Source organism: Kushneria aurantia DSM 21353 (assembly GCF_000382245.1).
Classification (GTDB): Bacteria; Pseudomonadota; Gammaproteobacteria; order Pseudomonadales; family Halomonadaceae; genus Kushneria; species Kushneria aurantia.
This window is the reverse complement of the sequence record NZ_KB907868.1, coordinates 1-56,901: the sequence shown is the minus strand read 5'-3', so window position 1 is coordinate 56,901 and position 56,901 is coordinate 1. Positions and strand designations below refer to the sequence as shown.

47 protein-coding genes, 3 pseudogenes and 1 CRISPR repeat array (1 of these 51 only partly in view) are annotated in these 56,901 nt (G+C 63.9%); of the genes and pseudogenes, 16 read left to right on the top strand and 34 right to left on the bottom strand.

Going from position 1 to position 56,901, the window contains the following annotated elements:
* Positions 1-1,684: the 5' portion of a flagellar biosynthesis GTPase FlhF gene (gene flhF, locus H146_RS0106855; RefSeq protein ID WP_019951133.1), read on the bottom strand. 602 nt of this gene lie to the left of the window's left edge; 1,684 of the gene's 2,286 nt are visible here — the first part of the coding sequence; the start codon lies at positions 1,682-1,684; its stop codon lies off the left edge, out of view.
* A 310-nt stretch (positions 1,685-1,994) separates the two neighbouring features.
* Between flhF and H146_RS0106850 the strand changes: the two genes are divergently transcribed.
* Entirely contained in the window at positions 1,995-3,197 is a 1,203-nt protein-coding gene (locus H146_RS0106850) for an MFS transporter (protein WP_019951132.1), read from the top strand.
* 13 nt (positions 3,198-3,210) lie between these two features.
* Here H146_RS0106850 and H146_RS0106845 read toward each other — a convergent pair whose 3' ends face one another.
* Positions 3,211-4,665 (bottom strand): aminoacyl-histidine dipeptidase, encoded by a 1,455-nt coding sequence (locus tag H146_RS0106845; protein ID WP_019951131.1) that lies wholly within the window; start codon positions 4,663-4,665, stop codon positions 3,211-3,213.
* A 77-nt stretch (positions 4,666-4,742) separates the two neighbouring features.
* Complete coding sequence (locus H146_RS0106840; RefSeq protein ID WP_026351803.1) at positions 4,743-6,914, bottom strand: tRNA(Met) cytidine acetyltransferase TmcA; 2,172 nt, start codon at positions 6,912-6,914, stop codon at positions 4,743-4,745.
* 141 nt (positions 6,915-7,055) lie between these two features.
* Between H146_RS0106840 and H146_RS0106835 the strand changes: the two genes are divergently transcribed.
* Positions 7,056-7,454 carry a hypothetical protein gene (locus H146_RS0106835; RefSeq protein WP_019951129.1) on the top strand — a complete coding sequence of 133 codons (399 nt, stop codon included), beginning with the start codon at positions 7,056-7,058 and terminating at the stop codon, positions 7,452-7,454.
* 4 nt (positions 7,455-7,458) lie between these two features.
* On the opposite strand, the gene H146_RS0106830 is transcribed toward H146_RS0106835, so the two are convergent.
* A complete protein-coding gene (locus H146_RS0106830) occupies positions 7,459-8,859 on the bottom strand; it encodes a sugar porter family MFS transporter (protein ID WP_019951128.1) in 1,401 nt (466 codons plus the stop codon).
* A 363-nt stretch (positions 8,860-9,222) separates the two neighbouring features.
* Here H146_RS0106830 and H146_RS0106825 point away from each other — a divergent pair, with 363 nt between their 5' ends.
* Positions 9,223-9,516 (top strand): hypothetical protein, encoded by a 294-nt coding sequence (locus H146_RS0106825; protein WP_019951127.1) that lies wholly within the window; start codon positions 9,223-9,225, stop codon positions 9,514-9,516.
* 107 nt (positions 9,517-9,623) lie between these two features.
* A CRISPR array of direct repeats spans positions 9,624-10,311; the repeat unit is 28 nt; unit sequence TTTCTGAGCTGCCTGGGCGGCAGCGAAC.
* A 129-nt stretch (positions 10,312-10,440) separates the two neighbouring features.
* Here H146_RS0106825 and cas6f read toward each other — a convergent pair.
* The 8 genes and pseudogenes from cas6f to H146_RS0106785 all read right to left on the bottom strand — a co-directional run bounded on the left by cas6f (position 10,441) and on the right by H146_RS0106785 (position 22,244).
* The gene (cas6f, locus tag H146_RS0106820) at positions 10,441-11,010 is read right to left on the bottom strand and encodes a type I-F CRISPR-associated endoribonuclease Cas6/Csy4 (protein ID WP_019951126.1); all 570 of its coding nucleotides are present in this window, start codon (positions 11,008-11,010) and stop codon (positions 10,441-10,443) included.
* Positions 11,011-11,013: 3 nt separating this feature from the next.
* Positions 11,014-12,048 (bottom strand): type I-F CRISPR-associated protein Csy3, encoded by a 1,035-nt coding sequence (csy3, locus tag H146_RS0106815; protein WP_019951125.1) that lies wholly within the window; start codon positions 12,046-12,048, stop codon positions 11,014-11,016.
* Positions 12,049-12,066: 18 nt separating this feature from the next.
* Positions 12,067-13,059 (bottom strand): annotated as a pseudogene (gene csy2 / locus H146_RS19990) (type I-F CRISPR-associated protein Csy2).
* Positions 13,056-14,411: a type I-F CRISPR-associated protein Csy1 gene (csy1, locus tag H146_RS18700; protein ID WP_019951122.1), complete on the bottom strand. Its 1,356-nt coding sequence runs from the start codon at positions 14,409-14,411 to the stop codon at positions 13,056-13,058. Before csy1 ends, csy2 begins: the two are co-directional and overlap by 4 nt.
* 70 nt (positions 14,412-14,481) lie before the next feature.
* On the bottom strand, positions 14,482-17,802 hold the full coding sequence (cas3f, locus tag H146_RS0106800; RefSeq protein ID WP_019951121.1) for a type I-F CRISPR-associated helicase Cas3f: 3,321 nt from the start codon (positions 17,800-17,802) through the stop codon (positions 14,482-14,484).
* Complete coding sequence (gene cas1f / locus H146_RS0106795) at positions 17,799-18,779, bottom strand: type I-F CRISPR-associated endonuclease Cas1f (protein ID WP_019951120.1); 981 nt, start codon at positions 18,777-18,779, stop codon at positions 17,799-17,801. Before cas1f ends, cas3f begins: the two co-directional genes overlap by 4 nt.
* A 196-nt stretch (positions 18,780-18,975) precedes the next feature.
* The gene (locus H146_RS0106790; RefSeq protein ID WP_019951119.1) at positions 18,976-20,967 is read right to left on the bottom strand and encodes a hypothetical protein; all 1,992 of its coding nucleotides are present in this window, start codon (positions 20,965-20,967) and stop codon (positions 18,976-18,978) included.
* A gap of 53 nt (positions 20,968-21,020) precedes the next feature.
* Complete coding sequence (locus H146_RS0106785) at positions 21,021-22,244, bottom strand: ATP-grasp domain-containing protein (RefSeq protein WP_019951118.1); 1,224 nt, start codon at positions 22,242-22,244, stop codon at positions 21,021-21,023.
* A 592-nt stretch (positions 22,245-22,836) separates the two neighbouring features.
* On the opposite strand from H146_RS0106785, the gene H146_RS0106780 reads away from it, so the two are divergent.
* From H146_RS0106780 to H146_RS0106770, 3 genes are all read left to right on the top strand, one after another.
* The gene (locus H146_RS0106780; RefSeq protein ID WP_019951117.1) at positions 22,837-24,546 is read left to right on the top strand and encodes an HD domain-containing phosphohydrolase; all 1,710 of its coding nucleotides are present in this window, start codon (positions 22,837-22,839) and stop codon (positions 24,544-24,546) included.
* Positions 24,547-24,808: 262 nt separating this feature from the next.
* The gene (locus H146_RS0106775) at positions 24,809-25,903 is read left to right on the top strand and encodes a CobW family GTP-binding protein (RefSeq protein ID WP_019951116.1); all 1,095 of its coding nucleotides are present in this window, start codon (positions 24,809-24,811) and stop codon (positions 25,901-25,903) included.
* 78 nt (positions 25,904-25,981) lie between these two features.
* Positions 25,982-27,631, top strand: coding sequence for a glycoside hydrolase family 13 protein (locus tag H146_RS0106770; protein WP_019951115.1), 1,650 nt, complete (start codon positions 25,982-25,984; stop codon positions 27,629-27,631).
* A gap of 147 nt (positions 27,632-27,778) precedes the next feature.
* Here H146_RS0106770 and H146_RS0106765 read toward each other — a convergent pair whose 3' ends face one another.
* Positions 27,779-28,498, bottom strand: a complete 720-nt coding sequence (locus H146_RS0106765; RefSeq protein ID WP_019951114.1) for an SDR family NAD(P)-dependent oxidoreductase — start codon at positions 28,496-28,498, stop codon at positions 27,779-27,781.
* 215 nt (positions 28,499-28,713) lie between these two features.
* On the opposite strand from H146_RS0106765, the gene H146_RS0106760 reads away from it, so the two are divergent.
* Both H146_RS0106760 and H146_RS0106755 read left to right on the top strand, forming a co-directional pair.
* Complete coding sequence (locus H146_RS0106760; RefSeq protein ID WP_019951113.1) at positions 28,714-29,004, top strand: hypothetical protein; 291 nt, start codon at positions 28,714-28,716, stop codon at positions 29,002-29,004.
* Positions 28,995-29,333, top strand: a complete 339-nt coding sequence (locus H146_RS0106755) for a type II toxin-antitoxin system PemK/MazF family toxin (RefSeq protein ID WP_019951112.1) — start codon at positions 28,995-28,997, stop codon at positions 29,331-29,333. The genes H146_RS0106760 and H146_RS0106755 overlap by 10 nt, the downstream gene beginning before the upstream one ends.
* Before the next feature lie 17 nt (positions 29,334-29,350).
* On the opposite strand, the pseudogene H146_RS20660 reads toward H146_RS0106755, so the two are convergent.
* The 7 genes and pseudogenes from H146_RS20660 to H146_RS0106725 form a co-directional block, all read right to left on the bottom strand.
* A pseudogene (locus H146_RS20660) lies at positions 29,351-29,535 on the bottom strand (IS1595 family transposase); the annotation flags it as partial.
* 62 nt (positions 29,536-29,597) lie between these two features.
* Entirely contained in the window at positions 29,598-31,811 is a 2,214-nt protein-coding gene (locus H146_RS0106750) for a xanthine dehydrogenase family protein molybdopterin-binding subunit (RefSeq protein WP_019951111.1), read from the bottom strand.
* Between the two features lie 19 nt (positions 31,812-31,830).
* Positions 31,831-32,814, bottom strand: coding sequence for an FAD binding domain-containing protein (locus H146_RS0106745; RefSeq protein ID WP_019951110.1), 984 nt, complete (start codon positions 32,812-32,814; stop codon positions 31,831-31,833).
* The gene (locus H146_RS0106740; protein WP_033195529.1) at positions 32,814-33,494 is read right to left on the bottom strand and encodes a (2Fe-2S)-binding protein; all 681 of its coding nucleotides are present in this window, start codon (positions 33,492-33,494) and stop codon (positions 32,814-32,816) included. The genes H146_RS0106745 and H146_RS0106740 overlap by 1 nt, the downstream gene beginning before the upstream one ends.
* A 477-nt stretch (positions 33,495-33,971) precedes the next feature.
* Positions 33,972-36,218, bottom strand: coding sequence for a xanthine dehydrogenase family protein molybdopterin-binding subunit (locus H146_RS0106735; RefSeq protein WP_019951108.1), 2,247 nt, complete (start codon positions 36,216-36,218; stop codon positions 33,972-33,974).
* A 19-nt stretch (positions 36,219-36,237) separates the two neighbouring features.
* The gene (locus H146_RS0106730) at positions 36,238-37,236 is read right to left on the bottom strand and encodes an FAD binding domain-containing protein (protein WP_019951107.1); all 999 of its coding nucleotides are present in this window, start codon (positions 37,234-37,236) and stop codon (positions 36,238-36,240) included.
* Position 37,237: 1 nt separating this feature from the next.
* Positions 37,238-37,834, bottom strand: coding sequence for a (2Fe-2S)-binding protein (locus H146_RS0106725; RefSeq protein ID WP_019951106.1), 597 nt, complete (start codon positions 37,832-37,834; stop codon positions 37,238-37,240).
* A 385-nt stretch (positions 37,835-38,219) separates the two neighbouring features.
* On the opposite strand from H146_RS0106725, the gene H146_RS0106720 reads away from it, so the two are divergent.
* Positions 38,220-38,870, top strand: a complete 651-nt coding sequence (locus H146_RS0106720) for a TetR family transcriptional regulator (RefSeq protein ID WP_019951105.1) — start codon at positions 38,220-38,222, stop codon at positions 38,868-38,870.
* A gap of 178 nt (positions 38,871-39,048) precedes the next feature.
* Here H146_RS0106720 and H146_RS0106715 read toward each other — a convergent pair whose 3' ends face one another.
* From H146_RS0106715 to H146_RS22440, 9 genes are all read right to left on the bottom strand, one after another.
* Positions 39,049-40,065: an L-idonate 5-dehydrogenase gene (locus tag H146_RS0106715; RefSeq protein WP_019951104.1), complete on the bottom strand. Its 1,017-nt coding sequence runs from the start codon at positions 40,063-40,065 to the stop codon at positions 39,049-39,051.
* Positions 40,066-40,103: 38 nt separating this feature from the next.
* On the bottom strand, positions 40,104-40,868 hold the full coding sequence (locus tag H146_RS0106710) for a glucose 1-dehydrogenase (RefSeq protein WP_019951103.1): 765 nt from the start codon (positions 40,866-40,868) through the stop codon (positions 40,104-40,106).
* 33 nt (positions 40,869-40,901) lie between these two features.
* A complete protein-coding gene (locus H146_RS0106705) occupies positions 40,902-42,281 on the bottom strand; it encodes a GntP family permease (RefSeq protein ID WP_026351797.1) in 1,380 nt (459 codons plus the stop codon).
* 147 nt (positions 42,282-42,428) lie between these two features.
* Positions 42,429-42,848, bottom strand: a complete 420-nt coding sequence (locus H146_RS0106700; protein WP_019951101.1) for a hypothetical protein — start codon at positions 42,846-42,848, stop codon at positions 42,429-42,431.
* 81 nt (positions 42,849-42,929) lie between these two features.
* The gene (locus H146_RS0106695; RefSeq protein ID WP_019951100.1) at positions 42,930-44,432 is read right to left on the bottom strand and encodes a fumarate hydratase; all 1,503 of its coding nucleotides are present in this window, start codon (positions 44,430-44,432) and stop codon (positions 42,930-42,932) included.
* A complete protein-coding gene (locus H146_RS18695) occupies positions 44,429-45,685 on the bottom strand; it encodes a hypothetical protein (protein ID WP_019951099.1) in 1,257 nt (418 codons plus the stop codon). The genes H146_RS0106695 and H146_RS18695 overlap by 4 nt, the downstream gene beginning before the upstream one ends.
* A gap of 151 nt (positions 45,686-45,836) precedes the next feature.
* On the bottom strand, positions 45,837-46,331 hold the full coding sequence (locus H146_RS20655) for an OsmC family protein (protein WP_245558696.1): 495 nt from the start codon (positions 46,329-46,331) through the stop codon (positions 45,837-45,839).
* Positions 46,332-46,457: 126 nt separating this feature from the next.
* A complete protein-coding gene (locus H146_RS20650; protein ID WP_083920804.1) occupies positions 46,458-46,838 on the bottom strand; it encodes a cytidine deaminase family protein in 381 nt (126 codons plus the stop codon).
* Positions 46,839-46,940: 102 nt separating this feature from the next.
* Positions 46,941-47,459, bottom strand: coding sequence for a GNAT family N-acetyltransferase (locus H146_RS22440; protein WP_083920803.1), 519 nt, complete (start codon positions 47,457-47,459; stop codon positions 46,941-46,943).
* 198 nt (positions 47,460-47,657) lie between these two features.
* On the opposite strand from H146_RS22440, the gene H146_RS22435 reads away from it, so the two are divergent.
* Positions 47,658-47,888 carry a phage integrase N-terminal SAM-like domain-containing protein gene (locus tag H146_RS22435; RefSeq protein WP_026351796.1) on the top strand — a complete coding sequence of 77 codons (231 nt, stop codon included), beginning with the start codon at positions 47,658-47,660 and terminating at the stop codon, positions 47,886-47,888.
* Positions 47,889-47,909: 21 nt separating this feature from the next.
* On the opposite strand, the gene gndA is transcribed toward H146_RS22435, so the two are convergent.
* Positions 47,910-49,325: an NADP-dependent phosphogluconate dehydrogenase gene (gene gndA, locus H146_RS0106675; RefSeq protein WP_019951097.1), complete on the bottom strand. Its 1,416-nt coding sequence runs from the start codon at positions 49,323-49,325 to the stop codon at positions 47,910-47,912.
* A 298-nt stretch (positions 49,326-49,623) separates the two neighbouring features.
* Between gndA and H146_RS0106670 the strand changes: the two genes are divergently transcribed.
* Together H146_RS0106670 and H146_RS21715 are read left to right on the top strand one after the other, a co-directional pair.
* Positions 49,624-50,379 carry a Crp/Fnr family transcriptional regulator gene (locus tag H146_RS0106670; protein ID WP_019951096.1) on the top strand — a complete coding sequence of 252 codons (756 nt, stop codon included), beginning with the start codon at positions 49,624-49,626 and terminating at the stop codon, positions 50,377-50,379.
* Positions 50,380-50,595: 216 nt separating this feature from the next.
* Positions 50,596-50,772, top strand: coding sequence for a hypothetical protein (locus H146_RS21715; RefSeq protein WP_019951095.1), 177 nt, complete (start codon positions 50,596-50,598; stop codon positions 50,770-50,772).
* 20 nt (positions 50,773-50,792) lie between these two features.
* Here H146_RS21715 and H146_RS0106660 read toward each other — a convergent pair.
* A pseudogene (locus H146_RS0106660) lies at positions 50,793-51,068 on the bottom strand (DNA polymerase); the annotation flags it as partial.
* A 19-nt stretch (positions 51,069-51,087) separates the two neighbouring features.
* Positions 51,088-51,720 carry a LysE family translocator gene (locus H146_RS0106655; protein ID WP_019951093.1) on the bottom strand — a complete coding sequence of 211 codons (633 nt, stop codon included), beginning with the start codon at positions 51,718-51,720 and terminating at the stop codon, positions 51,088-51,090.
* Positions 51,721-51,805: 85 nt separating this feature from the next.
* Between H146_RS0106655 and H146_RS0106650 the strand changes: the two genes are divergently transcribed.
* Complete coding sequence (locus H146_RS0106650) at positions 51,806-51,973, top strand: hypothetical protein (RefSeq protein WP_156826728.1); 168 nt, start codon at positions 51,806-51,808, stop codon at positions 51,971-51,973.
* Positions 51,974-52,081: 108 nt separating this feature from the next.
* Here the strand turns inward: H146_RS0106650 and H146_RS0106645 are convergent, their stop codons facing one another.
* A complete protein-coding gene (locus H146_RS0106645; RefSeq protein ID WP_019951091.1) occupies positions 52,082-52,543 on the bottom strand; it encodes an Lrp/AsnC family transcriptional regulator in 462 nt (153 codons plus the stop codon).
* On the opposite strand from H146_RS0106645, the gene H146_RS0106640 reads away from it, so the two are divergent.
* A complete protein-coding gene (locus H146_RS0106640) occupies positions 52,449-53,324 on the top strand; it encodes an AzlC family ABC transporter permease (protein ID WP_342664561.1) in 876 nt (291 codons plus the stop codon). The genes H146_RS0106645 and H146_RS0106640 overlap by 95 nt on opposite strands.
* Complete coding sequence (locus H146_RS0106635) at positions 53,321-53,617, top strand: AzlD domain-containing protein (RefSeq protein WP_019951089.1); 297 nt, start codon at positions 53,321-53,323, stop codon at positions 53,615-53,617. The genes H146_RS0106640 and H146_RS0106635 overlap by 4 nt, the downstream gene beginning before the upstream one ends.
* Before the next feature lie 40 nt (positions 53,618-53,657).
* Here the strand turns inward: H146_RS0106635 and polA are convergent, their stop codons facing one another.
* Entirely contained in the window at positions 53,658-56,429 is a 2,772-nt protein-coding gene (gene polA, locus H146_RS0106630; protein WP_019951088.1) for a DNA polymerase I, read from the bottom strand.
* 148 nt (positions 56,430-56,577) lie between these two features.
* Here polA and H146_RS18690 point away from each other — a divergent pair.
* Positions 56,578-56,901 (top strand): ISAs1 family transposase (locus H146_RS18690; protein WP_019951087.1); only part of this gene is annotated, 324 nt, incomplete at its 3' end.

Here is a 56,901-nt window from a genome sequence, read left to right as displayed (position 1 = left end):
GGTCGGCGAGGCGCTGCTGCGCCTCGCCCTCGGGGGGCGTGGCCATCAGATGCCAGGCAGCGCCGTGCTGCTCCTGTGCCCAGTCGAGCCGCGCCTGCGGCGAGGCGGGCAGGCGATGGCGCAACCAGGCGAGCGGCAGCGGCAGGCCCTGATCGTCAAGGCTGATCAGCGGCATCGCCCTGTCGCTCCCGCTGAGACACTTGTCACGCGGCCACCACAGCGCCGCTTCGTCGCGGCGTTCGGCCAGCGCGGCCTGCTGCGCCCGTTCGCCGAGCCGGGCGGCGAAACTCGCCTCGCCCTCACCACGCCGGCCGCGCTGCCACTGCTGCTCGAGCAGGTCGGTGCCGGTGGCGCGTTTTTGCAGGGTATCGAACATGGCGGCCAGCGCCCGCCCCTGGTGCATCACATCCCGCGACAGGGCGCGCGATTTCGACTCGCCGGTGCGCCCGGCCATCTCCGCCAGGCTCGCTTCGTCGTAGCCGAAGGGCGAACTCGCCGGCGTCGCCAGCGCCTCGCGCACCAGCGCCTCGACATCCGCGGCATCAAGATCCTCCGGCACCCGCTGGCCGCTGGCGGTGTAGATCAGCGGCAGCCGATGACGGGCCAGAATATCCAGTACGGCGGCCGGCCGCGCCGACTCATCGAGCTTGGTGACGATACAGCCGGCCAGTTCGAGGCCGGCCTCGGCCACCGCGTGGCAGTACACCGCCACCACCTGCTCGAGGGTATCGCCATGACTGGCGGCATTGAGGACCAGAATCGGCCGGATGGCGATGTCGGTTTCGGCCAGCCGCGCCACCTCGGAGGCGAGCCGACTGTCGCGCTGGCTCATGCCGAGGGTATCGATCAGAATGGTGCGCTTGGGCGTGGCCCGCTGCATCGACAGCAGCGCCTTTCTGGGGTTGATCAGACGCGTCAGCAGCGCGCCCAGCTCGCCCTCCTCCGGGGCGTGCACCTCGACGCCCAGCAGCCCGGCATAGACACGCAATTGCTCGCGGGCAGCAATACGGTAGCTGTCGCTGGCGATCAGCGCCGCGTCGCGATTGCCGTGGGCCATCACATAGCGGGCGGCGAGCTTGGCGGTCGAGGTGGTCTTGCCCACTCCGGTAGGGCCGATCAGGGCAAACACGCCACCGCCGGCGAGAAAGGCCGCTTCATCCTCGAGGGTTGTCAACCGCGCCGTCAGCTGGCGCTCGATCCAGCCTTCCAGTGCCGCTTCGCGCGCCTGCTCGTCGCCCTCGGCCAGCTCCGGCGGCAGCAGCTCGATCAGTTCGCGCACCAGTAGCTGACTGAACCCGGCCGCCACCAGCCGCTGGCGCAGCCGGGTCGCCGGCTCGGGCGTCGCGTCAGCCGCCACCGGCGCGGGGGCCGGCTCGGCGATGCGGCTGTGGATCAGCTCGCGCATCGACGCCAGCTCGTCCATCAGGCGGGCGTTGAAAGCCTGCATCTGTGCTGCCGAGGCCTCGGCGGACGGCGGCTGCGGCGGCGTCTGCCGGTCGCGCTCGGCAGGCGCCGCCGGCTCCTCGGCGGTCATTCCCTGATGCGCCTCTTCCGCCATGGCGACGATCTCGATACCACCCTCCACCGGGCGGTTGGAGAGAATCAGGGCATCATCGCCGAGCCGCTCGCGCACCTTGCGCATGGCCTCCCGCCCATCGGCGCCGATGAAACGCTCTACCCCCATATCGTTCTCCGTTCTCGTGCAGGCCGCCCTGGTGACAGCCGATGGCGATCGCTTTTAACCCATGGTGCACAGCCTGCCATGAATCCTGCCCGCACCGTGAAGCGCAATGACATGAATTTTACGGCCTATTCCGCTCTCGCTCTCAAATTTTGCACGGCGCTGCCGAGGGCAGCTGCCAGTGCCACGCGGCTCCACAGCGGACATCAGCCAAGGCAGGTAATCGTTGGCCTGCTAAACTTCTGTCTCATTAATGCGCACTGGGCCTCCATCGAGCGCCGCGCACCAGCACCCGCAAGGAAACCTGCACGCCATGACCGCCCACGCCGCCGAACGGACCAGCCCCGATCTGCGTCAGCTCATCTTTTATACCCTGATGCTGATGGCCTTTCTGGCCGCCTCCGGCGTGCCGACGCCGCTCTACCAGCTCTATCAGGAGAGCTGGCACTTCTCGACGCCGATGCTGACGCTGGTATTCGCGACCTACCTCTTCACGCTATTGATTACCCTGCTGTTCAGCGGCGCACTGTCGGATCATCTCGGCCGCCGGCCGGTGATTCTGGCCGGGCTGCTGTTGCAGCTGGCCGCCATGCTCTGCTTTATGCTCGCCAGCAGCCTCGGCTGGCTGCTCGCCGCGCGGGGGCTGCAGGGGGTGGCGACCGGCATTGTCACCAGCGCGCTGGGCGCCGCCCTGCTGGACTGCGACCGCCATCGCGGGCCCTTGCTGGCGAGCGTGGGACCGATGCTGGGGATGGGGCTGGGCGTGCTGGGCGCCGGGGTGCTGGTCGAATTGGCCCCCTGGCCGATGCGGCTGGCCTACGTGGTGATGGGGCTGATCTTCATTGTGCAGATCGTGGGGCTGCGCCGCGCCCGCGAAAGCGTCTCCCGCCGCCCGGGGGCCCTCGCCTCGATGCGGCCGAGGGTGCGGGTACCGGCCGGGATACTGCCTACCTTCATGCGCACCATGCCGGCCAGCGTCGCCGCCTGGGGGCTGGGCGGTTTTACCCTGTCGCTGGGGCCGGCGCTCACCGAGCGCATTACCGGCTCCGGCGATGTGCTGCTGGGCGCCCTGCCCGCCACGCTGCTGGCGGTGATGGGCAGCCTGGGGGTGTGGCGACTGCGGTTGATGGCGACACGCACCATCCTGCTGTTCTCCGGCACGCTGCTGCCGACCGGCGTGGTGGTGATTCTGGCCGGCGTTTACACCCACAGCACCGCTCTGCTGTTGCTGGGCTATGCCGTGGCAGGACCTGGCTTCGGCGCCGGCTTCATGGGCGCTATGCGCGCCATCATGCCGCTGGCATCACCCCATGAGCGCTCATCGCTGATGGCCGCTTTCTACGTGGTCAGTTACCTCTCGGCCAGCCTGCCGGCGCTGGCGGCGGGCATGGCGACGCGCCAGTTCGGGCTGGAGAATACCGTCTGGGGCTACGCCGCCGTGGTCATGCTGCTGTCGCTTTCCGTCCCCGTCAGCCTGCTGCGCCAGCCATCACAGGCGCCGCAGGCGAGCGATTGAAGCGGCGCTCGGATTACCCCCGCGCCAGCTCCTCGACCGCCGCCCTGAGCACGCCGTAGAAGTTCTCCACGGACTGAATATCGACGCGTTCGTCAGGCGTATGGGCGCCGCGAATGTCGGGGCCGAAGGAGATCATCTGCATCTCCGGGTGTTTGGCGCCGATCAGGCCACACTCAAGGCCGGCGTGAATGACCTTGACCGCCGGCGCCTCGCCGGTAACGCGCTCGTGCACCTTTTGAAAACGCCCCAGCAGCTCGGATGCCGGCTGCGGCGTCCAGCCGGGATAACCCTGGTTGATCTGCGGCTCGAAACCGGTCAGCCGGATCAGGGCGGCGATGCGCGCCACCAGTTCGTCACGGGTGCTGTCGCGCAGTGAGCGCACCATCAGCTGAATGGAGAATTTGCCCGCCTTCAGCGACACGATGCCCTGGTTGTTGGAGGTCTCCACCACACCGGGGGCGGAGTGGCTCATGCCCGCCACGCCATAGGGCAGGCCGTGCATCAGCCCCATCAGGCGGAAGCTGTCCTCGTTGGAGAGCGCCCGTTCGGCACGGCCCGGCGCAACGCTCAGGGTGACGCCATCATCGATAGCGGCCAGCTCGTCGCGGTAGATCGCCTGGTACTGTTCGATCAGCGCCATGATCTCTTCGTGGCGCTGCTTCGGTACCGCCGCCACCGCACGCGCCTCGCGGGTAATGGCGTTGCCCATGGTGCCGCCTTCGTATTCGCACAGCCGCAGGCCGTGGTCGCAAAGCCGGTGCAAAAGCCGCGACAGCAGCCGGTTGGCATTGCCCAGCCCCCTGTGAATATCGAGCCCGGAGTGACCGCCCTGCAGGCCGTGAACGCTGATCTCCAGCGTCTCCATGGGGCCATCGAAAGGGGCGTCGATCAGGCTCGTCTCAAAGCGCACCGAGGCGCCGCCGGCACAGCCGATATAGACGTCGCCCTCCTCCTCCGAGTCGAGGTTGAGCAGATAGCGCCCTGCCAGCCAGTTGTCACGCAGCTTCAGCGCCCCTACCAGCGAGGCCTCCTCCTCGACGGTGAGCAGCACTTCCAGCGGGCCGTGGGTCAATCCGGGCTCTTCCAGAATGGCCAGCGCCGCGCAGGCGCCCACGCCGTTGTCGGCGCCCAGGGTAGTGCCGCGGGCATAGAGCCAGCCATCGTCGATGAAGGTCTCGATAGGGTCACGACGAAAATCGTGATCCACCCCCGGCGCGGTCTGCGACACCATATCCAGATGGCCCTGCAGCACCACCCCCGGCGCTTTTTCATGGCCGGGCGTGGCGGCCTTGCGTATCAGCAGGTTGCCCGCCTCGTCGCGCTCGTGTTCGAAGCCGTGTTGATCGGCCCACTGCGCCAGTCGTTCGGCCAGCGCCTGTTCATGGCCGGAGGGGCGCGGCACGTCGCAGAAGGTACGAAAATGGCGCCACAGCGGCGCCGGCGCGAGACTATCGAGATGCTCGTTCACATTGGCTCCCGGAAACGAAGAAACATGACATTGCAGGATGACGCTGGCCCACAGAATACGCCATTCGCTCGGGCCCTTCAGCCCATCTCCTCTCGGCCGGCGTGCGCCAGCCATTCGGCTACTTCACGGCGAAAGCGAAGGTAGAGCGGCGCGCGTCCGGCTACCGCCAGCCGACGTACCAGCCACGCCTCGTCGCGCCCCTGCCACAGCAGCGCCACCCAGGGGGCAAGCGCTTCGAGCGTCTCCGCCGTCGTACCACGCCGTGCCAGTTCGAGACACACAAGCCGCCGCAGCGCGGCACGACAGGCCACCAGCGGGGCGCTGGCGTGGGCAAAACGTGTCAGCCGAAGGCGCCTGTCGGCATCGAGCGGTGCCACCGGCAGTTCAGCGAGCAGCATGGTGGCCACTTCGGACGTCATGGCGTGCAGCTCGAACGCCAGCAGCTGGGGCAGCGACTCGGCATGGTGTGCCCGCAACTCCGCCAGCAGCACGTCGCCGGCCGGGGAAAGCGCCCTGCCCATCATCAGCGGATACTCGCCGGTCGAGGTCTCGTGGCGGACACCGGGGCGCAGCGACACCAGCCCACAGCGGCGCCAGAAGGCGATCAGCCCCGCTTCGGCACCGAAGCTGGCGGTCAGCAGATCGTATCCTTCGGCGGCGGTAGTTTCTGCCAGCTGCGCCACCAGCCGGCTGCCCAGCCCCTGGCGACGCGCCTGCGGATGCACGGCGAGACGCATGATGCGGCGCTGGCGGTGGGTGGCGGCAGCCGCCACGCCGGCGTGCAGCGCCAGCGACTGCGCCACCAGGTGGCCGCGCGGGCGGCGCTCGCCGGCGGCAACGCGCTCGGCCAGTTCGGCATCGAAACCACCCTCCTCGACCGTCAGCGCCACGGCCAGCAGTGCGCCCGCACCGGGCCGCGGGGCGCTCTCCAGGGTTTCGAGGGTGATTCCGGGGCCATCGAGCAGAGCGCGCAGATCAGCCGGCGCGGTACGGTAGTGGGCCTGCACCAGCAGACCGAACAGGGCGGCAAGGCGTGACTCGTCGACCGCGAGGGCGCTGCGGTCGAGACAATGCTGATAAACCCTCTCCGGGGGTTCACTCAGCGGCGGCGGCTCGGCGGAGAGCATCAGCAGGTCGTCGGTGGCCTGCTCCAACGGATCGTGGGGCGCCCAGCGCACCGGGGTGTGCAGCTCGAGCGCGCGCCACTGCGGCGTGATACGCGCCAGGCGCTCACGAAAACGCAGCGCGAAGCCGCGCCCGCTGCCCTCGTAGCCGTGTACGGTGGTCGCGAACGCCACTCGCGGGAAGTGCCGCAGCGCCCGTTCCAGCAGGGCAGCCGGCAGCGCCGCCGCCTCATCGACCAGCAACACGCGACCGGCGCCACCCGGGCGCTCGGCGTCAGCATCGAGCCGGTCGGGGGCAATAAAGCGCACCGCGCGGCCGCGCCACACAAATTGACCGCCCTGCCGCTCCCCTTCCGGCAGCAGCGCTGCCAGCCGCTCGAACAGGGGCGCCACGCTCTGCATTGAAGGGGCGGTGAGCATTATCTCATCGTCACCGGCGATCAGCCGCTGCGCCGCGCCGATGCCCAGCGCCGCACTCTTGCCGCGGCCGCGGTCGGCGGTCAGTACCAGCGGCCGGCGACGCTTGAGCCCGGCGATCTCGCGTACCGCCCGCGCCTGATCGACGCTCAGGCAGCCGTCATCGCCGCTCTGCGGGCGAACGCTCTCGGCAGGAGATGACACCGGCAGCGACGGCAGCGCCTCGCCTTGCCGCCAGTGGGTCACGCCAGGGGTGTCCAGCCGGCGCGCCAGCCGCGCCAGATAGCGCGACGCCAGCTGCGCCCAGTGCCAGGGGTGGTCGGCCAGTCGAGCGTAGTCGCCATCCGCGGCATCGCCCCAGTCGTCGGGCACCAGCAGCAGCAGCACGCCGCCGGCACGCACCGTGCCGCTCAGGGCGCCGAAAGCGTCCGGGTCGAACCCCTCGAAGGCGTCGAACACCACCGCACCCTGCTCACCGCCCAGCCGGTTGCGCGCCTTCTTCATCGCCAGCCGCTCGACGCGCTGCTCAAGCGTTATCTGCTGCGGGCCGCCCACCCACAGCACGTCATCGTATTCGAGCCCCGCCAGCAGCGCGCTGGCGCGCTCGCGCACGTCATCGCGCGCGCCACTGATGCGAATCAGCCGGCGATGGCGGGCACAGGAGAGGGCAAGACGGAAGGCGGCGAGGTTGTCCGACACTGGCGGCATCCTCCGGCAGAGCAAATCAGGGCTATAGTGTGCCGTGAGCGTGGCGAAGACGCGAGTGCTTCAGAAGGCCGGGGCACGGCCGATAGAGCAGCCAACCGACCGGGCGCACGCCATCACCGGATCATCATTCGGAGGTATCCCATGCCGTTCCTTCACCCTGCCATACGACTGGCCGTCGCTGCTTTCATGCTGGCGCCGCTTTTGCCCGTCACCCTGCATGCCGCAGCCGCCGAACGTTTCGAGCCACGGGGCGATATACGCGCTGATCCCGATTATGACCGCCAACGCCACCGCTTCGACCCGCGCCGCGACGTCGATGTCGGCGTAGTACTGCCACCCGAGCAGCTCGAACACTGGCGCTCCAACTATGTGCCCGACGACTACCGCATCTCGGGCTATGACGGCGTCAGCGACGGCAACGCCAACGTGTGTCGCCATGGCGACGGCAGCGTCAGCATCTCGACCAGCGGCGTCGACTGCCCGAACGGGCAAAGTACGCCCGAAGGCGGGCGTAGCTGGTCGGTCGGCAACGCACGCTGATCCGTCAGGTGCCGATATTTCTGAGCCTTTCGCCGCTCATCAAGCGCTGTTCGATCTTTTCCAGCGAGATGCCTTTGGTTTCCGGCACCAGCAGTAGCGTGATCGCAATGAAAGAGAGGTTCAGCGCGGCGTAGAGCCAGAAGGTGTAGGCATTCCCCAGGGTATTGAGCAGGGTCAGGAAGGTGGCGCCGATGATCATGTTGGCGACCCAATTGGTCACCGTCGAACAGGAGACGCCGAAGTCGCGGCCCTTGAGTGGCTGGATTTCCGAGCACAGAATCCACACCATGGGCGCGGCCGACATGGCGTAGCTGACCACGAAGGTACCCAGCAGGCCGAGGGCGAAGTATTTGGTAAAGGCGCCCTCCAGGCCGTACTGATAGAGCACGCCGAGCAGAATCATGCACAGGCCCATTACCGTAAAGCCGATATAGAGCAGCGGCTTGCGTCCCGCCCGGTCGACAAATTTAATGGCGATCAGGGTCGCCAGCGTCATCACCAGGCCGATCACCACCGTCCCCCAGAGCTGCTCGGTTTCACTGCCATAGCCGGCCAGCTCCAGAATGCGCGGGGCGTAATAGAGAATGACATTGGCCCCGGTGAACTGCTGCATGAACTGCAGCAGCATGCCCAGACCGACCGAGCGGCGGAAGTCGGGACTGCGGCGAAACAGGCTCCAGCCGGCATGCTCCACCTCGAGGCTCTCCTCGATACGCGTCATTTCGGCATCGACTTCGCGCTCGTTGCCGCCGCGCAGCTGCATCAATACCTCACGCGTCTCCTCGTTACGGCCGGCGCTGGCCAGCCAGCGCGGGCTTCTGGGCAGCAGGATCATACCGACCACCAGAATGACCGCCGGAATGGCGATCACGCCCAGCATCCAGCGCCAGCCGCCGAAGTAGCTGAATGCCGCATTGGTAAGGTAGGCCAGCAGAATGCCGCCCATGATCATCAACTGATAAAACGAAATCAGCGTACCCCGGATGCGCTCCGGCGCAATTTCCGACAGATACATCGGCGCGATATACGACGAGATACCCACCGCCAGGCCAAGCAGCACGCGCGCCCCGATAAGCGCCTGCGGCGACCATGACAGCGCCGACAGCAGCGCGCCGCCGATGAACACCACGCCACTGACCGCCAGGGTGATCTTGCGGCCGAACCTGCGCGACAGATAGCCACCGCTGGCGGCACCGAATGCCGCACCGAACATCATCGCACTGACGATAATCTCCTGGGTTTGATCGCTGACGCTGAACTCTTTCTCGATAAAGGGCAGTGCCCCCGAAATAACCCCGATATCCATGCCGAACAGCAGACCTGCCAGCGCGGCAATAGCGCCAATCACGTAGATCATCGGCCTGTTCTGACGCTTTGCCGGTGAGGATGCAGTCACATCTTCCATGGTCATCTCCCGTATGGAGGTCTCAACACCTCATGCTTATGTTGAACTTAAGACAATAATGTTCAACATAGACTTTAGTGGCGTATGCAGAGGGGATGAGTGGAAGCGAACTGACTGTAGGCGCGGCGAGTGTTATCGCGGTATTTCCGAGCTGCCTGGGCGGCAGTGAACAATGTCCGTGGCTACTACGTCGCCCATCGCAATTTCTGAGCTGCTGTGGCGGATGGATCAGGTGTTGCACCGAGTCATTGAGACCGCCAAGTGACGAGCGGGCTGATCGCCAGGTATCATGAAACCCCATCAACCCTCCAATGAGTGTGTTGCACTCAGACATTGTATCCGCCTTCTCTCACTGGACACGCTATGCATAATCTATGGATTCCCGTTGCCTTCATTGTCGTCCTGGCGGGCGTCATAGTCGGCAACCAGGTCTACTCAGAGGCCCAGCGCGATGCCCACATCGCTGCGATGATCGCTGAGCGTCTCGATAGCCCGGAACCGGCCGAGATTTCTCACTTGAGGCAAGTCAACAAAGGCTATGGGGTGTGCGGCGACTATGCACTTGAAGGTGCCGAGTCCGGGCACTTCTATTACGACAGCGCTTTCGAGCGGCTGTCAGTGGGCAGCGATGCCGTGCCTTATCGCGATAACTGTTAGGTCCTGTCAGCCTGTGGCTGTCACGATCCCATTCAAAGCAGCCATGTAGACGTTCAAAGAAAGCCGATAACCAGGCCGCAACAACCCCCGTTTCACTGGTCTGTAATTTTCTGAGCTGCCTGGGCGGCAGCGAACAAGATGGAGGTAAAAAGTCATGAAAAGTCACATTTCTGAGCTGCCTGGGCGGCAGCGAACCCGACGATATTCGAATCGTCTTCGACGGCGTTTTTCTGAGCTGCCTGGGCGGCAGCGAACAGACCTTTGATCGAGCGGATTCTTTTTTCATCTTTCTGAGCTGCCTGGGCGGCAGCGAACCGCCGTTGTTGCATGTCGGCAGTTGCTCCAGCTTTCTGAGCTGCCTGGGCGGCAGCGAACGGAGAATCCCAAAGGCGCCCTGCCGAAACTATTTTCTGAGCTGCCTGGGCGGCAGCGAACTCGGTGATGGTCGCCCAGCCGTCGATCCTGAATTTCTGAGCTGCCTGGGCGGCAGCGAACCGTATGGCATGACAACGACGATAGCGCCATCCTTTCTGAGCTGCCTGGGCGGCAGCGAACCGTCCGCCGATGCGAACGACTTTACCGGCACATTTCTGAGCTGCCTGGGCGGCAGCGAACTGGTCCGGCGGCATCTGGTGCGTGACGGAAGATTTCTGAGCTGCCTGGGCGGCAGCGAACTGTGCTGTCGGCGGCCTGCTGGCGTGGGCGCATTTCTGAGCTGCCTGGGCGGCAGCGAACAAAGAGCGGCCGGTGTGTACCAGCGTCGCGCCTTTCTGAGCTGCCTGGGCGGCAGCGAACAAGAGAATTTAACGCTCAACCTTCCGTTTTTAAAGAGCTTTTGACCGTTATACGTTATAAACCCTTTTTTTCAGGCGGTTTATAAGTCACTGATTTTGCGAGCACTTAAAAAGCGCTCGCAAAAAAGGGTCAAAACCAGGGAACAGTAGCCTCCCGGCTCAGGCCATAGTGGTTGAACTTACCCCCTGTGGGCTGCGGTTGCGGTTTGCCGTGTTCGACAAAGAGCGCGAAGCGTTCTCCCGTGGAGCGGCTGGCGATCTGCACAAAAGGCAGCGACAGCCGCCGCTCGGCGGCGCCGGCCAGCAGTTGCTGCGCTTCGCTTTCGCTCACGCCATGACGACGCGCATAGCGTCGCGCACGGCTGGGGCCACCAGTATTGAACTGGCGTCGGCAGACGGTGCAGTGGCGAGCACTGGCCGGCACGGCGCTAATGGCCTCGATCGTGACGTGGTCGCGCATGCCGTTCAGCCAATTCGTCGCCATCAGCTGTTCGAGCCGTTCACGGCCACCGTGCAGCCGCAGCCTGTCGCCCGGCGTCCGGGCGCGCACACCGGTTTTGTGGTCGGGCAGACTGATGCCAATATCGTCAGCGCCAAGGTCATACAGCGCGCGATGCAGCTTGCCGTAGAGCGCGCCCATCAGCATCGCTGCCGGGAAGTCCGGGTCGGGCCGCAGTCGAATATCGATATAGTGGTCCATGACTTACCCCGCATCGCCGAAGACACCGCCGCGTACCAGAGTCGCCATCACGAAGTGCTGGTTCTCAACAGAGGGCACCTGGTCCTTCAAAAGCCAGTTATCCAGCAGATTGTAGAAATCCACCTTCTGTTTCGGCTGGCGGTAGGCGGTCCCCTGGGTGGTCACCGAGCCGTAGGGCTCGACGGCGATCGGGCCGAGGTTGCTGCCATCTTCCGGCGCCGGGTACCAGGTATCGATCGTGCGCAGGGCGTTACCCAGCTTCTGGGAGTGAATCGCCGCGTTCTTGTCGTCACCGATGCTGTAAAGCGTCTTGCTCTTGTCACCACGTGAGCGTTCCAGAATCAGTTCCTGAGAGGGAAAGACCTCCTGGCCGGCGCCCTCACGCGCGAAGGCGACCACGTCGAGCAGCAAATACTGCTCGCCGGCCAGCGCTTTGGCGATCGTTTCGCCCAGCTCGCGTGTCTGATCGGTGCCAGTAAAATCTCGCGTCGAGTGATCAAGCGCATCGAAGGTCCATGTCTTCTCCGCCTGCCCCGCTTTCATCTGACTGACCCGAACCTCAACCTGCTCGGCGCCCATGCGGTTGCGCCACAGAAAGCGGCCGTTGGCGAGGTTGCAGGCGTAGCGATGCGCCAGCTCGTTAAAGCCCTGTTCGCTGACATAGCCGCTGACGGTCTGCGCAAGCTTTTTCTGGTATTCGGCGTTGTTACAGGCGGAAGGCGTGCCGGCACCGGCCAGCACGCGCAGAGTGAAACTTACCGCCAGGGTGTCGGCGTCGTGGGGCAATGCCGCGACATCGACGGTCTGCAGGTTGGGGTTTTCAATCGCGGCGTCGAGTTTGGCCGGGTCCTGGTCCTTTGCTTTCAGGCGGTTGGAGATGGTGCCACGCACCGATTTCTCACGAACCGGGATGCCGGGCCACGCCTTGTAGGTACTCAGCTCCTCCCAGCGGCCAGCGCTGAACATCGCATCGGAGGGATCCAGCTTGCGCTCGAAGGCGAGGACGGAAGCGGTTTTGAGTGCGTCGTTTTTAGCCATGCGGTGTCTCCTTGATGATCAGTCGTTGTGAGCGTGTGTGAGGGCGTAGTCATTGGTGAGGCGATAAACGCCGCGTTCGAGGTCGTTGCTGACAAACCACAGCAGCGCATCCGGGCTGCGCAGGCGATGCGGGCTGACCCATTCGCCGATGGAATAGAGGCTTTCGACGAATTGAAACGACACCCCCGGATCGCGTGCATTGGCGACCTCGCCGGGCGCGAACAAATCGGAGATGGCGCCGTAGCCGACCGGGATGGGCACCAGCCAGCCGGGATAGGGGCGACGAATTTCCCACTTCGCCACCTCCTTCGTCTGGCCTTCCTTGTCCTGCTGCGTCTCGATCCGGCACTCGTGGTTGAGCCGGCAGAGATCAAGCCAGGCATCCAGCGCTGTGGCACTGTCGTCCTCGGCCTGAAGCGTTTCGGTATGCTCGTTCAGGTAATCATCGCGCAGCACCAGGGCAAAGCCCGGCAGCAGCCGGCGTTTGAGGCGACGCCACTATTTGCTGCGCTCCTCTTCATTGGCATCGAAAGTGATCAGCTCGGGGCGCTGTCGCGTCGCGTCACTCAGCGGTGGCATCACGCTGCCGCCGGCGATGCGCATGCTCTGTACCTGCTCGAACAGCCGACGCGCGATGTCATGGCGGCGCTCGGGGTTGCCGAGATCATCACCGTCGGACTCGACGCCGATCAGCAGGGTGATTTCCAGATGCGCGCGACCTTCTTCGACGATGGCGGCCGTATTGCCGGATTTATCCACCGGATTGCGGGTGAGATGAAAGGCTCGGGTAAAGCCGCCTGCGGTGACCTGCGGTTCGATGTGGTGACACACCACGCCGATACCGTCGAAGACGATCCGAATATCGTCGGGCAGATTGCGCTCCAGTGCCTGAATAGCGCCCATGAAGGCGCTCATGGCGGGAAAGCCCCAGGTCATGGAACTGGAGATGGCATTGGCGTTCTGAAGGCGCAGCCGCGGCAGCACGAGAAGATGGGGAATGGCGTCGATCATGCCGCTTCTCCTTCATCCTGATCTTCGTCGTCATTGCGCAGCACGTCCTGCAGGTCGTCGAGCTGGCGGCGGAAGCTTTCCATCACCGTCTCGATTTTACCTGTCCAGAAGTCATGCTCCGGATCACCCAGACCTGCCTTTACCCGACGATCAATAGCATGACGTAGCCACCGCGCTACGCGCTCAGCGATCTCTTCATGCCATTGCGACTGCCGGCGGGCGCTGTCGAATTCGGTGTCCAGTTCAGCCCGCCCCGGGTCGAGCCAGTATTGCTCTGCCGGAACCAGACGACAGTCAGCGTCCGCTGACCAGCCGGCTGGCAGGCGGTGTAGCTCGAAGGTAAACAGCAACAGCTCATCAGCCAGCGATGCGACAAGATCATTGTGAAGATTGCGATCCTGTACTGTTTTTCGCGGCGCCTTCCCCTGTCGCTGGCGCTTTTCGTCCTCCCTGAGGTTTTGCCTCATCCAGCTCACCAGATCATTGACCAGATGCCGTACCGGCGTGCGTCTGCCAAAACGCGGGAAAACAGACTCGGTGCGCAGAGGCGCTGTAATCTCTCGCGATGCCCAGTGGGGTGGCAGTGACGGGAGGAGGTAGTTCTGCCCGCCACGCTCGCTGTTAAGTTGAGAGATGTTCTGGGGCTTGGTGCCACCGAATTTCTGAATGGCGAGATTGGGGTAGTCGGCATAACCGTCCTCAAATCCCACATCGTCTCGACGTGCCTTGCGGCCGGCTTTGGCGTGTTCGCCAAAGCGCGCCTCGCTTAGCCGAGCGTGAAAGGGGTGTGCCAAAGCCGTGGCATAAAGCGGTGCCAGCAGGCGATAGTTCGTGTCATCGCCAGGTTCGTCACCGACCAGCCAGTAGAGCTGCTTGCCGCGAGCGTGGGAGCTTGGCGCGCCCTTGGGTTCGACGATATTGGCGAAGGCCTGAACCCAGGACTGCGCCATGGCGCGGTCGTCACTCAGCGCCTCGACCAGGGCCTTATCGCCTTCCAGCGCCCGCTCCAGCAGGGAGCGCCCTTGCCACTGCAATTTCAAGAACTTGTAGACGTCCAGCGCGGCCGCATTACCGACCACGTCGCCTTCGAAATCGGCAGGCAGGCAGTGACTGCCGACCAGCGCATCACGTTCGAGCTGACCGGGCTCTACGTAGAGGTTGGTGCCCTTGGCGTCGGGGTGAATCGCCTTGAGCGAGTGGGTGACGACCTGAAGCTGGCTGACGCGTTTTGCCGCGTCGGCAAGCCAGGTCTGCGGCTCGAACTGCTGCTGCAGCTTGAGATAAGCGGGATCGTCTGGTGCGAGCTTTTCCGTTTTGGTCTGGAAGCGATCGTGGATAAAGCCGCGGATCAACGCCGCAAGCGTTGGCGGCGGGCTATCGCCTGGTTCTGACATGCTCCACCTCGTTTGTAGAGATTGGTGGTCATTTTTTCCGCACAAACCCAAGCGCGGGATGAAAGTGCCACCCCTGCGGAGCGCGATCGGGCTTGAGGCGGATGCGCCCGAAGCGCTCGGCGCAGCGCTCCAGTGACATCTCCATCGCCTCGGCCTGCTCGCTCAGGGCGGCCATGTAGTCCGGCTCGTTCCAGGGCGTGACGCCCGGATTCTCCACCGCCTCATCGGCCAGCCGATCCAGCTCGGATTCAACCGGCGTCAGCGTCTGATCCCGCCCCCTGCCATCGACGCGCCAAAAGCCGTAATCCTCATCAGTCTCGTCCGGGTAGAGCACGAATTCGGCGTCCGGCTCGTTATCCTCGCGAAAGGGCTGCTGCTGGATCGCCACGGCGCTCAGCGATATCGCCGGCGGGCGATAGAACAGACAGGCGCCCAGGTGGAGCGCTTTGCGCCGGCGAGAACGTCGCTGGCCGGGCGGTTCGGCACCTTCCACCATCAGCATCCTGAGCCGCGCGTGTTCGAGATCGACCAGCCTGCTGGCGGGCTCGAGGCTGTCGGCCGGCAGCAGGCGCGGGCGCGAGTCGATGGCGGTGATCTCTTCATCGCGCAGCAGGCTGTTCAATCGATGTTTCGCCAGCGGCCAGTGCTGTTCGGTCTCGAACCCCGGACGGCAAAAGGCAGGATGCTTGCCGGCAAGATGGCGCAGGTTGGTGTCCAGCAGGGCGATATTGGGCGCAGTGACGGGATCATGGCGGTGGCGCCGCACGCGCCCGGCGAGCTGGATGATGGAACGCATCGACGAGGGTTCGACCACCGCCCAGTCGTAGTCGTGATCGCGCCCCACTTCGGTGACCGGCGACCCCAGTACGATAAACAGATGATTCTCGGCCTCACCGATAAGCCGGTGGCGGATATCGGTCAGCTCGAATACCGCGTTCGGCTCGCGGCGATCGAGTGCCTGATCCAGCCGATTTTCCAGCCGGGAGCGCAATAAAAGCGGAAACTGCGAATGGTAGACGCAGAGGTGAATCTGCATGCCTTCGGCAATCCCGGCACGGTAAATGGCCTGGGCCACGGCCACCAGTGGCTCGATGTTGGCCATGCGCACCAGCCCGAAACTGACCCGCTTGCTGCTGTAGGGGTCGAGGGTGTGGTGCTGCGCGTGCAGCGTAAAGGCTTCTTTCAGAACGGTCTGCGCCACCGCCTCGTGAATCGCATCCGGATGTCTTGAGGGTGCCGACACGGGCACAGGGTAGCCGCGCCGTCGTGGCTCGAGCGCGGCGAGCCGGGCCGCGCGCTGGCGCGCAAAGGCGTCGTGGGCAGTATCGAACGCGTCGCCCTCGGCGCATTGTTGGTGCGTACAGCCGTGCTCGTCGAACCAGGCGCAGACGGGGGCGACCAGGGCGCCGGGCGCGCCACGGTGGCGCTGATACTCGGCGCGCCCTTCGCGGTAGGCGTCGAACAACCCGCGTACCAGCGCCGGCGGCAGCGTGGCGGAAGAGAGCAGCACGCGCGCGCCCAGCAGGCCGGTCCAGTAGACCAGCCGCGTCAGCGCCGGCAGGTCATCGATATCGAAGTCGTCGGGCTCGTCCAGCACCAGATCGCTGCTCATCAGCCGCAGCATCGGCGCAATCTGCCCACCGCCGCGCAGGCTTTCGGTGGCAGGCACCAGATGGTCAAGCGTGTAGGCCAGCACCGGCGCCTCGATCAATGCCCGGGCATGGGGGTCTGCCACGGCCCTGCGCAGCACCGGATGAGCGTCGAGGTCTCCTTCATAAAACACGTGGTGCTGATCGTCGAGCAGTTCGGCGCGGGAGTCGGAGCCGCCGGACCCTTGATGTTCGAACAGCGCCCGGCTGGCGCTACCACCGACGCGAATGGCCAGTTCATCGGCCCCCAGCCCCAGACGTTCACGATAGACCTGACCGGTCTGTAGTGTCAGGGTGCGAAGGCCCAGCGCGATCGTGAAGCGTGCGCCGCTCTCCGGGTCGGCCAGTGCATAGAGGATTCGCCCGTTGGCGATGGTCTTGCCGCAGCCGGTCGAGGCCATATTGACGCCGAAAAAACCCTGTTCGCGGCTCGGCTGGCGTAATCCGACGGCGAGATCGAAGGCCCTGTCCTGCCAGCGAAAGCGGGCGTGGCGGCTGCGCGCCCTGAAGCCCTTGTGGCGCGCAATGCGTGGCAGCGCTGCCGTCATATCCGGCAGGAAGTGCACGATCTCGCCGGTCGCACGCACCACGCCGAGCAGATGCTCGGTCAGGGGCTGACAGGGCACGCGCCTGCCGTTCCATGTGGTGGTATTGGCGTAGAGTGATCCCGGCCATGGCCCCTGGAGCCGCCCGGTATCGACCAGGCTCGAGTAGTGGTGATCGGCCAGCATCAGCGCCAGACGCGCCAGATGCATGATGTAGGGCGAGCCGAGAGGCGCGGTCTCGAGACGCGCTTCCCTCAGCTGGCGGGCGAGGCGGCTGGCGCGGGCGCGCCAGGCCTCATCGGTAACCGGCAGGCCGTGAGGGAAGCACCAGTACGCGGCGATGTCATCAGAGCCAGCGCTCGCGTCGACCCGTTCATTCCAGGCCGCGGTAATGGCGGCGGGCAGGTCCGGAAGACCGTCGGCGTTGAGCATTGCTCGCGCCCCGACCCACTTCTGCGCGCCGTCTTCATGATGCGCAGGCAGTGCCGGTAAACGGTGGTGGCTGACGATCAGCCAGCCGATCGCTGTCGCCAGCGGCGGCAGTCGTGAAAGCGGCGCGCCGTTTCCAGCCAACGTATCCAGTCCGTCGCGCCCGAGACGGGCCAGCCAGCAGGCGTCGTCGTCAACGCTCGGACGCTGCAGACGGGCCAGCCAGCCCGCGTCGTCGTCATCGCCAACAAAGGCCTCCAGCAGCCGCAGTGACCCCCATTCGTGACGATAAAGGTTGCGTCCCTCCAGCTTGCCGGCAAGACGCCGCTGGAAAGCGTCGGTTGCCTTGCCGAGATCGTGAAACAGCGCCGCCATCGAGGCGAGCAGGTGAATCAGGCGCAGCGAGTGCCAGTCATTCTCGTCCTCCGCGCGCAGGATATTGCGTCGCGTGGTGTTGGTCGGCGTGGCGCCGCGCGCGTTGAACTGCGAAGCGTCGCCGACGATCCACAAAAGCTCGCTGTGGTCGTGGCCACGAATCCAGTGGCAGGCGACAGCGGTATTTTTGCGCGCCTTCTGGCGCAGCAGCTTGCGCAGTGTGTCGAGCCCGGCTTTGGTGATGGCGGTCTGCCAGCTGCGTTCGCCGCGACGCTCGGCAAACTGATCGAGAATGCGCCGCGTCTCCTTGAGCGCATTCTTATGGCACTGGGAGACGATCAGGACATTCATCGCACGGCCTCATGTCCGAGCCGTTCGGCGACACCTTTCAATGTGTCGATCATGGTGTCCAGGGCTTCAACCTGCGTCAGACGCTCGATGCAGGCCTGGCGAAACTCCTGCTCCTCGTCGCCACGGCCGGCGGAGATGAACGCCTGCGGCAGGATGATGGCGTCCTTGATCAAATCGGCGATGTCGAATACCAGTCCACCGCGCCGGGTCTTGCCATGCAGCACGGCCAGGCCGTGAGGCAGCCCCAGTACCCAGCTGGCGGTGGCGCCCAGCCCGTAGGCAAGGTAGTTGCCGTGGTCGAGGAAACGGTTGGCGGGGTCGACACCGCTGCCGCCTTTGGCGCGGCTGAAGTCGCCGTAGCCGACCGCCTGGCTGGCGAGCCGGAACAGCTGCTTGGTCAGCCGCGCCTCTTCGGTGAGCAGCGCATTGGTGTCGGGCGCTGCGCTGATCGCGTCACGGCTGCGCGCCAGCAGCGTCTTCAGTTCGGTGCCGGAGGGTTCAAAGCCGCTGTCACGCTGAAAGCGCGGCGCCAGCCAGTGCGTTTCGACCTGCTGCAGCCGCTCGCGCTGAAATTCGCGTGCCGCTTCCAGCCGCAGGGCGTCATCGAACCAGAAGCGCACCCAGTACTGCAGGTATTCGGTGGGCCGGTATTCGCTCTGCGGGCTGAACCAGGCCACTTCGACATCGACCTCGTTGGCGGAGAACAGCGGCGTACCGCCGCCACCGCAGAAGCCGACCAGCACGCCCGCTTTGGCCAGCTCGCGCATCGCCGCCTGGGTCACCGAGGTGCCGGTACCCAGCAGCAGCGAGGTGGTGTTGGCGATGGGAATGTTCCAGTACTTCGAGCGCTTGCCTTCGTCGGTGACGTACTCGACGCGGCCGCCGTTGACCAGCACGCGGCAGTGCTGCAGGTAGTAAAGGTTGGCCCTTTTGGAGTGAAGGATGGTCTTCAGATCACCGGGGGAGAGATCTTCCATGGCATGCCCACCGCTTCGCTGGCTTTATCACAGAGTATCGACCGCCATGAAGCGCACATAACGGGTAATTTGAACAGGCAGGCGGCCGCTTTTTATGGCAACGGCTTTTCATCAGGTGGCACAAAAAAAGCGAACGGTGCCGTCTGATGACCACCCGTTCGCCGTTTTCAACGCTCACCACGGCGCGTGTCGCGGCTTACGCCATTCGCTCACTGCCCCAGCTACGCTGCAGGTAGCCCATCGCCTCGGCAATCTCCTCCTCCGGGACGCTCGCCGGCTGGCCCTTTTCGTGCGGGTCGTGGTGGAAGATGTAGAGCCGCGAGGCGAACTGCGCGTAGGGCAGCGAGGCTTCGCCGAAGCGCTCGCCGTTGCCGTCGGTGCTGACCTGCACGCCGTCGCCCCAGTCCTGGCCGCTGTCGTTGTTGGGGTTGAAGAAGTAGACGCGCATCTGCTCGTCCGGCCCCAGAGCGGCGCGCTGAATGGTAATGGCGTGCCAGCCGATGAAGCGGCCGGCGCTGTCGGTCACGGCAATGCCCGCCGGCTGAGGGTGAATCAGCGGCTGATTGCCGTTGTAGAAGGGATGATAGGTGGCGTAGAAGTGGCGCAGAAAGAGTTCGGGCCTGTCGAGACGCCCGCTGCCCACGTCCACGTTGATGCGAAAGCCGCGCCCGACCCACCAGCCGTGGAACTCGGGGTTGATCCAGCGATGAGGGTCACCGTCACGGTAGCTGCACAACCGCCCCATCTCGGCGTAGATGCGGTCAAGATGCGGCACCACCAGCAGCGACACGGCATCGAGATCGAGCGGCAGCGTGGTCGCCAGCCCCGGTCTGGCGGTCTTCGAGGAGATGGGGCGGCCCTCGAAATGCATGACGATCTCGTCGTCGCGCGCCGCCCGGGCGACCATCTGCAGCATATAATCCGGGTCGTTCCAGGCCCACATGGAGAGCGCCCGCGCGGACTGGCAGGTGGGGTTGTTGCCCTGCCCCACGCCCAGCGGCAGCCCCATCATGCAGAGCACGCCGGCCAACAGGTGCGCCTCGGGCGCGGCGGCGTCGCCGAAGGCGAGACGCAGCCGCTCGCAGCCGTTCTCGCCGGGTGTCAGCGCCAGCTGACGCCACAGCGCCGGCGCCAGCGAGGGCTGATAGAGAATGCCACGCTCGAGCATCATCGCCAGACCGTAGAGCCCCTGAGCGGTCGTCGGGCTGGCGACACCGTCGATCAGCGCCCGAATCAGTTGGTGAAAGCAGAGCATGCAGTCACGCCCGGTGGACGAGAGCCCCAGCGCCTCGCCGAGCAGGTAGTCGCCCTCGGCCAGCAGATGGCGCATCAGCACCGCGTGATAGGGCGATACCAGCCCGGTGTCGTGCATGGCGCGCGCCATGCCGGTCGCCTCCTGCTGCAAAGTGGCACTGTCCATGGCCGCCAGCCGCTCGGCGTAAACGGCCACGCCCGGATCCTCGCGACACGCCTGGGTGGGGCCGAAAAGGCTGCTGATCAGCCGCGACGCGCCCTGCCCGCTGGCCCGCGGGTCGATGTCGGGGTCGGCCTGACAGAGCGCCATCTGGCCGATCATCTGGCGAATCGGTTCGACCTGCAGCGGCCGCTGACGCAACAGTCGCCAGACCTCATCGACCATGGCATCGAGGATATAGGTGAAGCCGATACGCTCGACCAGATAGCGACACAGCAGGCGCGGCAGCTGCGCCAGCTTGCCCTGGGTTTCACGCTCGGCTTCATCGGGCGGGTTGAACAACAGCGTCAGATTGAGCGCCAGCACCTGCTTGAGGTAGTGATGTGCCTGCTCGGCGGAGATCAGCGGGTGGTGGTAGTCGCCCAGCGCCACGGCCAGCAGCCGCAGCTCGCTCAACGCCTCGATGATCAGCGTATCGGGGTTGGGGCTGCGCAGCGACTGGCGGGTCAGCGTCGGCTGCAGGGTCTGCGGGCTGGCCCAGTCGGAGCCGTCGAAGACGCCGCACGCCTCGAGCTGTGGCGTGCGCGCCTCGAGTGCCGCGCAACCGCCGCTTTCACGCATGGCGCGGCGGGCGATATCGAAAACGCGCCCGACCCGGCCGGCGCGGGCGAAAGGGGGCGCCTGCGCCATGGCCTGCAGGGCGTCATCCAGTTTGTCCAGCAGCGGCGCCAGGCGCGCCGCGCTATCCGTATCGGGGGTATCGACAGAAATCACTTGGCTCCTTGAGCAGAGGCCGGCATTGGCGGCTGCTCGCCTACTCTCTCCTATCAGACGTAGAAATCAAGTTCTTCCTGATGCTTGAGCAGATCGCGCATCTGGTGCGGATCGTCGCCGAAGAAGAAAATCAGCCCCCAGTGGGTGCCAAAGGCGGTGCGTTTGGTGACGGTCTCCTCCATCGGCGGCGTCAGCTCGTGGAAGTCGAAATAGGGGTGCTGCTCGGTCTCTTCGGGAATTTCCAGCCGGCTGACCACACGGCGGCGGGGATAAACGCCGAAACAGCCGGCGTGCCCTTTGGCACCCTCCACTTCCTTCGGGAAAAAGGCCTTGATCTCCTCCTCGGTGGCATGCGGATCGAACACCAGCATCGAGGCCTGGTAGGCGTTGAAGCCGTAGGCGCGCTCGATCAGCTCGAAGGCCTTGAAGCCCGGCGGACGATAGGCGACTTCGCCGAAGTACATAGTGCCATCGCTGGTCACGAAGTACTCGGGATGAATCTGGCCGAACTGAATGTCGAAGGCTTCGATCAGAAGCTCGATCTGACGGGTGATCTGCTCGCGGTAGCGCTCCAGCTCCGGCGTGGCGGGCACGAACACCGAGTAGCCCAGGGTGACGTACTCGGAGATATTGAGAAAGCAGATTTTGCCGTTCCATACCCAGGCTTCGACGGCGAACTCCCAGCCGTCCAGATGGCTCTCCATCAGCAGCGGATATTCGCTTTCGGGAATGGTCTCGATCTCGTCCGGGGAGCGAATCACCCGGTGGCCGAGGCAGCCGGCCTTGTCGAACGCCTTGAGGTGGATGGGGTCGTCCGGGTCGCCGTCGAGCTTGAGCAGGGTCTGATTGACCCGGCGAAAGAAGCGGATGATGTCGCTCTGCTCGTGGGCCTCCTCGAAGATACCCACGCGAATGCCGCCCAGCTGGGCGCGACGCTTCATCAGCGCCTTGTCGCGGAAGAGTACCGCCTGACCGTGCAGACGCGGATTTTTCATCAGTACCGCGTTGATCGCACCGGCCCACTCGACGGTCTCCTCGAAAAGCGGCACTGCGGCGTCGACACCCATTTCCTGCAGCGTCCCGGCGATCTCCATCGAGCGATCGTTGAGGCGTTCGAAGTTCCAGGGGACATAGGGAATATCGTGCTGCTGGCAGTACTCTTCGGCCCAGTCGGGGGCCACGACCACATAGCGGCGGTCGAATTTGGCGGCCGCCTCGACGGCGCCAAGGCTCCAGCCCAGCAGTGCGATATAGCCCTTGTTGGGATCCTTCTCCATGATGCTACCTCCGGTGATGCGTTCTGTTGTGTTTTGCGCACTCGAGTAACAGTGTAGTGAAAAGACGCGTCTACCCTCGAATCTTATTGCAGCGCTCATCGCATACGGCCGCTGGCCCGCCGGCCCGCGCATCCCCCGGATGCGTCACTCGAATCCGATCGACCATCGCCATGGTTATCGCCTCTGCAAAGGGCTCCGCGCCCTATTTGCCCCACACTCTGCCGACCTTCGATGCCCTCTCCTTTTTGCATGCCGCGGTCGCATCACGCTTACTGTCACTGGAGAGAAAATTCATACTTTTTTACTAAAAATTAATAATACTAAAGTATTATTAATTTTTGCTCGAGCATGGATAAGATAGTGCACCAATTGATGTTAAAGGCAGTCTTTTGCGCGCAACTGATGGCGCCATCATGGTGAGACTGAGCCATGATGTAGCGTCATTGCCGATACAAAGTCATGTTGCATAAGGTAACCTAATGGCTGTCTGCACGCCTCGAAAAGGACGCCGTTCGAGGACATTGCGCTGCCAGCGGTAGAGGAGACCGCAGTCGCGAGCGCTAACCCGTGACGCCGGGACAAAATTACCTTCATGAACACGTTGGCACAGCCTCATGGCCCGGTCGTCGAGATCGACGACACCGTCCATATCGCCGAAGTCGTTGAAAATCTCGACAGCCGCCTGCACGCCCTGTCGATCACACTTGACGACGCAGAACTCGACTATCCGGCCGTACTGGTCGCCATCGACCGCCGGGAAAGTACACTGACGCTGAATGTCACCGATGCCGGCAGCCTCGACGCCGAACAGTTGGTCGGCACCGCGCTGGTGCTGCACGCCGAAAGCGAGCGCAATCTTTCATTCGATACCTTTACCGTCCTCGAGGCCAATCGCCAGCAGGAGAGTCTGCAACTGCGCTGCAACCTGCCGCAGCGGCTACACGCCATGGCGCGACGGCAAAGCGTGCGTATCGTGCTGCGCGACGATATGCCGGTCGAAGCCGCCCTGACCCGCTTTGCAGCGCAGTCAACGCTCAAGGCGCGACTGCACAATATCTCGCTGGGCGGCTGCCTGCTCAAGCTGCCCCTCGCGACCTGCGACGAGCTGCGCGAAAACGCTACTCTTTCCGAGTTGACCCTCACCTTTCCCAATGGCACGCGTCTGACCACGCCCGCCCGCATCTGCCACATCAATCCCGTCGGGCGGAGTCTTCAGGCCGCGATGGGCGTTCAGTTTACCGGCGCCAGCCGCGCTTTCGAGCAGCAGCTTTTGGCTATCGTCTCCCAGACCGAGCGCGAAATCGCATGGCGCCGCGGCGAGGGAGTGCGACTGACCGCCCCCTCGACGCTCTACACGCTACCGGGTAGTGCGCAACGCGCCCGCGTGGAGCGCCACCGCTATCGTCAGCGCCCACCGATGCTCGACAAACTGCAGCAGGTGGCGCGCAAACAGCACCTTTTCCTGCTGGCACTGCAAAATGGCCGGCCGCTACCGACCAGCCGCCTCCACACTATCGCCGAACAGCTTCTGGCGCTTTTGCAGCAGGATCGGCAGCGCTGCCTGTTTGCCCTCTCCTGCCTGCGCGGCGAGCCCGACTGGCTGCGCCACTGCCTCGGCGTGGCACTGCGGCTGGCGGACCTGATGCTGGCCGAAGGATATGATGCAAAGACCGTGCTGAAAGCCATCACGGCAGCGCTGATTCATGACATGGGCAAGGTGCTGCTGATCGATGACACGCTGCCCTCGCTGCATGGCGCAATGAGCAGCGCACAGCGCCAGCGCATCCACGGTCACGTCGGGGTGTTGATCAGCGCACTGGAGCGCAGCGGCTATCCGCTCTGCGAACTGCAGCGCGAGATCATTACCACCATCAACGAGCGCCTCGACGGCTCCGGCTATCCCGCCGGCCTGCGCGCCGAGGCGCTCTCGCCGATGGCACGCATGGCGGCCGTGATCGATACCATCGACGCCATGACCCGCCGCCGCAGCGATCGCGATACCTTCACCGCAGTCGAGGCCTATCGCCATCTCTACAACCTGCCGCAGCGCTTTGATCGTCACTGGCTGACCCGCTACATACAGCGCCAGGGCTTCTATCCTGTCGCCAGCCTGGTGAAATTCGCCAACGGCTATCTCGCCTGGGTGATGGCGCTGGACGAACGCGGCCAGCCCAGCCGCGTCCGGGTGGTCAAAAATGTGCACCGCCGCGACATCAACTTCAACGACGAACTGGGTCGCAGCGATTTCTGCCAGCTGGGGGAGCTGCTCGGCGCCGTATCGCCGTCACAGTACGACCTTTGAGGTGCCCCTGTCGGGCCATTGGTGACACGAACACAGCAGGCGGGGCTCAAAAATGTTATGATGTTGCAATAAACGCCATCCCCTAAGGAAACGCTGAATAAATCGACGAGCGAGATGAAGCGCAAGGCGCATGGAACGCAGAACACGAGACATAACATGGGGTTAGGCGAGTGTTCGACCGGGCTGGCGCACCAGTACCACGCAACGCAGCGATTCGCTAGCGCAGGCATTTATGCAGCGTTTCCCTAATGATCGACTCTTCATGGCGCACACCACTCCCCTGGCCCACGACGCCGACCTCAAACGCATTCCGGTTACCCTGCTGACCGGCTTTCTGGGCAGCGGCAAGACCACCCTGCTCAACGCGCTGGTGCAGCAGCCGGCGATGTCGCAAACGCTGGTGCTGATCAACGAGTTCGGCGATATCGGCCTCGATCACGATCTATTCGCCGCCAGCAGTGACGGCGAACAGATCGAGCTGGCCAGCGGCTGCATCTGCTGCACCATTCGCACCGACCTTGCCCGCACCCTGCGCGAAGCGGTGTGGCGCTTCTCCCGCGACGGTCAGCGCCGCTTTGATCGGCTGGTGATCGAAACCACCGGTCTGGCCGACCCCGCCCCCATCGTGCAGACCCTGCTGAGCGAACCGAAGGTAGCGCGCCACTACCGTCTCGACGGCATCGTCACCACCCTGGACGTCACCAACGCCGGTGACACCCTGGCGCGCTTCGAGGAGGCGCGCCGCCAGGCGGCGATGGCCGACCTGCTGCTGTTGACCAAAAGCGACCAGGCCAACGACAGCGCGCTCGCCGACCTTGAACAGCGACTGGCGACGCTCAATCCCGGCGCCCGGCGGGAAGTCGTGAGCCACGGCGCGCTCGATGCGGCCAGGCTTACCGGGCTGGTGCCACAGGCGCTGGGCAGCGGCAGCGAGATCGACACCTGGCTCGACGAAGCAGCACAGCCGCCCACACTGCGCGGCGTCGAACGCTTCGGGCCGTCATCCGCGGCGCCAGCGCTGCTGTTATCCCGCGACGCTCAACAGGGCCGCCACGACGAAGGTATCCGGGCTCACAGTTTTACCTTCGAAACGCCGATCGATGCCGGGCGTTTCGAGCATTGGCTATCGCTGCTCGACATGCTGATGGGCGAGGACATGCTGCGCTTCAAGGGCATTGTCGATATTGCCGGTCGCCAGCGACCGGTCGCCGTCCACGGCGTCCAGCGGCTGCTCTATCCGCCCGTCGAACTGGCGCGCTGGCCGGGCCAGACACGCGGCTCGCGGCTGGTCTTTATCACCCGCAAAATCGAGCGCCAACAGCTCGCCGACAGCCTCGAAAAAGGGCTTTTCGGCTGACTGCCGAGCGTCCCGACTGGCGAGCCGTGGCATTGCCGGGCACACTGAAGGGATTCGACCACAGACGGAGAGAGCCGTATGTCCGCCGAATCCAATCCCATGTTCACCGGCCACGACGACAACTGGTGGCGCCACGCCGTCATCTATCAGATCTACCCGCGCTCCTTTGCCGACGCCCGCGGCGACGGCATCGGCGACCTGCGCGGCGTTTACGACCGCCTGCCGTGGCTGGCCCGACTGGGTATCGACGCCATCTGGCTGTCGCCCTTCTACCGCTCGCCGCAGAACGATGCCGGCTACGATGTCGCCGACTATCGCGCCGTCGATCAGCTTTTCGGCACCCTGGACGACTTCGACGCCATGCTCGAACGTGCCCACGCCACCGGCCTCAAGGTCATCATCGACCTGGTGCCCAACCACACCTCCGCCGAGCACGTCTGGTTTCAGGCCGCCCTGTACGCCCCCCGGGGAAGCCCCGAGCGGGCACGCTATATCTTCCGCGACGGCCGCGGCGACAACGGTGAAGAGCCGCCCAACAACTGGCACAGCGTGTTCGGCGGCGGCGCCTGGACCCGGGTCGAGGACGGCCAGTGGTATCTGCACATGTTCGACACCTCCCAACCCGACCTCAACTGGCGCAACGAAGAGGTGCGCGCCGAGTTCGACGACATTCTGCGTTTCTGGCTCGACCGCGGCGTCGACGGTTTCCGCGTCGACATCGCCCACGGCATGATCAAGCAGGAGGGGCTGCCGGATACCGACCACCACGTGGGCCTCGGCGAGGGCAGCCACAAGGGGCCGATGTGGGACCAGGAGGAGGTGCACGACATCTACCGCCGCTGGCGGCGCATTCTCGACGACTACGAAGGGCGACGCATCATGGTCGCCGAGGCGTGGATCAGCCCGCAGTCGCGGCTGGCGCGCTATACCCGCCCGGACGAGATGCATCAGGCCTTCAACTTCGACTACCTGCTCACCCCCTGGCGTGCCGGCGCACTGCGTGACGTGATCGATCTGTCACTGGCCAACCTCGCGGCGGTCGACTCCACCCCCACCTGGGTGATGTCCAACCACGACATCGTACGTCACGCCACCAGGCTCGGGCAGCTCGAGGGCCAGGATCCGCCGGACGAGGAGCTGGGCCTGCGCCGGGCGCGAGCGGCGATCATGCTGACGCTCGCCCTGCCCGGTTCGGTGTATGTCTATCAGGGCGAGGAGCTGGGGCTGCCGGAGTATCTCGATATGCCGGATCAGTATCGCCAGGACCCGGCCTTTTTCCGCTCGGGCGGCAGTGAGCGCGGCCGTGACGGCTGCCGCGTGCCGCTACCCTGGGAAGCCGAATCGCGCGGCTACGGTTTCAGCCCGACCGGCGCCAGCTGGCTGCCGCAGCCGGAGGTTTACGTTCACTATGCCGCCGACGTGCAGGAGCGCGACCCGGAATCGACCCTGTGGCTCTACCGCCGCCTGCTCGAACTGCGCCGCGCCCACGGTCTGGGCAGCGGCAGGGTTGAATGGCTCGACAGCGGCCGCGACGACGTGCTGATGCTGCGCAATGGCAGCGTCACGGCGGTCATCAACTTCGGCGACGAGCCGTTCAAGCTGCCCACCGACCGCCGACTGATCTCCAGCCTGCCGGGGCGCGACGGCCATGAGCTGCTGGGTAGCGCCGCCGCCTGGCTGGTCGAAGTGGAAACACAGGACCTGTCGATGGCCAACGACCCGAGCTAAGGGGTCCACCATGGCGTGCGGGTCATGCAGACACAGCGCCCGTCGGCTCGGCCGGCGGGCGCTGTGCTTTTGCGGTCAGTGCCCCAACCCTGTTTGGCGAGCTGTTTTTTCTGAGCTGGCCGGGCGGCAGCGAACCAGTCCTGCCTCTCAGTAGTAAACGTCCAGCGAGGCGTTCACATTGAGCTCGGCAAGGCTTGCAGTGTTGGGCAACTCCAGCGCCATCGCCACCAGCCGCGCGAGGTCCTCGGGCTGGGTCATCTGCTCCGGCGCCGTATCACCACCACCAGCCCGCTTGCCCATGTCGGTGGCGACCATTCCCGGACAGAGCGCGGTGGCGCGAATGCCGTCGTCCCACCCCTCCTGTCGCAGCGCGTGCGTCAGCGCCAGCGCCGCGAATTTGCTCATCGAGTAGATGCCCGAACGCGGGCTCTTGACCCGGTGACCGGAGAGCGACACCACCGAGACGATACGCCCGCGCCCGGTCGCCTTGAGGTGCGGCCACACCGCCTGCGCCAGCCGCAGCGGCGCCTTGACGTTGATCGCGTAGAGCTCATCGAGGTCGGATTCCTCGGCCTCGATCACCGTTTTGGGAATCATGATGCCGGCATTGTTGACCAGCGCATCGACACCGCCGAAACGCTCGACCGTCGCCGCCACCCAGGCGCTATCGTGCTCACCGCTGGCGGCTTCGTAGGCGTGCACCATGACGTTGTCGCCGGTCAGCGCCGGGTCGATCTCGTCGGGACGGCGTACCCCCAGACTCAAACGCCAGCCCTTCTCCTTCAGATGCATGGCGATCGCCGCACCGATACCACGATTGGCACCGGAGATCATCGCGATTCGTGAATCCTGTGCGTCACTGCTCATAATCGCTCCCTGTCTGAACAGAAAGGCGCTTTCAGGGCGCTGTAATTCCAGTATGGCCCAACCGGCTGCATTGCAAAAGGCTATAAAAAATCCTGATTACGCATAAGGCTCGGCCATTTTCAGGAAACGATAGGGCAATCGGCGGACCTGTCTTGAAGAGCAAGACATATCTAATTACACTATGTATTACATCATTGTCTTACGTGGAGAACGCCATGCCCAGCGTGACCACACCCAAGGGCGATACAGTGACATTCCGCATTGACCCTGGCCTCAAGGCCGAATTGGCCGACATTGCCGACCGGCATCACCAGTCGTTGGGCGAATTGCTGCGCAACCTTGCCCGCGACCGTATAGCGGAGGAACATCGACGTGCTTTCGAGGCGGAAGCCCGCCGGCAGTCGCTGGAAGCAGCGGCAGCCGCCCGTGATCCGCAAAGCGACGAGCACGCGGTTATGCGCGATCTGGAATCCGACCTTGAAGAGTTTGGCGACGAATGGAAGTGAAGCGCGGCGACCTTATCACCATCGCCTTGCAGGGAGACTACGGCAAGCCCCGGCCGGCGTTGATCATGCAAGATGACGCCTTCGCCGCTTTGGCATCGGTATCCGTACTGCGGTTGACCAGCGAGCTACGTGATTGGCCGCTGTTTCGGATCATGGTCGAACCCAATGCTTCCAACGGTCTGCAAAAAACATCGCAAGTGATGATCGACAAGCCGGCCACCGTGCCGAAAACGAAAATCGGCCAGCGGATCGGCCGCCTCGATGACGCAAGCATGCAGGCGGTGAGTGCGGCCTTCGGCCGCTTTCATGGCTTGAAGGGAGGCACATGAAGCACGGCGAGGGCCGCCGCCAGGTAACGTGGGACATGCTGCCCTCGGATGGCATGGCAAGTGCCCGTGATCGCGTTCCTGACGTACCCGGCAGGGTGTTGACCCAGTTGCCCTCGGCACTCTCTACACTGGCACACCCACCCCCGGTGATGTGGCACTCGTGAAGATAGTGGGCAGTGTCGAAAGCACTGCAACACCCGAGACTGCCGACAGCATAAAAAGGCGGCCACGCGGGCCGCCCTGTCAGGACACCTTTCTGCCGGTTCAGGCGCTGCGCGCCTCGGGAATGTCATCCATCAGCTTCTCCTTGTGGATAGGCAGGTCGCGCACCCGCTTGCCGGTGGCGTGATAAACCGCGTTGGCCACTGCCGCCGCCAGGCCGGTGGTGCCGATCTCACCAATGCCGCGAGCCCCGAACTCGTTGAATTGATAGTCCGGATAGTCGAGCAGGATCACGTCCAGCTCCGGCTGGTCGGCGTGCACCGGCACCACGTACTCGGCGTAGTCGTTGTTGACCGGCCGGCCGTCGCGGTGGTCGTACTCGGTCGCCTCGAAGTGCGCCATGCCCAGCCCCATGACGATGGCGCCCTCCACCTGGTTGCGGGCGGTCATCTCGTTGATCACCTGCCCCACGTCGATGGCGCTGACCACGCGCGAGACGCGCAGCCTGGAGATGCCCGGGTCCCAGCGCACTTCAACGAAGTGAGCACCGAAAGAGCGATAGGAGTACTCGTTGTCGGCGCCGCTGGTCTTCGCACGGCCGTCGGCACTGGCCAGCCGCTGCGCGGAGAGAATATCGACATAGTCGATGCGCTCGCCGTTGTGCACCAGCTGAGCGTTCTCGAAACCCAGTTCACCGGCATCGACGCCGGAGAAACGCCCCCGCGAGCTGACCGCATAGGACTTGAGCTGATCGATGGCGTTGCGGGTCGCCTCGGCTACCGCCGGCAGGGTGGTCGCGGTCGCCCAGGAGCCGCCGGAGAGCGGGCCTTCCGGATAGCTGGTATCTCCCAGTCGTACCGTGATGCGCTCCAGCGGCAGGCCGGTGACGTCGCTGACCGCCTGGGCCACGATGGTGTAGGTGCCGGTGCCGATATCCTGAGTGGCACAGGTCACGTAGGCGCTGCCGTCAGCGCGCAGCGACACCCGCGCCTCGCAGCCGAACTTGAGCGCCTCCCAGTTACAGGCCGCCATGCCGTAGCCGACGATCTCGTTGCCGTCGCGCATCGAGCCCGGCTCGGGGTTGCGATCCTGCCAGCCAAAGCGTTCGGCGGCGCGCCGGGTAGCCTCGACGATATGATTGCTGGAGAAATCAAGGTCCAGACTCTCGTCGCGCTCGGCGTAGTTGTTGAGGCGGAACGCCAGCGGATCGACACCCGCCTTGAGCGCCATTTCGTCGATCGCCGACTCCAGCGCGAACAGCCCCGGCGCGGCACCCGGCGCGCGCATCGAGGTGGGCGTGCCGCGATTGACCCGAGTGGTGGCGTGGCTGATGCTCAGGTTGTCGCAGTGGTAGAGGCTTTTGGTCACGCTGCCGCAGGTCTCGACGTAGCGGTCGGTAAAGGAGGTGGTGTTGATCGAGTCGTGACGCAGCGACACCAGCCGGCCGTTGCCATCGGTCGCCAGCCGTAACCGCTGGCGGGTTTCCGGGCGGTGGCCTGTGGTGGTAAACATCTGCGCCCGCGGTACCACCAGCTGCACCGGGCGAGCGATCTCGCGCGAGGCCGCGGAAGCGGCTACCGCATGCGGCCACATCCACAGCTTGCTGCCGAAACCGGAGCCGATAAAGGGCGACTCGACCCGGATGCGATCCGGCGTCAGACCGAAGATCTTCGACAGCGCGCCCTTTTGCATCACCACACCCTGGGAGGACTCATAGATGATCAGCTGGCCGTCGTGCCACTGCGCCACCGAGGCGTGCATCTCCATCGGGTTGTGGGTCTCCACCGGCGTGGTGTAGGTCACATCGATGCGCTGCGCCGCGCCGTCGAAAGCGCTGGCGGGGTCACCGCGAGAGTGCTCGCTGCTGCCGGCTTCGGTGCCGTGGGCGGCCACACCCTGATCGAGATTGGCGATCGCCTCGCTCTCGCTGTATTCGACCTTCACCTTGTAGGCCGCGGCGCGGGCGTTTTCGAAGGTATCCGCCACCACCAGGGCGACGAACTGCCCGGCGTAGTAGATACGGTTGTCCTCGAACGGCAGCCGGGTCTCCTCGACCATATTGCCCTCGGCAAACGAAGCGGGCGAGCGGTGCAGGTCGGGGAAGTTGTCGTGGTGAAAAATGTCGATCACGCCGGGGGAACGGCGCGCTTCGTCCAGCGACAGCCTGGTGATCTCGCCGCTGGCAATGGTACTGAACACGCCGTAGCCGAAAGCCGTGCCCTCGGGCAGATGGTCGGCGGCGTAGGGCGCCGCCCCGCTGACCTTGAGACGCCCGTCGATGCGCTTCGGCGCCGCGCCGATAATGTTGTCACTCATGGCACTCTCCCTGTGTCGTTCAGGCCGTCAGGGTGGTGAGATTGCGCACCACCGCCTGCTTGCCGAGAGGAATCTTGTAGGCGTTCTGTCGATAGGGCACGGCCCCCTGCAGCGCCAGTTCGGCGGCGCGCTGGAAGCTCCGCTCGCCGGCCGGCTGACCGATCAGCGACTGCTCGGCCTCGCGGGCGCGCCAGGGTTTGGTGCCCACGCCGCCGAGCGCGATGCGCGCATCGCGAATGGTGCCGCCCTCGACCGCCACGATGACCGCGCTGGAGGCGAGCGCGAACTGATACGAGGCCCGATCGCGCAGCTTGAGATAGCCCGAGCGGCTGCCGCCAATGGGAGCATCCAGCGTCACGTGAGTGATCAGCTCATCGGCCTCCAGCGCGTGCTCGCGCGCGGGGTCATCGCCCGGCAGCAGGTGAAAATCGAGGAAGTCGATGTCACGGCTGCCGTTGGGGCCCTCGACGTTGACGGTGGCGCCGATCGCCGCCATCGCCACGCACATGTCGGAGGGGTGCATGGCAATGCAGTGCTCGCTGGTGCCCAGCACCGCATGCACGCTGCGGTTGAAACCGCCAATGGCGGCGCAGCCGGAGCCCGGCTCGCGCTTGTTGCAGGCCGATACGCCGTCGCGGAAATAGGGGCAGCGCACCCGCTGCATGACGTTGCCGGCAGTGGTCGCCTTGTTGCGCAACTGCGTGGTCGCGCCGGACATCAGCGCTTCGCTGAGCACCGCATAGTCGCGCTTGATACGCTCGTCGCTGGCCAGCGCCGTGTTGGTCACCAGCGCGCCGATACGCACGCGGCCGTCATCGAGCGTCTCGATGCGATCGAGACCGAGGCGGTTGATATCCACCACCCGGCTTGGCTGCATGACGTCCAGCTTGACCAGATCCAGCAGCGTCGTACCACCGGCCAGATAGGACGCCTGTGCGCCGTCGCGATGGCTGGCGATCGCCCGCTCGGCGCTGTCGGCACGGGAGTAGTCGAATGCACGCATCAGCTGCTGCCCTCCATGCGGCCGCGGGCATCCTGTACGGCCGCCAGAATGTTTTTGTAGGCGCCGCAGCGGCAGATGTTGCCGCTCAGCGCTTCCCGCAGCGCCGCGTCGCTGCTGTCGATATCGGGGTTATTGAGCACCGCCGCGGCGCTCATCAGCTGCCCCGAGGTGCAGTAGCCGCACTGGTAGGCGTCGTGCTCCCAGAACGCCTGCTGCAGCGGATGCAGCGCGTCGCCGCTGGCCAGACCTTCGACGGTGGTAATCTCGTCGCCGTCGTGGCTGACCGCCAGCGACAGGCAGGCGTTGACCGCCACGCCGTTGACGTGAAGCGTGCAGGCGCCGCACTGGCCGTGGTCGCAGCCCTTTTTGGTGCCGGTCAGGCCCAGTCGCAGGCGCAGCACATCGAGCAGTACCGCATTGGGCACCACGTTGAGCACGTGCTGCTGACCGTTGACCGTCAGAGTGATCTGCTGTTCACCCTCGGCGGGGGCGCCATCCTGCTGCGGCTCGACAGGTTCCGGTGAGGCCTGGCTGGCCTGGGCGATCTGCGTCCAGGCGGGCGCGGTGGCCGCCGCCAGCCCCGAGACGCCCATCGACTTGAGAAAACGCCGCCGTGACGGCGAGCGGGCGTCGAAGGTCTCGACGCCGCCGCGCCCGGTCGGCTCGTCCTGGTGATCCATGGTGCTCTCCTCATCCTTTGAGACGCGCGACAGGTCGGGCCGCGCAGTATTCGCCGGCATCTTCGCGCCCACCCTGTCGCGGGTGATGGTTATGTGATGATCGCGAAGCGCTCGGGGCATGCCGACTACATCATTCGCCGGCAAACGATTTTCAGGATGGACCAATCAAACATGAATTACTAATGCTTCATGGCCGCTGCGGCGGCGGGCCGCCGGCCTTTAAGTCACGCAAAAGGCCGGGCCGCCCATCAGGGTCCGAAATATAAAAGCCGGCGCTCGAAAGCGCCGGCTTGTGGCATGGCAACTGCCTGCTCTAGCAGCCTGTCGGACTTAACGCTGATCGGCTGCAAACCCCGGGCTTTTGGCCGGTTTCATCGCTCGGAATCGTTAAATAGCGGGGCTATTCGCCTCATCCAAGCGATGAAACCGGCTCAAGATCCGTCGTTTTCGCGACGATCGGTCAAGCCCGACAGGCTGCTAGGCCGTCAGCATCTTCTCGATGCTGATCGGCATATCGCGGATGCGCTTGCCGGTGGCGTTGTAGACGGCGTTGGAGATCGCCGCCGCCACCCCGGTCAGGCCGATCTCACCCACACCGCGAGCCCCGAACTCGTTGAGCCTGTAGTCCGGATAGTCGAGCAGTTCGACGTCGATCTCGGGGATGTCGGCGTTCACCGGCAGGATGTAGTCCGCCAGGTTGGCGTTGTAGGGGTAGCCGCTGTGGTCGAACTCGGCCTGTTCGAACAACCCCATACCGAGACCCATGACGATGCCACCTTCGACCTGGTTGCGCGCGGTAAGCGGGTTGATCGCCCGACCGATGTCGATGGTCGACACCACCCGCGCCAGCCGCAGCCGAGAGATTTCCGGGTCCCAGCGCACCTCGACGAACACCGCACCGAAGGAGCGGAAGCTGTACTGCCCCTGCTCGTCGCCGGGACCGGCCGAAGCTTCGGCATCGACCAGGCCGAGGCGGTTGTGCGCGAGCAGCTCGGTGACGGCCAGGCGGCGGTGGCCGCTGACCAGCTCGCCGTTTTCCAGCCCGATGGTGTCAGTCTCGACGCCCGCAAAGGGGGCGCCCTCGGCGGTCGCCAGTTCGGTGAGCTGGCCCAGCGCCTCCTTGACCGCCGCGGCAACCGCCGGCAGCACCGTTGCGGTGGCGAAGGAGCCACCGGAGAGCGGGCCGGTGGGCAGCGAAGAGTCGCCCAGCTGCACGTCGATCATCTCGATGGGAATGCCGGTCAGCTCGCTGGCGGTCTGCGCCACGATGGTATAGGTGCCGGTACCGATATCCTGGGTGCCGCAGGCGACCAGCAGCGAGCCGTCGGCGCGGAAGCCGACGCGGGCGCTGCTGCTCAGGCGCATCGCCTCCCAGCTCTGGGTGGCCATGCCGTAGCCGATCAGCTCGTCACCGTCGCGCATGGCCCCCGGTGTCGATTGGCGCTTGTCCCAACCGAACCGCTTCGCGGCGCTGTCCCAGCACTCGATCAGATGATTGCTCGACCAGGGCAGGCCGTCGGCCGGGTCGGTCTCGGCGAAGTTCTTTTTACGCAGTTCCAGCGGGTCCATGTCGAGCTGCACCGCCAGCTCGTCCAGCGCCGTCTCCAGCGCGAAGCTGCCGGAGGCCTCGCCGGGCGCGCGCATCGGGCACGGCGGACACTTGTTGACCGTTACCAGGCGATTGGTCACCGCCACGTGGTCGCAAGCGTACATTTTCGGCGTGGAGCCGCTGACGGTGTCGTCATGCTTGCCGGTGGGCGAGCTTTCGTTGCAGCCGTCGTGGTGGATCGACAGCAGCTTGCCGCTGTCGTCGGCGCCCAGCCGCACCCGCTGCAGCGAGGTGGGCCGATAGCCGGTGGCGGTGAACTCCTGGCTGCGCGGCAGCATGGTCTTCACCGGCCGGCCCAGGCGCCGCGACGCGACCGCGGTCATGATGGCGTGGGGCCACATGAACAGCTTGCTGCCGAAACCGGAGCCGATGAAGTGCGAAATCACCGTCACCTTCTCCGGCGGCATGGCGAAGATCTTCGACAGCGCGTTGCGCTGGAACACCACGCCCTGGCTCGACTCGTAGATGGTCAGGGCGTCGCCCTCCCAGTTGGCCAGCGAGGCGTGCATCTCCATCACCGCGTGGCACTCCTGGGCGATCGAATAGCGCTGATCGAGCTTCACCGACGCCGCCTCGAGGGTGCTGTCCGGGTCGCCGCGACTGCTGGCGTCGCCCTCCTGAACCTCGCCGGGCAGCTCCCCTTCACCGCTGTCGAGCGCCTTGATATCGGTAATGGCGCCGTCGTCGCGCTCATAGTTCGCTGTCACCTTCATTGCCGCCGCGCGGGCGTGATTGAAGGTATCGGCAACCACGAAGGCGATGTACTGGCCGTGGTAGGCGATCTCGTTGTCTTCGAACGGTAGCCGCGGTTCGCTGGTCAGATTCTGCTCGGCGAAGCTGTTGGGCGAGCGGCTCAGGCTGTCGAAGTTGTCGTGATGGAAGATATCCAGCACGCCCGGCATCGCCAGCGCCTCGTCGAGTTCGAGCGACTTGAGCCGCCCCCTGGCGATGGTGCTGGTGACCGGATAGCCGTAGGTCTGGTTGGGCAGGTTGCGGTCGACGGCGTAGTCGGCGCCGCCGGTCAGCTTCAGCGTGCCGTCGATACGCGGCTTCTGCATGCCGGTGTGCTGGCCGCGAACGTCCTGTTCGCGGATCTTGCCGCTTTCAGTGGTCATGTCACTCTCCCTGTATCGTTCAGGCCGCGGTCGCCGTGGTGCGGGCGGTGGCGTCGCGCAGGGCACGCACGATCGCCTGCTTGCCCAGGGTAATCTTGTAGCCGTTGTGGCTGTAGGCCACGGCGTCGGCGAGCGCGACCTCGGCGGCACGTTCGAAGTTCTCGCGCGTAGCCGGCTGGCCGATCAGCGCCTTTTCGGCCGCCTCGGCGCGCCAGGGTTTGGTCGCCACGCCGCCCAGCGCCAGCCGTGCCGAGGCGACGCTGTCGCCGTCGAGCTCAACGATGGCGGCGCAGGAGGCCAGCGCGAACTCGTAGGAGGCGCGGTCGCGCAGCTTGAGGTAGTGCTGGCCGCCGGCGCGCGGCGCATCGAGAATCACGTGGGTGATCAGTTCGCCGTCCTTCAGATCGTGCTCTTTCTCGGGAGTGTCGCCCGGCAGCAGGTGGTAATCCTCGAAGGGGATCTCACGGCTGCCCTGCGGCCCCTCGACGACGATCGTGGCGCCCACTGCCACCATGCCCACGCACATATCGGAGGGGTGGGTGGCAATGCACCGGTTGCTGGTACCCAGCACCGCGTGGTTACGGTTGATGCCGTCGAGGGCGGCGCAGCCGCTGCCCGGCTCGCGCCGATTGCAGGGCATCGCCGGGTCACGGTAGTAGGGGCAGCGAGTACGCTGCATGACGTTGCCGGCAGTGGTCGCCAGATTGCGCAGGCCGGTGGAAGCCCCCGCCAGCAGCGCTTCGCTGAGCACCGCATAGTCGCGCTTGACCAGCTCGTGGTGAGCCAGTTCATTGTTGGTGACCAGCGCGCCGACCTTCAAGCGGCCGTCATCGAGCTTTTCAATGCGCTTCAGCGGCAGATGGGTCACATCGACCATCCGCTCGGGGGTCATGACATCCAGCTTGACCAGATCGAGCAGCGTGGTGCCACCGGCGACGAAGGCGTCACGCCGCTGATCGCGCTGGCTGGCGACCGCCTGGTCCACCTTTTCGACGCTTTCCAGTTCGAACTGTCGCATCTCAGCTCTCCCCTTGCATGCGCTGGCGGGCGGTTTCGATCGCCTCGCGAATGTTCTTGTAGGCGCCACAGCGGCAGATATTGCCGCTCATGGCGTCGTTGACGCTGGCCGCGTCGGCGGCGACAGCCCTGTCGTTGAGCACGGCGGCGGCGGTCATCATCTGCCCGGCAGTGCAGTAGCCGCACTGGTAGGCATCGTGCTCGAGAAAGGCTTCCTGTATCGGATGCTGCCCCTGCTCATAACCGGCGCTGCGGGCCAGCCCTTCGATGGTGGTGATCTCGGCGCCCTCCTGCATGCAGGCGAGCATCAGGCAGGCGTTGACGCTGCGGCCATTGACGTGAACGGTGCAGGCGCCGCACTGGCCGTGATCGCAGCCCTTTTTGGTGCCGAACAGACCCAGCTCTTCACGCAACACGTCGAGCAGGATGGCGTTGGGCTCAAGTGCCAGGCGGTGCTGCTCACCGTTGACGCTGAGGGTGACATTACGGGTATTGCCGGCCGAAGCGCCGCCGGCAGCGCTGGGCCGCTCGGCGATCTCGGCCTGGGCAGCGGGCGTGCAGTAGCCCACGCCCGGACGGGAATAAGGAGTCGGTGCCATGTTTCGGGTCCTCATCGGTGAACCGGGCGGACAGGTGTTTATCACCGTTGCAAGCCGCCCGGCGTCAGGTTGGGTCCTGTGTACTTTTCTGTGATGTCTTTTCTGAGTGTCGCTGCAAGGCAGGTGTCAGGTGTGCAGGGCAGCGCGAATCGAGCGTTATACAGGCCTTTTCAAGGTAGGCAAGCGGCGCGGGAGCTTCAAGCTGTATTCAGGCAGCGCCATGCGCCTGGCCGCTCCGCCAGGCCGAAAATCGCGTGCTGCTTTAGGCCAGGAGGAATATCAATCGCTTCAATAAAAATATACAATCCCGTATGTATGCTTGCTGATTCTTGCACCCTTTATTGGCCGCTACCATTGAAGGCACCTCCACGTCGGGAAGGCGTTTATGCGAAAGACCAAGGAAGAGGCCGAGCTCACGCGCCAGACGCTGATGAACGCCGCCGAGCATCTGTTCATCGAAAAAGGGCTGAGCCGTACCACTCACAATGACATTGCCGCACGCGCCGGCGTTACGCGCGGCGCGCTCAACTGGCACTTCCCGGATGGCAAGAACGGTATCCTGGCCGCACTGCTGGACCGTAAACGGCAGATGACCGAGCGCCTGGCGCAGCATCTGGTCGACAGCGAAAAGAGCAGCAGCCGGCCCATCGCCGGCATGCGCGACGTCCTGGTGCGCGATATACAGTCGCTCGCCAGGGACGTCCAGCTACAGCGCATCCTGTGCGTGATCAACTCGCGCAACGAGTTTATCGGCGACTTCGCCTGGGTCAGAGATCAGCTCGATCAACACAATCGCGAGTGCCAGAGCATGCTGGCCGAGGTTTTCGAACGCGGCCTGCGCTGCGGTGAGGCACGTCTGCATCCCGGGCTGACGCCGACCATTGCCGCCTCGCTGCTGCTTTCGAGCGTGATCGGCATGGTTAACGGCTGGCTCAATGGCTGCGTCACTTTCGACATCGCCGCCGACAGTGAACTGCTCGTCGACACCCTGTTTGCCGGCATGCTGTGTCACGACGGCCTTTCGCTGCCGACATAGCCGGTCCGGTAACCGCACAGGCCGGACCGACACTATACGAAGCCCACCACCTCATGCGGCACATAAGGCGCTTCCTGCGAGATACTGCTTAAAGCACACTCTTTTAACATGCTAACAAGAGTGGCAAAGTATGGCGCCAAACCGCAAGCCGGGAACCGTCATCACAGCGCTCGCAGGCTTATGACTGCGGCCAGAGTTCGATCAGCACCTTGCCGGAGGCCTGGGCATCCTTCGCCACGGCGAACGCCTCGACCGCCTCATCGGCTGCCATGGCGTGGGTGATCACCCGATCGAAGCGCTCATCGCGGGCCAGCAGCTCGATCGCCTCGTCGACCTCCTGATTGAAGCGGAAGCAGCCACGCAGCTGGATCTCCTTCGAGATCAGCGTCGCCAGTTCCAGCGGCTGCGGCCCGGCCCCCATCATGCCGATCTGGGCAATCACCCCGGCGCGGCGTACCGCGCGGATGGCGGTATCGATCGAGGCCGGCACCCCGGAGCACTCCAGCGCCACATCGAAGGCTTCCGCTTCAGGCGTCTGCTCGCCAATGCGGATGGTGTGCTGCACGCCCAGCTCGCGAGCGCGCGCCAGCGGACCTTCGACTACATCGGTAACGCTCACCTCCTTCGCGCCACGCACCAGCGCGGCGGCGGCGCTCAAAAGGCCGATCGGCCCCGCGCCGCACACCAGCACGCGCTTGCCCTCGACGCCGCCGGCGACATTGATGCCGTGCAGCGCCACCGCCAGCGGCTCGGCGAGTGCCGCGCGCCTGAGCGGCAGGCCCTCCGGCAGGCGCCGCAGCATGTCGCGACGCACCACCAGGTATTCGCTCATGCCGCCCTGGGTATGAGGGGTGGTGGAGGCGGAGCCCAGATAGGCGCCCTGCGGCCACAGATGCGGTAATCCTTCCAGCCCCGGCCGGCATTCACCGAAGGTCGCCGGATGAAAGGTGACGGGCGTGCCCGGCGCGAAACCGCCTGCCGGGTCGAATTCGACCGTGCCGGAGAGTTCATGGCCGGGAATCAGCGGCTCGCGCACCACGAAGGCGCCGTTGGCACCGTCATGGTAGTAGTGCAGGTCGGAACCGCAGATACCGCCCCAGGCGATACGTACCCGTACCTCGCCCTCGCCGGGCTCGGGGGTCGGCCACTCCTGCGCTCGCAGGTCCTGCCTGCCGTGTATCACCAGTGCTTTCATGGGGGCTCTCCCGAGTGCGCCAGACGACCGCTGGCGGCTTACACCACCGAGGTCATGCCGCCGTCAACGAAGATGTTCTGCCCCGAGACGAAGTCCGAGGCGCCGGAACAGAGATAGAGCAGCGTGCCGATCAACTCCTCGACCTCGCCCCAGCGCTGCGCCGGTGTGCGGTTCTCGACCCAGGCATTGAAGTCATCGTCCTGCCACAGGGCAGTGTTCATGTCGGTACGGAAGTAACCGGGCGAGATGCAGTTGACCTGAACGTTGAAGCGCGCCAGATCCGCCGCCATGCCTTTGGTCAGCATCGCCACGCCGCCCTTGGAGGCGCTGTAGGGAGCAATGGTCTGACGCGCCAGCATCGACTGCACCGAGCCGATATTGACGATCTTGCCGGCCCCGCGCTCGGACATTGCCGGCGAGATCGCCCGCGACACATAGAACGCGCTGGAGAGGTTGGTCGCCAGCACCGCGTCCCAGTCCGCCGGGTCGAACTCGGTGAAGGGCGCGCGGCGCTGCAGACCGGCGTTGTTGACCAGAATATCCGGTACGCCGTGCGTCTCGATCAGCGCCGCCAGCGCCTCCTTGACCGCCGGGGCATCGGTGACATCGAAGGTCACCGCGCTCACCTCGGCGCCGCTCTCGTCGCGCAGCGCACGGGCCGCCTGCTCGACCGTCTGCGGGCTGCGCCCGTGCAGAATCACTCTGGCCCCCTGCTCGGCCAGCCCGCGCGCCAGGGCGTGACCCAGCCCCCGCGAGGAGCCGGTCACCAGCGCCAGCCGGCCACTGATATCGAAAGGATTCATGATGTTCTCCCTGTCGTGATCGAGAAAACCGGCTCAGAAAATGACAAAGATCAGGCAGGCCAGAATGAAGCCCACTACCGATTCGAGCGCCTGCTGCACCGTCCAGGTCTTGAGCGTGGTCTTGACGTCCATGCCCAGCAGCCGGCCCACCAGCCAGAAACCGGAGTCGTTGACGTGGCCGGCGAATACCGAGCCGGCGGCGGTGGCCAGGGTAATGGCGACCACATCGACGCTGGAGAAGTTGCCCGCCGACACCGCCGGTGCCATCAGCCCCGCGGCGGTGACCAGTGCCACCGTCGCCGAGCCCTGCGCCAGGCGCAGAATCACGGCCACCAGCCAGGCGGCGACGATAATCGGCAGGCCGATGTTACCCAGCGAATCGGCCAGGGCGTCGCCGATCCCGGAGGCGCGCAGCACGCCGCCGAACATGCCGCCGGCACCGGTGATCAGCACCACCGAGCAGATCGGCCCCAGCGAGCTGTCGAGCACCTTCTCGATGGCGCTGCCGTTTTCACCCCGGCGCGTGCCCAGCACCCAGCAGGCCACCAGCACCGAGATGAGCAGCGCGATCGGCGTGCTGCCGAGTGTCTTGAGCAGCTGAAACCAGCCCTGATCGGCGTCCACCACGCCGGCGGCGCGCAGGAAATCGAGGCCGGTGTTCATGAAGATCAGCACCAGCGGCAGCAGCAGCATACCGATGACGGTGCCGACCGTGGGGGGATTTTTGACCTCGTCGTCGTCCTTGCCGCCGAAGAAGTTCTCGGCCAGTTGGAAGCTGTAGTGGCGAGCGCTGAACTTGCCCCACAGATAGCCCGACAGGTACCACATCGGGAAGGCAATAACGATACCGAAGAGCATCAGCACACCCAGGTTGGTGCCGTAGAGTTCGGCAGCGGTGACCGGGCCGGGATGCGGCGGTACAAAAACATGCATGACCGAAAAGGCCGCCGCGGTGGGCAGGGCGTAGAGCAGAATCGGGCCCCCCAGACGCCGGGCGACGGCGAACACCACCGGCAGCATGACGATCAGGCCGGCGTCAAAGAAGATCGGAAAGCCCATGAACAGCGAGGCGACACCCAGCGCGAAGGGCGCGCGCTGTTCACCGAACAGCTCGATCATGCGATCGGCCAGCACCTTCGCCCCGCCGGAGTTCTCCACCAGCCGGCCCAGCATCGCGCCCAGCCCGACCAGCAATGCCACCGAGCCCAGCGTGCCGCCGAAGCTCGACACCATGGTGGGCACGACCTGAGCGGCCGGCAGGCCGGTGGCAAACGCGGTCAGCAGGCTGACCAGAATCAGCGCCAGAAAGGCGTGCACCCGAAAGCGGATGACCAGTACCAGAAGTACGATGATCGCTGCCGCTGCGATTCCCAATAGCGGCCCGGCCGACATCGTTTGCGTCCATTCATTCATCCCGTTGCTCCCCGCCTGTCCCTGTAGGAATTGTCGGCAGCCGCCAGTACGCAGCTTAAGCCATGCTACAGCAGCACGGGAGCGCCGGCATTAGACCAAAGTCGAACAAATTCAACAAAGTCTAATCAATGCGCCGGACAGGGTAGCTCAGCGACGAAAACGGGCAAAAACTTCCTCGCCCATTACCGGACACCAGCGCGCCAGAGCCACCCCAAGCCCCGCTCCCACAAGCGTCAGCAGCGGCGGCAGCCACTCAAGCGTTACCGCCGAGGAGATATAGAGGTAGAGAAAAAAGAGCACCATCACCGGCGCACCGATCAGGCTGCCCGAGCGACGCCCGGCAACCGCCACGGCGGCCAGCACGCCCAGGGCGGGGATGACCACCGACAGCAGATTGACCACCATGCCCAGCGCCGCGCCTTCGAAACGCGGCTGCGCAAGCCCCAGGCCGATCTGCCACAGCAGTAGATAGACCGCCACCGGGGCGATCACCGCCGCGCTCAGGCGTCCCATAAAGCCCAGCGCCGTTGCCGGGTCGTTGTTGCCGTTGCCGTGACCGCCGGCCATAACGTTCTCGCTACTGTCAGTGGGGTTATCTTGCGCGCGCCGGACGGCATTGCCCGGCGCGATGGCAGAGCCGGGGCGGCATCAACGCCGGGCGATAATCTCGCGCCATTTCGCCGGCCCCGTGGTATGCACGCTCTCGCCGCGGGCGTCGACCGCCACGGTAACCGGCATATCGCGCACCTCGAACTCGTAGATCGCCTCCATGCCCAGGTCCTCGAAGGCGACCACTTTCGCGCCCTTGATCGCCTGGGCGACCAGGTAGGCGGAACCGCCCACCGCCATCAGATAGGCAGCGCCGTGATCGCGGATCGCCTCGATCGCCGCGGCGCCGCGCTCGGCCTTGCCCACCATGCCCAGCAGCCCGGTCTGCTCCAGAATGGTACGCGTGAACTTGTCCATGCGAGTCGCGGTGGTGGGTCCGGCGGGGCCGACCACTTCATCTCCCACCGGGTCGACCGGGCCAACGTAGTAGATAAAGCGCCCCTGCAGGTCCACCGGCAGCGCCTCGCCCTGCGCCAGCATGTCGACCATGCGCTTGTGGGCGGCATCGCGACCGGTCAGCAGCCTGCCCGACAGCAAAATGGTGTCACCCGGCTGCCACTGCGCAACCTCATCGCGGCTGATGTCGTCGAGGTTGACGCGCCGCACCCCCTCGCCCGCCTCCCAGGCGATCTCCGGCCAGTCATCGATGCTCGGCACCGGCAGCTCGGCGGGCCCGCCGCCGTCGAGTTGAAAGTGCACATGACGGGTAGCGGCGCAGTTGGGAATGATCGCCACCGGCTTGTTGGCGGCATGGGTGGGGCAGTCCATCACCTTGATATCGAGCACCGTGGTCAGCCCGCCCAGCCCCTGAGCGCCGATGCCAAGGCGGTTGATTTTGTCGAACAGTTCGAGGCGCAACGCCTCGGCGCGGCTGGAAGCGCCGCGCTCGGCGAGCTTTTGAATATCGATGGGCTCGAGTAGCGACGCCTTGGCCATCTTCATCGCCTGTTCGGCGGTGCCGCCGATACCGATGCCCAGCATGCCCGGCGGGCACCAGCCGGCGCCCATCTTCGGCACCTGCTCCAGCACCCAGTCGACCACGCTGTCGGAGGGGTTGAGCATGGCGAATTTCGCTTTCGCCTCGCTGCCGCCGCCCTTGGCGGCCACATGGATGTCGACTCGCTCGCCCGGCACCAGCCGATGGTGAATGACCGCAGGGGTGTTGTCTTTGGTGTTGCGCCGGGCGCCGTCCGGGTCTTCCAGAATCGAGGCGCGCAGGACGTTGTCCGGGTGGTTGTAGGCGCGCCGCACGCCCTCGTTGATCATGCCATCGAGGCTCATGTCGGCCTGCCACTGCACCTGCATGCCGACGTCGACGAACACGGTGACGATGCCGGTGTCCTGACAGATCGGCCGGTGACCGGTGGCACACATGCGCGAATTGATCAGAATCTGGGCGATGGCGTCACGCGCGGCGGGATTTTCCTCGCGCTGGTACGCCTGGTGCATGGCGTCGATGAAATCCTTTGGGTGGTAGTAGGAGATGTACTGCAGCGCATCGGTGACGCTGTCGATCAGGTCCTGCTGGCGAATCACGGTCATGGCAACTCTTCTTCGCTGGCGGGTCTCGGCCCGCTTTCAGTCGATCGGGATGGACGACGAATACGGCCGCCATCATACGCTCGGGACGCATCGGCGACGAGCCGCAGGCCACAAGACCGACGCCCGGCGAACATCAAAAGCCATATCATTGGCCTCAAAAACCAGCGGTAGAGCAGCCCGGCCAGCCACAGCAAAGGCAGCAGCACGAGGCTCCAGAGCAGGAACTGCCCCAGCCTGGCCGGCCACCCCAGCCACTGCGCCAGGTTGGCCCCCAGACCGCTGATCAGTGCCGGATGGCGCACCACCAGCCAGGCGGTAGTGCCCACGGCGGCAACCTTTGCCATGCGCGAGAGCTGCGCAAAACGAAGCCCGACCGGCAGCAGCGCCGCCCGCGAGGCGCGCAGCTCACTACCGGCGCCCGCCACTGCGCGGCCCTCCACCGCGCCCAGGCGTACCGCCCGGCCGGCACGCAGCAGCCTGACCGCACCGGCCACCATCAGCACATCGACGCCGGCCCAGGCGATATCGGCGGGCCTCACCCCGGCGTCGCTCTGCACGATGCGCTCCAGATCGCGCAGCCCGCCGGTGAAGAAGTCGCCCAGCGCCGTCACCAGCCGCTCGCCCTGCAGCCAGTGCGCCGCGCCGCGCTCATCGACCACGAACTGATCGAGAAAGCCGTAGCCGCCCTGCTGCAGAAAGGCGATAGCGTAGCGGCCACGCTGCTGCGGCGTCAGCGTATCGGACGCCGCCGATGGCGCGTCGTTGGAAAGTGGCGCCTCGGCCGTGGCGCTGTCCGGCGCTGGCTCAGGACGCCACCAGCCGGTGAGGCTATCGCGGGCACCCTGATAGCGCTGCGCCGCCCAGTGACGTGCACTCAGGCTCGGCATGGCGTTGTCATGGAAGTACCCCACCGGCAGCACCGCATCCGGGCCGTAGCGCGCCAGCACGGCGGTGAAGGCCGGGTCGAAGCCGTAATCGCCGAGCACCCGGCGGGCGAGATCGCCGTGGCGCTGCAGCGCCAGCGCGCCGTTGAACACCAGCGCCGGGTCGTCCGCCCAGCTCAGAAACAGCGCACTGATTGATTCGGGCTCGTCTTCGAGCTGCTGCGCCACCGAGGCCGGCAGCGCATCAGCGGCAGCAACGCGCAGAAGGCGCGGCTCATAGGGGGTGGCAGAAGCCGCCGCGGTGATCGCGGCGGCGGCGAGCAATGCAATGAGCAGTGGCAGCCACAATGAGCGGGCAAGGCGTGACATGACGGGCCCCGTAACGACCGGCAGGAGGGCGATTATGGCATGGCCCGGCGCGCTTCGCTCAGGCGTCGGTGCGGGTCAGCAACCGGCGGAGGGAACCCAAAGCGCGCCAGCGCTTTGGGCGGTCAACTGCAGCGATCTGTTGGGTGACCTTTCAGCCACAGCGAATTTCGGCTTCACACTCAACCGCGAAATTTACTGAATTCGCAATAAAGCAAAACGAATGTGCTTTATCGTGGAGAGACCTTGCTAACTCGCTGTCGTCATCTGCACCGATATTGACGATTGGCTTTAGCATGACTTTGTCAAAATGACCACTGCCATTATTGGTCTCAATCATTCGACCTTCAGCGTTGTCCGTGTAATTCGACACCGTGATCCCGGCGTCAGCGCAAAGATGTAGATACCAAAGCATATGACATGCTGAGAGCGAGCTCAGCAAAAGCTCTTCCGGGTTATAGCGGGACGAGTCGCCTAGGAAAGCTGGATCTGCCGACCCATTTATTATTGGTTTGTTACCGCAGGTTATTTCGTGATTGCGAGAGAAGGCACGGTAGTTCTTAGTGCCGTCGCCTGAATTCCCGGTCCAGACGACGGTAGCGGAATAATTGTGCTCACCTTTTTTCGACATCGAAGTTCCCATATTCATAATATGATTCGCCCAACGCCTTACTAAGTTGCAGCCAACAGCCACGACACTCAAGCAAAGCCACTTAATCACTAAACTCAACCAAACCAAAAGCGCCGACTGTTAGCTGTCGACTTGAGTAATTTGTTATGTGTTTCCCCACCAATAGGGCATTAGATCTTTTAACTTGATAGTTGCACCCTCAAGATTTGTCAGAACCTCAATTTTAAAGTTTTTTGGATGCAATTGCAACAATAGCTCTTGGCACGCCCCACAAGGAAGTATTACATCATGCCCTTTAATGCAAACTAATTTGATGATTTGAAACTCACCTTCAGTTACCATTGAACCAATAGCATTTCTTTCAGCGCAAGTGCCTAATGCGCATGGCGCATCAATACAAACACCGCTGAAGAATTTTCCAGAGGATGTTTCAATAGCTGCTGATACTTGACCACAGCTAATCCTGCCACTGAACTCTTGTGTTCTTAATTTTGACTGTGCCAATGAAACTAATTCTTGGAACATTTGGCATCCTCAATAAACATATAACGCCTAAGCTCAGTTGCCGACCGAAGCGCGACAGCGCTTTGGGCGGTCAACTGCAGCGATACGTTAGGTTGGATCGATTTACTCATGCGCGGCTCTGACCATAACCAATTCATCAGGTTGTGGATCAAATACGATCGTTTGTTTCGTTGTCGCTCTACGGAATCTTAATCGACCTAATAAGGCCATTGACCGGAAGTTGGCCGATTTCAAAACCGCAGCGAAACGAGTTACCGAATATGTGGTACGTAGCTCTCGCAGCATTGCCTCGACTGCTTCTCTGCCGATTCCCCGCCTCCAATACTTGCTATTCAACACGTATGCAATACAAGCGGTATCTGACTGCAAGACAGAGGCTTGCACATAACCGCACGGGCCAACTTCATCCAGCCGAATAACCCAGTTAAGCCATTGCTGGGATCGATCCGGCGACGAGCGGCTCTCAAGCCGACGATAACGCTGCGCTAGAGATTCGAGGGAACTCGGCGGCTTATTCTCGAATTCATAGATAGCAGGATCATTAAGAACCTCAAACATCGCCGTCGCGTGCGACTCCATCAAAGGTTCGAGTGTGAGGCGCGATGTCTGAATAATGTTCATTACGACCCAACAGGTATTAGATAGCGCGCTCGTTTATTCGCTTGAACGATCACGCGCGTTCAATATTCTTATGAGACACCATTAAACTATTGATTTGAGGGACAACATAAGCCTCCATGCAACCCATCCAGGGTTCGCGTGCTTGCACATTTTGCTGATACCAATAATACTGCATGGACATACATATATAATAGCAATATGGGCATGGATATGCGCAGCAAGCCACCCAAGCTGATGGATAGGGTCAAGGCGACCATGCGGGTGAAACGCTATAGCCACCGCACCGAGAAGACCTACTGCTATTGGATTCGTTTCTTTATCGCCATGTGCTGGAGCAACCTCTGGGTGAGATTGGCGAGTTCACGCACGCCAGGCGTCCACGCCGATTGCCGGTCCTTTGGGCTAAACCCCGCCGCAGCGGGGTTTTAACAGACGAGCAAGGTTTGGCCCTTACTTCTCCAGCCACTCGGTGTGGTAGACCGTGTCGCGGTCATCCAGACGACGGTAGGTGTGGGCGCCGAAGAAGTCGCGCTGCGCCTGGATCAGGTTGGCCGGCAGCATCTCGGTGCGGTAGCTGTCGTAGTAGGCGATCGCCGAGGCGAAGGTGGGCACCGCAATGCCGTGCTGCACCGCATGGCTGACCACGTCGCGCAGCGCCTGCTGGTAGCGCTCGGCGATGTCGGCGAAGTGCGGCGCCAGCAGCAGGTTGTCCAGCTCCGGCTTTTCGCGATAGGCGTCAGTGATCTTCTGCAGAAAGCGCGCGCGGATAATGCAACCAGCGCGGAACAGTCCGGCAATGGCGCCGTAATCAAGGTTCCAGTCGTTCTCCTCTGAAGCGGCGCGCATCTGCGCAAAGCCCTGGGCGTAGGAGACGATCTTGGAGAGATAGAGCGCCTGGCGCACTTTCTCGATGAACTCGGCACGGTCGCCTTCGAACGGCTTGTCGCCCGGCCCCTTGAGCACTTTCGCCGCGGCGGTGCGCTCATCCTTCAGCGAGGAGATGAAACGCGCGAACACCGACTCGGTAATCAGCGGCAGCGGCACGCCCAGCTCCAGCGCATTGATGCTGGTCCACTTGCCGGTGCCCTTCTGGCCGGCAGAGTCGAGGATGGTATCCAGCACGTAGTCGCCGTTGTCGTCGCGCTTTTTGAAGATGCGCTGGGTAATGTCGATCAGGTAGCTGTCGAGTTCACCCTCGTTCCACTCAGCGAACACCTCGGCCAGCTCGTCGTTGGAGAGCCCAAGGCCGCCCTTGAGCAGCGAGTAGGCCTCGCTGATCAGCTGCATGTCGCCGTATTCGATGCCGTTGTGCACCATCTTGACGTAGTGGCCTGCGCCGTCGGGGCCCACATAGCTGACGCAGGGTTCGCCATCTTCGGCCCTGGCGGCGATTTTCTCGAGAATCGGCGCCACCATGTCGTAGGCTTCCTTCTGCCCACCGGGCATGATCGAAGGCCCCTTGAGGGCGCCCTCCTCGCCGCCGGAGACGCCGGTACCGATGAAGTTCAGCCCCGCCTCGGAAAGCTCGCGGTTGCGGCGAATGGTATCCGGGTAATGGGTATTGCCACCGTCGATCAGGATATCGCCGTCGTCGAGGTGGGGGCGCAGCGATTCGATGGTTTTGTCGGTCGCCTCGCCGGAGGCCACCATCAGCAGGATGCGGCGCGGCTTCTCCAGCGAATCGACGAAGCTCTCGATGTCGTAGCAGGGCACCAGCTTGCTGCCGGGATGCTCTGCCATGACCTCGTCGGTCTTCTCGCTGGAGCGGTTGTAGATCGATACCGTGTAGCCACGGCTTTCGATATTGAGCGCCAGATTGCGCCCCATCACCGCCATTCCCATGACGCCAATCTGTTGTCTGGACATTGCCTGTTACCACTCCATCGGTCGTTGATCTATCGCACTGTTGTAGCGCGCCCGCGCTCATTTTGCGAACGGTCTGCAGGCTTTTGGCCGCTGCAGGGACTATCAGTTTGTCAGAGCAGGGTGTTGCTGTCGTCAGCCGAGCGCCCGGCAGGTTCGATACGCCGGCTGTAAAATTTTTGTGTCACTCGGATATCCAGGCCAGGCTGACAGGGTCAATCACCGAACCTCTTGTACACCACCGCAGCCGCCATGCCGCTCTTGCCCCGACTGCCTATGGCGCATGGGAGATGAAGTGCATATGCACCAGGGTGGCATCGTCGACAACTTCGTCAATATGGTCGCGCTCGATGACAGCGAGAGAGCGCTGCTCGACGACTGCGAGCGCGAGCCGCAGATCATGCGACGCCACCAGTATCTGTGGCGCTTTCGCGACAGTGCCCGGATGCTCTATACCCTGCAGAGCGGCTGGGCCTACGCCTATCGTATTACCCTGACCGGCGAAACGAAGGTGGTCGAGGTGTTCACCCCCGGCGATATCATCGGCCTGCGCGACTTTACCTTCGGCCACCATCTGACCGACGTGCGCATGATGACCGACGCCAGGGTGTGTCCCTTCCCCTACGCCCACATTCTGGACGCCTGCCACCGCTCGCGCGCCCTGACAGCGGCCTTTTTCGCCACCGCCTCGCGTGACCAGGCACTGATGACGGCGCGCGTGACCACCCTGATGCACTGCAGCGCGCGGATGAAGATCGCCCATTTTATCGTCGAGATGTATCTGCGTCTGCGCCACACCAACCCGCAGCTGGGCTGGCGCTTCGACTTCCCCATGAACCAGAAGCTGATGGCCAGTCTACTGGGTCTGACCAGCGTGCACGTCAGCCGCATGATGAGCGAGATGGCTCGCGACGGGCTGGTGCGCAAGCAGCGTCGGGTACTGGAAATTCTCGACTACGACGCGCTTTACGAAGAAGCGCAGTTCGACGAGACCTATATCCAGTTCGATCTGGGGCATCTGTTCGAGGGGCAAAACGAGCGTATCGTGCCGACATAGCGCGTTTTTGGACGAAGACAGAGGTGGGACATGGGCGGCAACCGAACTCCGGCATCCGGAAAGGCAGCATGAACGGCTCATCAGCCACACCACACGATGCTGCCTTCAAGGCCGTACTAGTGATGCACTATATGCTGCAGGCTGGCGAAACCCGGGATCCGGCTGCGCTGGTAACGGCACTGGCATCAAGGGTACCCGAAACAGGGGGAAACGCTCATGACCATCGCGGAACAGCTCGAGGAGCGCGGCATCCGGAAAGGCCGCCAGGAAGGCCGGCTTGAAACGGCCCGCAACCTGATCCGGGACACCACACTTTCCAATGAGATGATCGCCGGCGCTACCGGCCTGGATATCGCTCAGGTCGCCGAGCTTCGTGAACAACTCAAGAGCTGACTTTCAACCGTCATGCCCCCTCAATGTGCCTCCTCCCGGCTGTCGCCGGCCCCCGCCTCGACTTTCAACGGTACGTCGAGCCGGCCGGCGCGCTGCATGCGCTCGACCACTTCGGTACGAAAGGCTTCAACCTGGTCGCTTTTGACCTCGAAGATCAGTTCGTCGTGCACCTGCATCACCATTACCGCATCGAAATCGCCCTCGCCGAGCCAGCCGTCGACGTCGATCATGGCACGCTTGATGATGTCGGCGGCGGTGCCCTGCATGGGGGCATTGATGGCGGTGCGCTCGGCCGAATCGAAGGCAAAGCGGGTGTCAGCGTTCGGACACTGCCAGCCGGATGCCCAACCCTATCAGTACGCCTCCCATCGCCCGATCGAGCCACTGACCAATCGCCGGACGAGTGCGCAACAGGCTCGCGAGACGCGCTCCGAGATAGACCAACGGCAGCTCGACAAAGCCCGCGACCAGAATGATCAACGTGCCATGGAGAAACAGCTGGGCGGCAACGGGTCCCGAGCCTGGCACCACGAACTGGGGCAGAAAAGCGAGAAAGAAAACGGCTACCTTGGGGTTCATGAGGGAGACCAGCACACCCTTTCGCCACACCTGCGCCCCAGAAGCCTGGCGCGCCTCTGCGGTATTCAAGCCGCTGCTCCTGGAGCTTAGAGCCTGGAGACCCAGCCAGATCAGATAAGCCGCACCCAGCCACTTCACCACGCTGAATGCCGTCGCGGAAGTCGCCAACACGGCAGACAGTCCCAGCGCCGCCAGCAATACGTGACACATGGCCCCACTCCAGATGCCCGACATCGCAGCCAGTCCTCTGCGGCGGCCGCCTTTGGCCGCCTGCGACAGGATGAAGGCCATATCGGGACCCGGCGATAAATTGAGCAGCAAGGCGGCCGTAAAGAAGCCCATCCAATGCACCAGCGAGTAGTCGAACATGTTTGCCTCCATACGACGCTAGCGTCTGATTATGCCTCAATGTGCCTCCTCCCGGCTGTCCGACGATCAGCGGCACGTCAGCCACATGATGAGCAAGATGGCCCGCGACGGGCTGGTGCGCAAGCAGCGCCGGGTATTGGAGATTCTCGACTACGAAGCCCTCTATGAAGAAGCGCAGTTCGACGAGACCTATATCCAGTTCGACCTGAGGCACCTGTTCGAGGGCCACGACGCCGCGCAGGCTCCCTCGTAGCGGGCGGCCCGGGAATACGACATCAGGGGCGCCGGCCACCAGAATGATCTGATCCACGAGTTTTCTTTGACTCTCTTGTCGCGAGTGCGCCACCCCGATATAGCAACGCTATAAAGGAAGCTCCAACGTGGCCTTTTCGGTAGAAACCACGATGGAGGTTCTGAACTTGCGTACATTGCTGTCGGAAAAAAAGAAGCGGTGAGTAAACCTTTCATAATCAGCCATATCCCTGGCGACCACGATCATTAAAAAGTCGGCATCACCGGCAATGCAGTAGCAGTGCTGCACCTGAGCATCCTCTCTTGCCTTGCGCTTGAAGATATCGATTTGGTCCGACCTGTCGCGTTCAAGCTCGACTGATACAATAGCTTTCACTCCAAGGCCCACTTTCAGTGGATCAAGGACGGCCACTTCACTCTGCACAACGCCCGCTTCACGAAAGTTTTTCAATCTACGCTGCACCGTCGCCGTTGACATGCCGGTCTTCTCGGACATTTCCGGGATGGTGGTTTTTACATTTTTCTGCAGCAGCCCGAGCAGCTTGCGATCACTTTTTTCCAGGTTACTCATATCACGACATCACAAAATTTATATTTTTGATTTTTTTACATCAAAAAATCGCATTTTAATTACTTTAGCGCATCACAACACAAGCTGTAAACTATACAGCATGAGACATGGTGCTATTGCTATATTACCGCTGGCTTTCGGAGCTTCCCTTTATGGATTTGCCTTCGGGATACTGGCCTATCAGGCGGGCTTTATGTGGTGGGGGGTGGGTCTAATGGGCGCTACGGTCCATGCCGGCTCCTCCCAGATTGTGGCGGTCGACCAGTTTTCCGGGGGAAGCGCAATGCTGGCTGCCGCCCTGGCCGGCGCGGCCCTCAATCTGCGTTATATCGGTATGATCGCGTCGCTGCATGAAGTGCTTGGAGAGAAACCTTTTTGGCAGCGACTATTGGCCATTCATATCACTTCCGACGAGAACTGGGCACTTACCATGTCCAGCAAAAAAGAGTCACCGGACATTGGCGCCGATTTCCTGATTGGCTCGGGTCTGACCATGTTCCTGGTCTGGGTCTGCTCCACCACGCTTGGGGCATTAGCCGGCAACGCCTTGCCTGATCTTGACGAATATGGGCTCGGTTTTGCCTTTACGGCCGCCTTTATCGCAATGGCACGAAGCATGTGGCCTGGCATGGATAGATTGCCCTCATGGACAATATCCTTTGCTGCTACGTTATTGCTGTCCTGTCAGGGTATGGCGGCCGCTTATGCCATTGTGGGCGGCACGCTTTGTGGCATCACAATGTTGCTGTTCGAGCGCTATACCAAGGATAAAATATCATGAGTGCCTCTCACTTTGGGCTGATCGCTCTTCTCTCTTTACTCGCTTTCAGTGTGCGATTGGCCGGCCTGTTTGCAGGTAGAGCCATCGGCGAGTCTCGTCTTGCATTTTTACTGGATGAGCTGCCCGGTCTGATTATCGTCGCGCTGGTCGCAGCTTCCATGGCGACAGAACCCGGCATCTACTGGATTGCAGGCGGCATCGCACTACTGACCGCCTGGAAAACCCGTAACATCATTGCCACAATGGGGGCGGGCATGACAGCGCATGCCGCCATCACCTTCATGGGCGCCTAACCTCGTTCCACTCCGCATGTGGTGTCAGACATCGAATGCCTCAATGCGCCTCCTCCCAGCTGTCACCGGCCCCCGCCTCGACGATCAGCGGCACGTCGAGCCGGCCGGCGCGCTGCATGCGCTCGACCACTTCGGTACGAAAGGCTTCAACCTGGTCGCTTTTAACCTCGAAGATCAGTTCGTCGTGCACCTGCATCACCATCACCGCATCGAAATCGCCCTCACCGAGCCAGCCGTCGACGTCGATCATGGCGCGCTTGATGATGTCGGCGGCGGTGCCCTGCATGGGGGCGTTGATGGCGGTGCGCTCGGCCGCCTGACGGCGGGCGTGGTTGCGCGAGGCGATCTCCGGCACGTAGAGGCGCCGACCGAATACCGTCTCGACGAAGCCCTGCTCGGCGGCCTCGGCGCGGATGCGCTCCATATAGCGCGCCACCCCCTGGTAGCGCTCGAAGTAACGCTCGATCCAGGTCTTCGCCTGGCGCTGCTCGACGTGCAGCTGGCGCGCCAGCCCCCAGGCGCTCATGCCGTAGATCAGGCCGAAGTTGATCGCCTTGGCGCTGCGCCGCTGATCACTGCTGATACGCTCGGGCGAGGTGCCGAATACCTCGGCGGCGGTGGCGGTGTGAATGTCGCGGTTGTCGGCAAAGGCCTGCAGCAGGCCCTTGTCGCCGGAGAGATGCGCCATGATGCGCAGCTCGATCTGCGAGTAGTCCGCCGCTACCAGCCGGTAGCCGGGCGTGGCCACGAAGGCAGTGCGAATACGCCGGCCGATTTCGCTGCGGATGGGGATGTTCTGCAAGTTGGGATCGCTTGACGACAGCCGCCCGGTGGCGGTCACCGCCTGGTGATAGCTGGTGTGAATGCGCCCGGTCTCGGCGTTGACCAGCTGCGGCAGCTTGTCGGTGTAGGTCGACTTGAGCTTGGTCAGGCCGCGGTGCTCCATGATCACCTTCGGCAGCGGGTAGTCCAGCGCCAGCTCCTCGAGCACCGCTTCGGCGGTGCTGGGCGCGCCCTTGGGCGTTTTCTTCAGCACCGGGATCTTCTGCTCCTCGAACAGAATCTCGCCGAGCTGTTTGGGCGAGCCGAGATTGAATTCGCGCCCGGCGAGTTCGAAGGCGTCGCGCTCCAGCGCCTCGATACGCTGCGCCAGTTCGCGGCTCTGCTCGCCGAGGCAAGCGCTGTCGATCGCCACGCCGCAACGCTCCATGCGCGAGAGCACCGGGATCAGCGGCCGCTCCAGGGCGTCGAGCACCTCGGCCAGACGCCCCTCGGCCTCCAGCCGCGGGCGCAGGTGGGCGTGCAGGCGCAGGGTGACGTCGATATCTTCACAGGCGTACTCGATCGCCTCCTCGACGCCTACCTGGTTGAAGGTGAGCTGCTTCGCCCCCTTGCCGGCGATCTCCTCGAAGCTGATGGTGTTATGCCCCAGATACTGCTGCGCCAGCGAGTCCATGTCGTGGCGGGTGGCGGTGGAGTTGAGCACGTAGGACTCCAGCATGGTGTCGGTCAGCGCCCCCGCGACGTGGATGTCGTAGCGCGCCAGCACCTCGATGTCGTACTTGAGGTTCTGACCGATCTTGGCGATCGACGGCTTCTCCAGCAGCGGCTTGAGCGCCGCCAGCACGGTGTCGCGGTCGAGCTGCTCGGGAGCGTCGAGATAGTCATGCGCCAGCGGCACATAGACCGCCTCGCCGGGCTCGAGGCCCAGCCCCACACCGACAATGGCAGCGCTCATATAGTCGAGGCTGGTGGTCTCCAGATCGAAGCAGAAGGCCTCGGCCGCGCCAAGGCGCTCGAGCCAGCCATCCAGCGTCTTCCGGTCGAAAACACCGCTGTAGCGGCGCTCGCCCGCCAGCGCCGAACCCTCTTCACCATCGCCGCCGATATCCGTCTTACCGGCAGGCACATCGGCCGCCGCCGCACCGTCGCGGCCACCGGCCAGCAGCTCATCGAGCCAGCTTTTGAATTCGAGACGCTGATAGAGCGCCAGCAGCGCCTCCTGGTCGGGGTGGGCAATCTCAAGGTCGTCGAGCCCCACCGGCAGTTCGCAGTCGGTGCGAATGGTCGCCAGCTTATAGGAGAGAAAGGCCTGCTCGCGGTGCTCTTCAAGCTTTTTGGGCATTGATTTGGCGCCGCGAAAGGAGAGCGTGGTGACCCTGTCGAGATCGGCGTAGAGGGTGTCCAGGCCGCCATTCATGCCGGTCAGCAGTGCCAGCGCGGTCTTCTGCCCGACCCCCGGCACGCCGGGAATGTTATCGACGCTGTCGCCCATCAGGGCGAGATAGTCGATGATCAGGTGCGGCGGAATGCCGAACTTCTCCTCCACCCCGGCGACATCCAGGGTTTCGTCCTTCATGGTGTTGACCAGCGTGATGTGCTCGTTGACCAGCTGCGCCATGTCCTTGTCGCCGGTGGAGATGATCGCATCGCGGCCGGCCTCGGTGGCCATCCGCGCCAGCGTGCCGATGACGTCGTCGGCCTCCACGCCCTCGACGCACAAAAGCGGTAGTCCCAACGCTCTCACGCAGTCGTGCAGCGGCTCGACCTGGGCACGCAGCTCTTCCGGCATCGGCGGGCGGTTGGCCTTATAGTCGCTATAGAGCGCGTCGCGGAAGGTCTTGCCGCTGGCGTCGAACACCACCGCCATGGGGCTTGCGGGATACTGGCGGATCAGGCTCTTGAGCATCGACATGACGCCGCGTACCGCACCGGTGGGCTCACCGGTAGAGGTAGAGAGCGGCGGCAGGGCGTGAAAGGCGCGATAGAGATAGGCGGAACCGTCCACCAGGACGATCGGGGCAGTGGCCATGGAAGCTCCAGCGAAACGGCGTAAGCGAAAACTCCATGATACGCAAGGGCGGCGCCGCCGTCCAGGGCGATCGCACGTCGATAATCGATCGCATTTGAAGAATCGCGTGTGAATCGGTATAGCTGAGGCATTTGGTCGGAGTTCCCTCATGACCCAGTCCCCGAAGCCCATCATGGATGTTTTCGTCGCCGTCACCGATCCTCGCCAGTCCAGCAAGGTTCAGCACTCCTTGCCGGAGGTGCTGACCGTGGCGGCCTGCGGCATTCTGGTCGGCACTGACACGTTCGAGGAGATCGAGTTCTGGGCCAAAGAGAAGCTGCCATGGTTGCGCCAGTACCTTACCCTGCCCAACGGAATTCCCTCGCACGATACCTTCGCGCGCCTCTTTGGACTGATGAACCCCGGAGAGTTCGAAGCCGCCTTTCGCCGTTGGGTTGACAGTGTACTGCCCGGCGTCTCACCCCAGGTGGTG

What these genes read in the sequence shown, in the direction of transcription:
- H146_RS0106850 (WP_019951132.1), top strand. Translation starts at nt 1,995, where the DNA reads ATGACCGCCCACGCCGCCGAACGGACCAGCCCCGATCTGCGTCAGCTC.
- H146_RS0106840 (WP_026351803.1), bottom strand. Translation starts at nt 6,914, where the DNA reads ATGCCGCCAGTGTCGGACAACCTCGCCGCCTTCCGTCTTGCCCTCTCC.
- H146_RS0106835 (WP_019951129.1), top strand. Translation starts at nt 7,056, where the DNA reads ATGCCGTTCCTTCACCCTGCCATACGACTGGCCGTCGCTGCTTTCATG.
- H146_RS0106830 (WP_019951128.1), bottom strand. Translation starts at nt 8,859, where the DNA reads ATGGAAGATGTGACTGCATCCTCACCGGCAAAGCGTCAGAACAGGCCG.
- H146_RS0106825 (WP_019951127.1), top strand. Translation starts at nt 9,223, where the DNA reads ATGCATAATCTATGGATTCCCGTTGCCTTCATTGTCGTCCTGGCGGGC.
- cas6f (WP_019951126.1), bottom strand. Translation starts at nt 11,010, where the DNA reads ATGGACCACTATATCGATATTCGACTGCGGCCCGACCCGGACTTCCCG.
- csy3 (WP_019951125.1), bottom strand. Translation starts at nt 12,048, where the DNA reads ATGGCTAAAAACGACGCACTCAAAACCGCTTCCGTCCTCGCCTTCGAG.
- cas3f (WP_019951121.1), bottom strand. Translation starts at nt 17,802, where the DNA reads ATGAATGTCCTGATCGTCTCCCAGTGCCATAAGAATGCGCTCAAGGAG.
- cas1f (WP_019951120.1), bottom strand. Translation starts at nt 18,779, where the DNA reads ATGGAAGATCTCTCCCCCGGTGATCTGAAGACCATCCTTCACTCCAAA.
- H146_RS0106785 (WP_019951118.1), bottom strand. Translation starts at nt 22,244, where the DNA reads ATGGAGAAGGATCCCAACAAGGGCTATATCGCACTGCTGGGCTGGAGC.
- H146_RS0106780 (WP_019951117.1), top strand. Translation starts at nt 22,837, where the DNA reads ATGAACACGTTGGCACAGCCTCATGGCCCGGTCGTCGAGATCGACGAC.
- H146_RS0106775 (WP_019951116.1), top strand. Translation starts at nt 24,809, where the DNA reads ATGGCGCACACCACTCCCCTGGCCCACGACGCCGACCTCAAACGCATT.
- H146_RS0106770 (WP_019951115.1), top strand. Translation starts at nt 25,982, where the DNA reads ATGTCCGCCGAATCCAATCCCATGTTCACCGGCCACGACGACAACTGG.
- H146_RS0106765 (WP_019951114.1), bottom strand. Translation starts at nt 28,498, where the DNA reads ATGAGCAGTGACGCACAGGATTCACGAATCGCGATGATCTCCGGTGCC.
- H146_RS0106760 (WP_019951113.1), top strand. Translation starts at nt 28,714, where the DNA reads ATGCCCAGCGTGACCACACCCAAGGGCGATACAGTGACATTCCGCATT.
- H146_RS0106755 (WP_019951112.1), top strand. Translation starts at nt 28,995, where the DNA reads ATGGAAGTGAAGCGCGGCGACCTTATCACCATCGCCTTGCAGGGAGAC.
- H146_RS0106750 (WP_019951111.1), bottom strand. Translation starts at nt 31,811, where the DNA reads ATGAGTGACAACATTATCGGCGCGGCGCCGAAGCGCATCGACGGGCGT.
- H146_RS0106745 (WP_019951110.1), bottom strand. Translation starts at nt 32,814, where the DNA reads ATGCGTGCATTCGACTACTCCCGTGCCGACAGCGCCGAGCGGGCGATC.
- H146_RS0106740 (WP_033195529.1), bottom strand. Translation starts at nt 33,494, where the DNA reads ATGGATCACCAGGACGAGCCGACCGGGCGCGGCGGCGTCGAGACCTTC.
- H146_RS0106735 (WP_019951108.1), bottom strand. Translation starts at nt 36,218, where the DNA reads ATGACCACTGAAAGCGGCAAGATCCGCGAACAGGACGTTCGCGGCCAG.
- H146_RS0106730 (WP_019951107.1), bottom strand. Translation starts at nt 37,236, where the DNA reads ATGCGACAGTTCGAACTGGAAAGCGTCGAAAAGGTGGACCAGGCGGTC.
- H146_RS0106725 (WP_019951106.1), bottom strand. Translation starts at nt 37,834, where the DNA reads ATGGCACCGACTCCTTATTCCCGTCCGGGCGTGGGCTACTGCACGCCC.
- H146_RS0106720 (WP_019951105.1), top strand. Translation starts at nt 38,220, where the DNA reads ATGCGAAAGACCAAGGAAGAGGCCGAGCTCACGCGCCAGACGCTGATG.
- H146_RS0106715 (WP_019951104.1), bottom strand. Translation starts at nt 40,065, where the DNA reads ATGAAAGCACTGGTGATACACGGCAGGCAGGACCTGCGAGCGCAGGAG.
- H146_RS0106710 (WP_019951103.1), bottom strand. Translation starts at nt 40,868, where the DNA reads ATGAATCCTTTCGATATCAGTGGCCGGCTGGCGCTGGTGACCGGCTCC.
- H146_RS0106705 (WP_026351797.1), bottom strand. Translation starts at nt 42,281, where the DNA reads ATGAATGAATGGACGCAAACGATGTCGGCCGGGCCGCTATTGGGAATC.
- H146_RS0106700 (WP_019951101.1), bottom strand. Translation starts at nt 42,848, where the DNA reads ATGGCCGGCGGTCACGGCAACGGCAACAACGACCCGGCAACGGCGCTG.
- H146_RS0106695 (WP_019951100.1), bottom strand. Translation starts at nt 44,432, where the DNA reads ATGACCGTGATTCGCCAGCAGGACCTGATCGACAGCGTCACCGATGCG.
- H146_RS18695 (WP_019951099.1), bottom strand. Translation starts at nt 45,685, where the DNA reads ATGTCACGCCTTGCCCGCTCATTGTGGCTGCCACTGCTCATTGCATTG.
- H146_RS20655 (WP_245558696.1), bottom strand. Translation starts at nt 46,331, where the DNA reads ATGAATATGGGAACTTCGATGTCGAAAAAAGGTGAGCACAATTATTCC.
- H146_RS20650 (WP_083920804.1), bottom strand. Translation starts at nt 46,838, where the DNA reads ATGTTCCAAGAATTAGTTTCATTGGCACAGTCAAAATTAAGAACACAA.
- H146_RS22440 (WP_083920803.1), bottom strand. Translation starts at nt 47,459, where the DNA reads ATGAACATTATTCAGACATCGCGCCTCACACTCGAACCTTTGATGGAG.
- H146_RS22435 (WP_026351796.1), top strand. Translation starts at nt 47,658, where the DNA reads ATGGGCATGGATATGCGCAGCAAGCCACCCAAGCTGATGGATAGGGTC.
- gndA (WP_019951097.1), bottom strand. Translation starts at nt 49,325, where the DNA reads ATGTCCAGACAACAGATTGGCGTCATGGGAATGGCGGTGATGGGGCGC.
- H146_RS0106670 (WP_019951096.1), top strand. Translation starts at nt 49,624, where the DNA reads ATGCACCAGGGTGGCATCGTCGACAACTTCGTCAATATGGTCGCGCTC.
- H146_RS21715 (WP_019951095.1), top strand. Translation starts at nt 50,596, where the DNA reads ATGACCATCGCGGAACAGCTCGAGGAGCGCGGCATCCGGAAAGGCCGC.
- H146_RS0106655 (WP_019951093.1), bottom strand. Translation starts at nt 51,720, where the DNA reads ATGTTCGACTACTCGCTGGTGCATTGGATGGGCTTCTTTACGGCCGCC.
- H146_RS0106650 (WP_156826728.1), top strand. Translation starts at nt 51,806, where the DNA reads ATGATGAGCAAGATGGCCCGCGACGGGCTGGTGCGCAAGCAGCGCCGG.
- H146_RS0106640 (WP_342664561.1), top strand. Translation starts at nt 52,449, where the DNA reads ATGCCGGTCTTCTCGGACATTTCCGGGATGGTGGTTTTTACATTTTTC.
- H146_RS0106645 (WP_019951091.1), bottom strand. Translation starts at nt 52,543, where the DNA reads ATGAGTAACCTGGAAAAAAGTGATCGCAAGCTGCTCGGGCTGCTGCAG.
- H146_RS0106635 (WP_019951089.1), top strand. Translation starts at nt 53,321, where the DNA reads ATGAGTGCCTCTCACTTTGGGCTGATCGCTCTTCTCTCTTTACTCGCT.
- polA (WP_019951088.1), bottom strand. Translation starts at nt 56,429, where the DNA reads ATGGCCACTGCCCCGATCGTCCTGGTGGACGGTTCCGCCTATCTCTAT.